This is a genomic window from Flavobacteriales bacterium, from assembly GCA_025210805.1.
Lineage (GTDB): Bacteria > Bacteroidota > Bacteroidia > Flavobacteriales > CAJXXR01 > JAOAQX01.
This window is the reverse complement of record JAOAQX010000004.1, coordinates 1-57671: the sequence shown is the minus strand read 5'-3', so window position 1 is coordinate 57671 and position 57671 is coordinate 1. Positions and strand designations below refer to the sequence as shown.

At 33.1% G+C, this 57671-nt stretch carries 55 protein-coding genes and 1 tRNA gene (1 of these 56 running past the window's edge); 39 read left to right on the top strand and 17 right to left on the bottom strand.

Features of this window, described 5'->3' with window-relative positions; translation table 11 throughout:
• From N4A45_01795 to N4A45_01775, 5 genes are all read left to right on the top strand, one after another.
• Window positions 1-566 carry the 3' portion of a gliding motility-associated C-terminal domain-containing protein gene (locus tag N4A45_01795; protein ID MCT4663949.1) on the top strand. 1633 nt of this gene lie to the left of the window's left edge, so 566 of the gene's 2199 nt are visible here — the last part of the coding sequence; the start codon falls outside the window, past its left edge; its stop codon occupies window positions 564-566.
• Window positions 567-743: 177 nt separating this feature from the next.
• A complete protein-coding gene (locus N4A45_01790) occupies window positions 744-1301 on the top strand; it encodes a hypothetical protein (protein ID MCT4663948.1) in 558 nt (185 codons plus the stop codon).
• Between the two features lie 238 nt (window positions 1302-1539).
• The gene (locus N4A45_01785; protein MCT4663947.1) at window positions 1540-1914 is read left to right on the top strand and encodes a dihydrofolate reductase family protein; all 375 of its coding nucleotides are present in this window, start codon (window positions 1540-1542) and stop codon (window positions 1912-1914) included.
• Window positions 1899-2078, top strand: coding sequence for a dihydrofolate reductase family protein (locus tag N4A45_01780; protein MCT4663946.1), 180 nt, complete (start codon window positions 1899-1901; stop codon window positions 2076-2078). The genes N4A45_01785 and N4A45_01780 overlap by 16 nt, the downstream gene beginning before the upstream one ends.
• A gap of 132 nt (window positions 2079-2210) precedes the next feature.
• On the top strand, window positions 2211-3464 hold the full coding sequence (locus tag N4A45_01775; GenBank protein ID MCT4663945.1) for an ABC transporter permease: 1254 nt from the start codon (window positions 2211-2213) through the stop codon (window positions 3462-3464).
• Window positions 3465-3483: 19 nt separating this feature from the next.
• Here the strand turns inward: N4A45_01775 and N4A45_01770 are convergent, their stop codons facing one another.
• From N4A45_01770 to N4A45_01760, 3 genes are read right to left on the bottom strand one after another with little or no spacing between them, the layout of a single operon-like run.
• The gene (locus N4A45_01770) at window positions 3484-4542 is read right to left on the bottom strand and encodes a c-type cytochrome (protein MCT4663944.1); all 1059 of its coding nucleotides are present in this window, start codon (window positions 4540-4542) and stop codon (window positions 3484-3486) included.
• The gene (locus N4A45_01765; protein ID MCT4663943.1) at window positions 4505-5587 is read right to left on the bottom strand and encodes a c-type cytochrome; all 1083 of its coding nucleotides are present in this window, start codon (window positions 5585-5587) and stop codon (window positions 4505-4507) included. Before N4A45_01765 ends, N4A45_01770 begins: the two co-directional genes overlap by 38 nt.
• 11 nt (window positions 5588-5598) lie before the next feature.
• A complete protein-coding gene (locus N4A45_01760) occupies window positions 5599-6549 on the bottom strand; it encodes a T9SS type A sorting domain-containing protein (GenBank protein ID MCT4663942.1) in 951 nt (316 codons plus the stop codon).
• A 325-nt stretch (window positions 6550-6874) separates the two neighbouring features.
• Here N4A45_01760 and N4A45_01755 point away from each other — a divergent pair, with 325 nt between their 5' ends.
• From N4A45_01755 to N4A45_01665, 19 genes are all read left to right on the top strand, one after another.
• Window positions 6875-7504 carry a hypothetical protein gene (locus tag N4A45_01755; protein ID MCT4663941.1) on the top strand — a complete coding sequence of 210 codons (630 nt, stop codon included), beginning with the start codon at window positions 6875-6877 and terminating at the stop codon, window positions 7502-7504.
• A 120-nt stretch (window positions 7505-7624) separates the two neighbouring features.
• Window positions 7625-7699 (top strand) — tRNA-His (locus tag N4A45_01750).
• A gap of 110 nt (window positions 7700-7809) precedes the next feature.
• Entirely contained in the window at window positions 7810-8049 is a 240-nt protein-coding gene (locus N4A45_01745; GenBank protein MCT4663940.1) for a hypothetical protein, read from the top strand.
• Window positions 8039-9052 carry a hypothetical protein gene (locus N4A45_01740; protein ID MCT4663939.1) on the top strand — a complete coding sequence of 338 codons (1014 nt, stop codon included), beginning with the start codon at window positions 8039-8041 and terminating at the stop codon, window positions 9050-9052. The genes N4A45_01745 and N4A45_01740 overlap by 11 nt, the downstream gene beginning before the upstream one ends.
• Window positions 9049-9945, top strand: coding sequence for a TIGR01777 family oxidoreductase (locus N4A45_01735; protein ID MCT4663938.1), 897 nt, complete (start codon window positions 9049-9051; stop codon window positions 9943-9945). Before N4A45_01740 ends, N4A45_01735 begins: the two co-directional genes overlap by 4 nt.
• 6 nt (window positions 9946-9951) lie before the next feature.
• Window positions 9952-10968, top strand: a complete 1017-nt coding sequence (gene hemH / locus N4A45_01730) for a ferrochelatase (GenBank protein ID MCT4663937.1) — start codon at window positions 9952-9954, stop codon at window positions 10966-10968.
• 47 nt (window positions 10969-11015) lie between these two features.
• A complete protein-coding gene (gene nth / locus N4A45_01725) occupies window positions 11016-11654 on the top strand; it encodes an endonuclease III (GenBank protein MCT4663936.1) in 639 nt (212 codons plus the stop codon).
• 40 nt (window positions 11655-11694) lie between these two features.
• On the top strand, window positions 11695-12309 hold the full coding sequence (locus tag N4A45_01720) for an alpha/beta hydrolase (GenBank protein MCT4663935.1): 615 nt from the start codon (window positions 11695-11697) through the stop codon (window positions 12307-12309).
• Entirely contained in the window at window positions 12306-13169 is an 864-nt protein-coding gene (locus tag N4A45_01715) for a bile acid:sodium symporter family protein (protein MCT4663934.1), read from the top strand. The genes N4A45_01720 and N4A45_01715 overlap by 4 nt, the downstream gene beginning before the upstream one ends.
• A gap of 206 nt (window positions 13170-13375) precedes the next feature.
• Window positions 13376-14371, top strand: a complete 996-nt coding sequence (locus tag N4A45_01710) for a MoxR family ATPase (GenBank protein MCT4663933.1) — start codon at window positions 13376-13378, stop codon at window positions 14369-14371.
• A 7-nt stretch (window positions 14372-14378) separates the two neighbouring features.
• Complete coding sequence (locus N4A45_01705) at window positions 14379-15242, top strand: DUF58 domain-containing protein (protein ID MCT4663932.1); 864 nt, start codon at window positions 14379-14381, stop codon at window positions 15240-15242.
• A 2-nt stretch (window positions 15243-15244) separates the two neighbouring features.
• Window positions 15245-16177 (top strand): hypothetical protein, encoded by a 933-nt coding sequence (locus N4A45_01700; protein MCT4663931.1) that lies wholly within the window; start codon window positions 15245-15247, stop codon window positions 16175-16177.
• Window positions 16170-17177, top strand: a complete 1008-nt coding sequence (locus N4A45_01695) for a VWA domain-containing protein (protein MCT4663930.1) — start codon at window positions 16170-16172, stop codon at window positions 17175-17177. The genes N4A45_01700 and N4A45_01695 overlap by 8 nt, the downstream gene beginning before the upstream one ends.
• Window positions 17171-18199, top strand: coding sequence for a VWA domain-containing protein (locus N4A45_01690; protein MCT4663929.1), 1029 nt, complete (start codon window positions 17171-17173; stop codon window positions 18197-18199). The genes N4A45_01695 and N4A45_01690 overlap by 7 nt, the downstream gene beginning before the upstream one ends.
• Window positions 18196-19212, top strand: a complete 1017-nt coding sequence (locus N4A45_01685) for a hypothetical protein (protein MCT4663928.1) — start codon at window positions 18196-18198, stop codon at window positions 19210-19212. The genes N4A45_01690 and N4A45_01685 overlap by 4 nt, the downstream gene beginning before the upstream one ends.
• A gap of 10 nt (window positions 19213-19222) precedes the next feature.
• The gene (locus tag N4A45_01680) at window positions 19223-21001 is read left to right on the top strand and encodes a BatD family protein (protein MCT4663927.1); all 1779 of its coding nucleotides are present in this window, start codon (window positions 19223-19225) and stop codon (window positions 20999-21001) included.
• Window positions 20998-21744 (top strand): tetratricopeptide repeat protein, encoded by a 747-nt coding sequence (locus tag N4A45_01675; protein ID MCT4663926.1) that lies wholly within the window; start codon window positions 20998-21000, stop codon window positions 21742-21744. Before N4A45_01680 ends, N4A45_01675 begins: the two co-directional genes overlap by 4 nt.
• A 48-nt stretch (window positions 21745-21792) precedes the next feature.
• Window positions 21793-22137, top strand: a complete 345-nt coding sequence (locus N4A45_01670) for a TM2 domain-containing protein (GenBank protein MCT4663925.1) — start codon at window positions 21793-21795, stop codon at window positions 22135-22137.
• 343 nt (window positions 22138-22480) lie between these two features.
• Window positions 22481-23569 carry an AAA family ATPase gene (locus N4A45_01665; GenBank protein ID MCT4663924.1) on the top strand — a complete coding sequence of 363 codons (1089 nt, stop codon included), beginning with the start codon at window positions 22481-22483 and terminating at the stop codon, window positions 23567-23569.
• A 270-nt stretch (window positions 23570-23839) separates the two neighbouring features.
• Here N4A45_01665 and mnmD read toward each other — a convergent pair whose 3' ends face one another.
• The 6 genes from mnmD to N4A45_01635 form a co-directional block, all read right to left on the bottom strand.
• Window positions 23840-24511: a tRNA (5-methylaminomethyl-2-thiouridine)(34)-methyltransferase MnmD gene (gene mnmD, locus N4A45_01660; GenBank protein MCT4663923.1), complete on the bottom strand. Its 672-nt coding sequence runs from the start codon at window positions 24509-24511 to the stop codon at window positions 23840-23842.
• A complete protein-coding gene (locus N4A45_01655) occupies window positions 24511-24894 on the bottom strand; it encodes a VOC family protein (protein MCT4663922.1) in 384 nt (127 codons plus the stop codon). Before N4A45_01655 ends, mnmD begins: the two co-directional genes overlap by 1 nt.
• Before the next feature lie 113 nt (window positions 24895-25007).
• Window positions 25008-25730, bottom strand: coding sequence for a 2-phosphosulfolactate phosphatase (locus N4A45_01650; protein ID MCT4663921.1), 723 nt, complete (start codon window positions 25728-25730; stop codon window positions 25008-25010).
• Between the two features lie 4 nt (window positions 25731-25734).
• Complete coding sequence (gcvT, locus tag N4A45_01645) at window positions 25735-26820, bottom strand: glycine cleavage system aminomethyltransferase GcvT (protein ID MCT4663920.1); 1086 nt, start codon at window positions 26818-26820, stop codon at window positions 25735-25737.
• Window positions 26821-26844: 24 nt separating this feature from the next.
• The gene (locus tag N4A45_01640) at window positions 26845-27540 is read right to left on the bottom strand and encodes a C40 family peptidase (GenBank protein ID MCT4663919.1); all 696 of its coding nucleotides are present in this window, start codon (window positions 27538-27540) and stop codon (window positions 26845-26847) included.
• Between the two features lie 56 nt (window positions 27541-27596).
• Window positions 27597-29414 carry a DUF349 domain-containing protein gene (locus N4A45_01635; protein MCT4663918.1) on the bottom strand — a complete coding sequence of 606 codons (1818 nt, stop codon included), beginning with the start codon at window positions 29412-29414 and terminating at the stop codon, window positions 27597-27599.
• Between the two features lie 402 nt (window positions 29415-29816).
• On the opposite strand from N4A45_01635, the gene N4A45_01630 reads away from it, so the two are divergent.
• The 5 genes from N4A45_01630 (at window position 29817) to N4A45_01610 (ending at window position 34075) form a co-directional block, all read left to right on the top strand.
• Window positions 29817-30143, top strand: a complete 327-nt coding sequence (locus tag N4A45_01630; GenBank protein MCT4663917.1) for a hypothetical protein — start codon at window positions 29817-29819, stop codon at window positions 30141-30143.
• A gap of 155 nt (window positions 30144-30298) precedes the next feature.
• A complete protein-coding gene (locus N4A45_01625; protein MCT4663916.1) occupies window positions 30299-31822 on the top strand; it encodes a SulP family inorganic anion transporter in 1524 nt (507 codons plus the stop codon).
• Between the two features lie 22 nt (window positions 31823-31844).
• Window positions 31845-32468, top strand: coding sequence for a carbonic anhydrase family protein (locus tag N4A45_01620; GenBank protein ID MCT4663915.1), 624 nt, complete (start codon window positions 31845-31847; stop codon window positions 32466-32468).
• A gap of 129 nt (window positions 32469-32597) precedes the next feature.
• On the top strand, window positions 32598-33338 hold the full coding sequence (locus N4A45_01615; protein MCT4663914.1) for a hypothetical protein: 741 nt from the start codon (window positions 32598-32600) through the stop codon (window positions 33336-33338).
• 11 nt (window positions 33339-33349) lie between these two features.
• Window positions 33350-34075 (top strand): hypothetical protein, encoded by a 726-nt coding sequence (locus N4A45_01610; protein ID MCT4663913.1) that lies wholly within the window; start codon window positions 33350-33352, stop codon window positions 34073-34075.
• A gap of 101 nt (window positions 34076-34176) precedes the next feature.
• Here N4A45_01610 and N4A45_01605 read toward each other — a convergent pair whose 3' ends face one another.
• Complete coding sequence (locus tag N4A45_01605; protein ID MCT4663912.1) at window positions 34177-34929, bottom strand: helix-turn-helix domain-containing protein; 753 nt, start codon at window positions 34927-34929, stop codon at window positions 34177-34179.
• 178 nt (window positions 34930-35107) lie between these two features.
• Here N4A45_01605 and dinB point away from each other — a divergent pair, with 178 nt between their 5' ends.
• Complete coding sequence (gene dinB, locus N4A45_01600; GenBank protein ID MCT4663911.1) at window positions 35108-36313, top strand: DNA polymerase IV; 1206 nt, start codon at window positions 35108-35110, stop codon at window positions 36311-36313.
• 379 nt (window positions 36314-36692) lie between these two features.
• Here the strand turns inward: dinB and N4A45_01595 are convergent, their stop codons facing one another.
• The 6 genes from N4A45_01595 to N4A45_01570 all read right to left on the bottom strand — a co-directional run bounded on the left by N4A45_01595 (window position 36693) and on the right by N4A45_01570 (window position 43930).
• Window positions 36693-37097 (bottom strand): exosortase/archaeosortase family protein, encoded by a 405-nt coding sequence (locus N4A45_01595; protein ID MCT4663910.1) that lies wholly within the window; start codon window positions 37095-37097, stop codon window positions 36693-36695.
• Window positions 37098-37248: 151 nt separating this feature from the next.
• Complete coding sequence (locus N4A45_01590) at window positions 37249-38970, bottom strand: LysM peptidoglycan-binding domain-containing protein (protein MCT4663909.1); 1722 nt, start codon at window positions 38968-38970, stop codon at window positions 37249-37251.
• Window positions 38971-39091: 121 nt separating this feature from the next.
• On the bottom strand, window positions 39092-39973 hold the full coding sequence (locus N4A45_01585) for a substrate-binding domain-containing protein (GenBank protein MCT4663908.1): 882 nt from the start codon (window positions 39971-39973) through the stop codon (window positions 39092-39094).
• Between the two features lie 151 nt (window positions 39974-40124).
• The gene (locus N4A45_01580) at window positions 40125-41156 is read right to left on the bottom strand and encodes a quinone-dependent dihydroorotate dehydrogenase (GenBank protein MCT4663907.1); all 1032 of its coding nucleotides are present in this window, start codon (window positions 41154-41156) and stop codon (window positions 40125-40127) included.
• A gap of 275 nt (window positions 41157-41431) precedes the next feature.
• On the bottom strand, window positions 41432-42190 hold the full coding sequence (locus tag N4A45_01575) for a sulfite exporter TauE/SafE family protein (GenBank protein MCT4663906.1): 759 nt from the start codon (window positions 42188-42190) through the stop codon (window positions 41432-41434).
• Window positions 42191-43930 (bottom strand): Na+:solute symporter, encoded by a 1740-nt coding sequence (locus tag N4A45_01570; protein ID MCT4663905.1) that lies wholly within the window; start codon window positions 43928-43930, stop codon window positions 42191-42193.
• 551 nt (window positions 43931-44481) lie between these two features.
• Between N4A45_01570 and hemN the strand changes: the two genes are divergently transcribed.
• Both hemN and N4A45_01560 read left to right on the top strand, forming a co-directional pair.
• Window positions 44482-45840 (top strand): oxygen-independent coproporphyrinogen III oxidase, encoded by a 1359-nt coding sequence (gene hemN / locus N4A45_01565; GenBank protein MCT4663904.1) that lies wholly within the window; start codon window positions 44482-44484, stop codon window positions 45838-45840.
• Window positions 45841-46030: 190 nt separating this feature from the next.
• The gene (locus N4A45_01560) at window positions 46031-47782 is read left to right on the top strand and encodes an Omp28-related outer membrane protein (GenBank protein ID MCT4663903.1); all 1752 of its coding nucleotides are present in this window, start codon (window positions 46031-46033) and stop codon (window positions 47780-47782) included.
• Window positions 47783-47950: 168 nt separating this feature from the next.
• On the opposite strand, the gene N4A45_01555 is transcribed toward N4A45_01560, so the two are convergent.
• Window positions 47951-48304 (bottom strand): rhodanese-like domain-containing protein, encoded by a 354-nt coding sequence (locus N4A45_01555; GenBank protein MCT4663902.1) that lies wholly within the window; start codon window positions 48302-48304, stop codon window positions 47951-47953.
• Between the two features lie 122 nt (window positions 48305-48426).
• On the opposite strand from N4A45_01555, the gene N4A45_01550 reads away from it, so the two are divergent.
• From N4A45_01550 to N4A45_01520, 7 genes are all read left to right on the top strand, one after another.
• Window positions 48427-49527 (top strand): OprO/OprP family phosphate-selective porin, encoded by a 1101-nt coding sequence (locus N4A45_01550; GenBank protein MCT4663901.1) that lies wholly within the window; start codon window positions 48427-48429, stop codon window positions 49525-49527.
• Between the two features lie 660 nt (window positions 49528-50187).
• Window positions 50188-51327, top strand: coding sequence for a hypothetical protein (locus tag N4A45_01545; GenBank protein ID MCT4663900.1), 1140 nt, complete (start codon window positions 50188-50190; stop codon window positions 51325-51327).
• 6 nt (window positions 51328-51333) lie between these two features.
• Window positions 51334-51993: an ATP-binding protein gene (locus N4A45_01540; protein ID MCT4663899.1), complete on the top strand. Its 660-nt coding sequence runs from the start codon at window positions 51334-51336 to the stop codon at window positions 51991-51993.
• 2 nt (window positions 51994-51995) lie between these two features.
• Complete coding sequence (locus N4A45_01535) at window positions 51996-52973, top strand: hypothetical protein (GenBank protein MCT4663898.1); 978 nt, start codon at window positions 51996-51998, stop codon at window positions 52971-52973.
• Between the two features lie 344 nt (window positions 52974-53317).
• Window positions 53318-54571, top strand: a complete 1254-nt coding sequence (gene pdxA, locus N4A45_01530) for a 4-hydroxythreonine-4-phosphate dehydrogenase PdxA (GenBank protein ID MCT4663897.1) — start codon at window positions 53318-53320, stop codon at window positions 54569-54571.
• On the top strand, window positions 54537-55805 hold the full coding sequence (locus N4A45_01525) for an aspartate kinase (protein ID MCT4663896.1): 1269 nt from the start codon (window positions 54537-54539) through the stop codon (window positions 55803-55805). The genes pdxA and N4A45_01525 overlap by 35 nt, the downstream gene beginning before the upstream one ends.
• Before the next feature lie 2 nt (window positions 55806-55807).
• Complete coding sequence (locus N4A45_01520; GenBank protein ID MCT4663895.1) at window positions 55808-57331, top strand: oligosaccharide flippase family protein; 1524 nt, start codon at window positions 55808-55810, stop codon at window positions 57329-57331.
• Window positions 57332-57671: the final 340 nt, after the last annotated feature.

The following is a 57671-nucleotide window of genomic DNA, read 5'->3' as shown; positions in this document are numbered from 1 at the left end:
GCACGGATAGTATTGAGGAAAAAAGCTGGATTACCATTTTTCAAAATGCCGAAGCTGATTTTACAATTTCTAATACAGATATTGAAATTTATGAAGATTTTGAAATCACCAATTTAAGTAACAGCTTTACATTTATGGAATTCTTTATTTCTGATGGGACTATTTCCAATGAAGAAAGCTTTACCCATCAATTTACTGTTCCTGGTGATTATTTTATTGCCCAAAACGTTAATGTAAATGGAAAATGCCCCGATAAAAAGATTATTCATGTAAAAGTGCGGGTAAATTATTCCATTCATTTCCCAAATGCATTCACTCCTTCTGGAGATAATTTGAATGAATATTTTTTCCCCGAAACATACAATATAAAAGCTTATACTTTAGAGATTTTTGACCGCTGGGGAAGAAAAGTCTATGATGGCTCTCAATATCAAGAAAAACACCAATGGGATGGACGTGACCAAGATGGAGAACTCCTTCAAGAAGCATTGTTTAATTATCAATGTAAATACACCACCATTAATGGAGAAATCCTAGAAACATCAGGATTTGTTATGCTTCTCTAAGTACTGCTAACAATAATTCTATTCACTCTCAAATATGTTCATAGAAGGTCTTTTTGAATAATTTTTAAAAGACTAACAATTCCTCCATATTAAGTAATATATTTAACAAAATGTTATTATCTAATTTAATTATCGTTTTATAATGTATAAATTTGAGAAACTGTTAAAAAATATCTTATGAACCAAATAAATCATATCCTGAGTCAATCTGAAAGAAATTCACTAACATCAGAGGACATCCTCAGGGATTTAATGACTGGTAATGTACGTTTTGTGGCTCAAATGGGAAATACAATCGACTATAAACAACAATTGTATGAGTTAGAAAACGAAGAAAACCCAAAAGCATTAATACTTGCAGATATTGATACCAAAATTTCGGTAGAAACGATTCTTGATCAAGGTTTCGGTGATTTAATTGTTATGAGAACTCCAGGTGGAATTCTTACAGAAACAGACATAGAAGCCATTGAAGCTACAGTAGCCCTCAGCGGTGTAAAACTCGTTATAGCATTGGCAAATGATAACTCTACCTTTCTTCAAAATATACAAAACCATACAGATAAATTCCCAACACTAAGAAAATACCTACCTAAAGGAAATACCACTATGGAAATGGCAAAAGAATTAGCCGTTTCTAACAAAAAAATGATCTCATCGTTAGACAATGTTCACGCAGAAGTGGTATCCGCTGTTTACAGATCTACAACGGGAATGGTTGAAATATTGAGATAAAAAATTTCTTACTTTTTTTACTGAAATAGCGTCTATAAAATAACTGGTTTTTTTAGATTACACACATAACAAAGTGTGAATCTAACAACATGTGCAAAATATTAGAATTAGCGAAAAGACCATGGCTAATTAAGCATAACTATTGGGGAGTTTTGTAATTTCACATACTTTTGATAACGGCTACTACCAAATAGGTTCTCTACCGATTAGTATTCCAGTTAAAAAAAACAAAAGAGAAATGACTAAAACGAATAGCGTATTTATCGCAACAAGTTTAGATGGCTATATAGCAGACAAAAATGGTAAAATCGATTGGCTAAATTCCGTACCCAACCCTAATCATGATGATATGGGATATGTGGAATTCACCAACCGAATTGATGCACTTATCATGGGGCGAACAACCTTCGAAACTGTTATTGGATTTGATGTTCCCTGGCCCTATAACAAGCCTGTTTTTGTGTTAAGCAATAAGTTAAAAGAAATACCTAAATCCCACAAAGACAAAGCTTTTTTAATCCATGGAACTTTATCGGAGGTTTTAGAGCAATTCACGATAAAGGATATAGCAGACTTTATATTGATGGAGGAACGACAATCAGGAATTTTCTAAAAGAAAATTTGATTGATGAAATGATTCTAACAACGCTTCCGATTTTATTAGGCGGTGGTTCTCCACTTTTCGGAGAATTGCCAAGTGAAGTGAAATTTGAACTGATAGAAAACAAAACCTTTCTGAATCAAATAACACAAAGTCGCTATAAACGAAAAAAGTAATTCGAAATGCCAATAAACCTATACCCATTACAGGTTTAATTCAACTGAATTTATAGAAGAATACGGAATCACTCTATAATTTGGGTTAAAGAACACTAATTTTTTTTCCCAATCAATAATTTTGTTTTAAAATTGGATAGATTTTATGATTCAATGAGAGTTCACAGAGAAAATTTAGGAATTGCCTTTAGAAGCATCAAGGGAAATATGACCCGAAGCATTGTCACCATGCTCATTATTGCTATGGGAATCACGGCTTTGGTAAGTATCTTTACCGCCACAGAAGCATTAAAAGGTTCTGTAAACTCCAATTTCTCTAAAGCTGGTTCAGACACTTTTCAAGTGAGCTATAGAGAACAAGGTATTAGGATGGGAAGACAAAGAAGAAAGTCATTTCCCACTATTAGCAATCAAGAAGGTGAAAAATACCAACAATCTATTTCAACATTTGCCACAACCTCTTTGTACTTTTTTGCATCTGGTGGTCAAAAAATTGAATATAAAGAAGAGGAAGCAAATAATGTGTCACTCTTTGGGGCAGATGAGAATTTCTTTAATGTAAAAAGTAGAAATATTGAGTTCGGAAGGAATTTTAGCAAAGAAGATAATATTGCTGCAAAACCCTATGTAATTATTGCATCAGACTTAGCTAAAAAGCTCTTCCCGAAAGGAAAAGCTAAAGGTGTTGGAAAAAGTATCAAATTAGGCGCTCATAAGTATATTGTCATAGGAATTATAGAACCTCAAGCAGAAGGAAATGGATTTTCGGTCAATCAAGATGCTTATATCCCTTTTAGAGTTGCCAAGAAAAACTACTCCTATAGAGATTCTCAACTAAGAATAGAATCTAAAGTAAAAAAAGGTTTTACGATTCCTCAAGTAAAAAATGAAGCAATTGTGGCTATGAGAAAAGTGAGAAAATTACGCCCAAAAGATCTCAATAATTTTACCATTAGCAACTCCAAAGCTCTTTTAGAAACTATAACAGGAATTCTGGATAAAGTAGGACTTGCTACTTCAAGCATCGGAATTCTTACCTTACTGGGTGCAGCAGTGGCTCTCATGAACATCATGCTGGTTTCTGTAACAGAAAGAACCAAAGAAATTGGTATTCGTAAATCTTTAGGTGCTTCTTCACAGCACATTCTTGTTCAGTTTCTTACTGAAGCTGTTGTTATTTCTGTTTTGGGAGGGATTTTAGGAATTGTTTTCGGAATTATGATAGGAAATATTGTCGCTATTTTCTTAAAATCACCATTTGTAATTCCATGGATTTGGATGCTACTGGCTGTTTTGGTTTGTATAATTGTTGGTGTGATTTCTGGTTTTTACCCAGCACAAAAAGCTTCTGCTTACCAACCTGTTGATGCGCTTAGACACGTTTAATTCTATCTGAGGAAATAAATCACTGAGTAATTTGAAACAAAGAATTATTGACAAAAGAAGAATCAGTAAGAGTCAATAAAAAGGCTTTCAAATCTTTTTTCTCTTGAGAAGAAAGAGCTGCATTTTTCACTTCTGGAGATTTATTTTTAAATGGTTTTACTCCTTCACTATAATGAGTAATCACTTCATCGAGAGTCCATAAAGAACCATCATGCATATAAGGAGCTGTTAGTGCAATATTTCTTAAAGTAGGTACCTTAAAAAGACCAAAATCTTCTGGTTTGTGTGTAAAATGATACAACCCTTCATCTTCGTATTCCTGAGTCAAACCATTATTCTTTAATTCAAAATTTGTAAAAGTAAAGCCACCATGACAGGTAAAACATTTAGTCTTTTCACTATTAAAAAGAGCTTCTCCCCTTCTTTCTGATTCAGTAAAAACTGCCTTACCTTCCTGTACTTGATCCCATTTTGAATTTGCAGAAATCATACTTCTTTCATAATTGGCAATAGAACGAACCAATACAAAAGCATCGAAATCTCTACCATAAGCTTTCTCACTCAACTTTTTGTATTCAGGATCATCTCCTAATGCTTTATAAACAGCTACCATATTGTGATCAAACTCATTAGTATCCTGAATAGGAACCAAAACCTGCATTTCTATACTAGGTACAGAAGCTTCAAACAGCAAATGAGGATGATAAGCGATATTCGTAAGAGTGGGTGCATTACGCCTTCCTTTTCTTCCTAAAATTCCAGGACTTACTGCTTCATGCTTTGTAAAAGCTAAACGAGAATCATGACAAGAAGAACAAGAAATTTCCTGAGTTCTAGAGAGTCTTTTATCATGAAAAAGTTTTTTCCCTAGCTGCCACCTTTCTAGAGTAAAATGATTATCATCTGGGAAAGGAATAGGATCAAAATGACTGGGAATTTGAAACAATTTTTCAACCTTTTGCTCATTTGAAGACACAAAAGTTTCATGTTCACAAGAATGAAAAACAAATACAATTAACACGATTGAAATCAACCAATTCTTAGGGCAAATACTCAGGGTTTTTAGCCAAACTTTCATCAGTAAGGGTTTTTAAAAAGTTTACCAAATCTTCTATATTTTGATCACTTAATTTTAATCCACCATTTTGGTGTACTTGTCTTAAAGCAGGATCAAGTGTTGGAGAACCTTTTATTCCCGTATTATAATGCTCAATTGCTTCTTTTAAAGTCTCAAAACGTCCATCATGCATATAAGGAGCCGTGAGTGCTATATTTCTTAAACTCGTAATTTTAAACTTTCGTCTATCCCCAGCGTTTTTGGTAAAAGACTCCAAACCTAAATCCCCTGCTCCGTTATTTCCTTGAGTCAATCCATTATTTGAATGTCTTCTTCCTTCAAAATTTGGTCCTGAATGACAATGTGCACAATCTGCTCCTGATTCTGTTGGAAAATGTGGATTGTATTCTTTAAAAAACAAAACCCGCCCTCTTTCTTCAGATTCTGACAGAGTTGCTGTTCCTTCCAGATATTTATCATATTTAGAATTTGCAGAAACTATGGTCAACAAAAAGCTCTCCAATGCCAAAGCTATTCTTTCTGAACTTATTTTATGGTCACCAAAAGCACGAATAAAATCATTTTTATAGTTTTCATCTTCCGAAAGCTTTTTTATAACACCTTCTAAGGTTTCCTTCATTTCTAAATGATCTTGGATAGGCATTAATACTTGTTCTTTGAGCGTTCTTGCTCTACCATCCCAAAAAAAGCCTTCTTCCCCTGCAAATGCCAAATTAAAAGTCGCCATAGATTGTCTTTTACCTTCGCTATCATCTACTCCCAAAGATAATTTTCTTGGGTCGCTAAAACCATGTTCTGGTTGATGACAAGAAGAACAACTTATTGTATTATCTAAAGAAAGTTTTTTCTCATAAAACAACCTCTTTCCCAAAGCCACTTTTGATAAGGTAAGTGGATTTTCAGCAGATAATTTTGGAGGTGGAAAATTTGGGAGTTTCGGGAAAACATAAGGTGTTTTATCCCATTCTACAAAATCTGTATTAAAGGTATCTTTGGAACAAGAAACAAGAAAAACTGTGATAAGGAAATAACTTATATATCTCATATATGTAAACTTTATAGTAAAATGATTTTTTTACGGGCTTTTCCTGTTGACGATTCTAATTCGAGAAAATAATTTCCTTTTGAAAGATGGCTTAAATCCAAAATTTCTTCTTGAGATTTCTTTTGAAAAACTTCCTGTCCAAAAACATTAAATACCTTAATGGTTAAAACTTCATCTACTGGATTATTGATTCTTAAAACACCATTTGAAGGATTTGGGAATACCTTGATAATTGATGCCAATTCTTCTTCAACGCCAATTTGATAATCAGAATCATAACTAAAAACTTTATTTTTAAGATTTTGCATCACTTGCATACAAGATTGAAAAGTTTCTCCATGATGAATAATGGAGCTATTTATAGACACATCATCTAATATTTTTCCAAAATCTGCCTTAATTGGAATATGAATTTCATTCTCACTAGATAAACTTGTAACAGCTATAGTTTGATGAAAATAATTGGTATCGCCCAAAGCATGTATTTCCATATTATGCTTAAATGCAGGTCCTGTTTTTCCTTCTAGAATAATGAATCGATAGCCCGCTGCCCATCCCCAATGCATAGCAGGCATTTGTGGGGCAAGTGGATGACTTGCGTCATACTGTGTTGGATCGTCGTGATTCAGTGATTCCTTTACTCCTATTGCAAATCGAACTTGTTCTACATTATTTACATCATGCGTTCCTAGGTCTAAAATTACATTTCCTGGAGTTTCATCTGCTTTTAGCAAGAAAATCGATTTAGAAAAATGCTTTTTCTGTCCACCGTCATAAGTTATTTCAACATCTCCTAAATAATAATGAAGTCTCTTAATTTTAAATAAATGATTCAGATTGTTTTGACTACCAACCTGATACGCAAACTCTTGATTATCAATAAAAGATCTTAAGTGAAGCTTGACGCTTTTTTGGGCAAAAGCAAAATTAGAAAGTAAGGCAAATAATAATAATTTCTTCATAATAAGGATAATTTAAAGATAGTTTTCTGACATCAAAAAAGTTAGATAATCAAAAATGGTTAATTTAAACTACATTCCCAAATCAAATTCTTTCTTAAACCAGATAATTTACAAAAATTAACACAATTAAGCCGCATACTTCTCGGGAAAACTGAGATTTTAGAAAGCTATTCTATAGAAGGAGTTCTCTTTTTTCCCCTTACATTAACCTATAAACACAAACGATCAATCTGACAATTATTAAAACTAAACGAATTCATATTGCTAAATGTAGCTCAATGATATTTTCCATTTAACTTTGGGGCAAAATTTAAAACGTATTTTTATGAAAAAATTGATTTTATTAAGTTTGATCAATGTGATATTTTTCAGTTCTTGTTCAGACTCCAAAACATCAAAAGCAGAACAGATTAAAACAGAAACAAAAAAAGAGACTACTCTTTTAAATATGGAGGAGATGCCAACTGAACAAACAAAATCGTATGATTTTACATTGGTTCCTTCAAAAATGGATCAAGCTTTTGTCAAAAAATGGAAAGAATTGCTCAAGAAAAATGACTTTAAGGCAAAAATTTTCAGGTATGAAAGGGATAATAATCTAAGCTTTTATAATTGTGTAAATAACAGTATGATTTATCTACATGGTGAAGACCATATTGAATTTAGTGCTGCAAAAGAAAAGGGTATTGTAGATGGGGCACCTAGATATACTTTTCTTAGCTACCATCAAATTGATTTTAAGAATAAAGCAGATGCAGCCAAATTTATCAGACTTTATAAAGAACTAAATACGCCTAAAAACAAAGAGTGCTTTATTAATCAAAAGCATCGTATTTTACAAGAAGAAGGAAAAGTAAGTATTTTTTATACCATGCATAAGGAAGCTGAACAGCTTGTGTACGCTTCTGCAGACCTATTGAAGGAGCAAAATAAAGGTGCTCAACTAATAGAATAAAAAAAAATAGAATCTTTTTCACTCATTTTCTTTGCGTTAAATCATCACAGTAATTTTATTTCATAAAACATTTATTTATTACAAATAAAATGCTGTATATTTGCCCACGCAAAGACAAATGGAGGTTGTAGCTCAGCTGGTAGAGCATCGGATTGTGGTTCCGAATGTCGCGGGTTCGAGCCCCGTCTTCCTCCCAAAAGTTGAACCATTCTCAGGAAACTGAGGATGGTTTTTTTGTGCCCGAAATCAAGCAAAAGAAATCAATAATTAATTGCATCTTATTATCTTTGTGTAAAAAGCAAAATATGCGTGTTGTAGAAATTATTCCTCATCCTGTTTTTACAGTAACCCTTTTTAGTACCGAAATGAATTGGGTTATTCAACTTGAGGCTGGTCCCATGGCTCAATCTTATAAATTCTCTAAAGATTTATTTGAAAATAGTGGCGATATGAAGTCTGCACTCAATGAGACTTTTTATGATAAAGCTCATGATCTCTTTAATGAAATGTTTCTCAACAGAAAATCCTTGATTGATGCGCATTAAACTACTCCTTTTCAGCTTACTTTTTTCTTACTTTTCTTATGCCCAACAAAGCATAGACCTGAAGGAATATGTCTTGATAAATGATATCGGTATCAAAGTAATTGATAAGAAAAAATTATCAAAAGATATCGATAAAATGGATCTGACAAAAACAGAACTTAAAGCCTTAAAAAAGAATATAAAAGAGCAGAAAAAGAACATAAAAAAAGAACTAAAGTCTTACAATAAAGAAGTTTATAAAAAAAGAAAAGAACAAGAATATGCCATAAGAATGGGAATGCAGTCTAGTACAGATGCAGACACAAGTTTCACAGAATCTATTGGAAGTGATATTCTTCATGCCAAAAAACTAGACAAAGTCTTTGATAAAAAAGCTTCAGAGGTGGATACCTTGATCACAGAAGAACTACCCAGTCAAAAAGAAGCTTGGAATCCTAATAATATCGTTCCGCCAAAACGCCATAATTACCCATGGGCAAAGGATATAATGAGTGGTTGTAATTGGAAAATTCACCATATAGACCCAGTGGAAAGAGACACTATTTTGGCATCAAAAAATCATACAATTTATTGGAACGAAAAAGAAAAGAACGATCAAAAAGGAACAATCAAACTCAGGTTAATTAGAGAAGCAAATCAGTATTTTTTTGAAATTGATTTGCATTTAATTCTCTCTGGAAAAAATCAACCTTTGATTGTGAAAAATGACGCAAACTTAATGATTGTCAATAAGAAGAAAAAAACTTTTCAGTTTCCTTTTTATGGAATTCCACAAACAGCAGCAGTAGATTATTCTGGTGAAAACCAAAAGCTCATTGCGAGATTTTTGATTGATTCAAAAACCTCTAAAAAAACACTATTTGACAAAAAATGGAGTAAAATTCTTCTCTCTTTTGGTGGAAATAAATTCGAATTTCACCTTAGTAAAAACTTAACTCAAAAGGCTGAAGATAGTGATATAAAATCACTTTTTGAACCTTATTTTTCTTGTATTCAACTATGACAAAATCAGTTTTAATAGCCGGAGGAAGTGGTTTACTGGGTGGATTGATCGCTACCCACCTAAAAGCCAAAAGATATCAAGTAAATATTCTTACTAGAAACCCTCAACTAGAATCTGATATTGCTTGGGATCCTTATCTGAATAAATTTCCCGATGAGATTTTGGAAAAAACAGATATTATCATCAATCTATCGGGTGCCAATCTCAACAAAAAATGGACAAAGGAATACAAAAAAGAACTGCTAAAAAGTAGAATTGCCCCTACCCGATTGTTATTCCAAAGACTCAAAGATCATCCCAATCATCAAGTAAAACATTTTATTCAAGCAGCCGGTATAAGTATCTACGGAAATCAAGGAGATACCTTGATTGCTGAAGAATATCCTGCGGGTGAAGGTTTTTTAGAAAAACTTTGTGTCTCTTGGGAAAAAGAAGCTCAAAAAATTACCAATTTGGGAATCAAAACTGATATACTAAGAATCAGCCCAGTACTGCATCCTGATAATGAATTTGTAAGAATGCAATACAAAATGGCTCGTTTTAATTTACTTTCTCCAGTAGGATCTGGAAATCAATATGTCCCTTGGGTTCATTATAAAGACTTTGTCAGAATTGTCAGATTTTTAATCAATTTAGAGTCTGAGGAAGGAACAACTTATAATATTTGTAGTCCGAATTCGAATTCCCAACAAGACCTTATCCATGCTTTTGAGAAAGCCGTAAAGAAAAAACAGATCATGCCTGCTATTCCCACCCAAATAATTAGATGGACCATGGGAGAAAAAAGCCAATTACTCACCGATAGCATTAATGCACAACCAAAAGCTTTGATGGATGCTGGATTTGAATTTCAATTTCCAGAAATCACTCAAGCATTAAAAGATATTTTATAACAACAGATGAAAGGAATACTCATTATCAACTTAGGATCGCCTGATAGTCCCAACAAAAAAGACGTAAAACGTTATCTCGATGAATTTTTGATGGACGAAAGAGTGATTGATATTTCCAAATTTTGGAGAACAATTTTAGTTAGAGGAATTATCCTTAATACCCGACCAAAAAAATCGGCAGAAGCCTATCAAAAAGTATGGACAAATGATGGTTCACCACTCATTATTCATACTGAAAACTTAAAGAACAAGATCCAAAATCAGGTAAAAGCACCTGTGGAAATGGCTATGCGATATGGAAACCCATCCATTAAAAATGGAATCCAAAAACTCAAAGATCAAGGTGTTTCAGAAATATTAGCAATACCGCTCTATCCACAGTATGCCATGGCAACAACAGAAACGGTTATTGTTAAGGCTCAAGAAATTCAAAAAATGCATTTTCCAGAGATACGAATGGATTTCGTTCCTCCTTTTTATAACAATACGGAATATATTAATGTTTTGTCAGAAAGTATTCAAAAAGCTTTAGAAAAAACAGATGCAGAACACTTATTATTCTCTTATCATGGTATTCCAGAAAGACATATTTACAAAACTGACCCTACAGAAAGTCATTGTAAAATAGATGGATCGTGTTGTAATACGCCATCCGAAGCACATAAAACCTGCTATCGTCACCAGTGTTTTGAAACGACAAAACTAGTGGCAAAAAACCTCAATTTCGATAAAGATTTTTATAGCGATTCTTTCCAGTCTAGACTTGGTAGAGATCCTTGGTTACAACCCTATACGGCAGATAGATTTGAAGACCTTCCTCACGAAAAAGTGAAAAAATTAGCCGTAGTTACTCCTGCTTTTGTAGCCGATTGTCTAGAAACTATTGAAGAAATAGGAATGGAAGGAAAAGAAGAGTTTCTTCATGCTGGTGGGGAAAGTTTTCACACCATCCCCTGTTTGAATGATGACGATGACTGGGCAAAACTCCTGTCTAAATGGTCTAATGAATGGCTTGAGGCTTAGTGGATCGTTATTAACTAACTAAACCTTCACACTAATTTTTTAAAAAAATGACCAAAAAAGAAATTGCAGAGGATATCCGATTGATATTGGAAGATTTATATCCTGAAACTCCAGTTCCGCTAGATCATAAAGACGAATACACTTTATTGATTGCCGTTTTACTTTCTGCTCAATGTACCGATGAAAGGGTCAACAAAATAACTCCACTGCTTTTTGCTGAGGCTGATAACCCGTTTGATATGGTAAAAATGGACGTAGAGAGAATAAAGGAAATAATACGTCCGTGTGGGCTTTCGCCAAGAAAATCTAAGGCAATTTATCAGCTTTCTGAAATTCTTATTGATAAATACCAAGGAGACGATCCTGAATCTATGGAATTATTGGAAGAACTACCAGGTGTGGGACATAAAACAGCTTCGGTTGTGGTGAGTCAAGCTTTTGGAGAACCTGCTTTTCCAGTTGATACACATATTCATAGACTTGCTTATCGTTGGAAATTGAGTACAGGGAAATCTGTGGAAAAAACAGAGAAAGACCTCAAAGCGTTATTCTCTAAAGAATATTGGAATAAACTGCATTTACAAATCATTTTTTTCGGAAGAGAATATTGCAAAGCCCGTGGACATCAACCTACAGAGTGCCCTATTTGTTCTAAATACGGAAGAAAATCATTGTTTAAAGACTAAAAAAAAAGTATTGGATATTTCCCTTCAGAAAAAAGGATTTGTGAAACAAATCGGGACTTTAGACCAAAAAACGAAAAAAGTTCTTCTTGTATGTCATGGCTATGGTCAACTTGTCGAATATTTTGGAAAATGGCTTGAAGTAATCGCTCATAAGGACATTTGTATTCTTTGTCCAGAAGCACTTCACCGTTTTTATCTAAAAGGGTTTGGAGGTCGTGTTGGGGCAAGTTGGATGACTAAAGAAAAAAGAGAAACTGATATAAAAGAAAATCATGAATTTCTCAATAAAATTCTTCAAGAAATTGAGATAAAAACTCAAGGAATTGAATTACATTTACTGGGGTTTTCACAAGGTGCGCAAACTATTAGTCGATGGGTAGCTCAGGAAAGAATTCAAGCAAGCTCCCTCACGCTTTGGGGAGGCAGACAAGCCGAAGATATTTCTTGGAAAACTTATGAAAAACTCACTAAAAATAGCGCAATAAACCTTTGGTTTGGAGATCAAGATGAATTTTATCCAGACCAAAAAGTGGCAAATTGGTTGGAGGAGTTGAAAGAACACCGTTTTGCTTATCAATTCCACAAATATGAAGGTGTACATAAGCTAGAACCAAAGGCTTTGGCAGAATATGCCAAACAAATTATGAATTTATGACAACAATAGATTTTTTTATTTCACTAGTTCTTGCTCTCATGATGTTCGGCATAGGGATGAGTATTCGATTTGTGGAATTTAAAAAACTCTTTGAACATCGGAAGTCATTGTATTTGGGTTTGAGTTTACAAATGATTTTTCTTCCCATTTTCGCCTTCACTATCGCTTGGTTTGCTCCCATTTCGCCTGCTTTTAAACTAGGAATTGTTTTGGTTTCAATATGCCCAGGAGGTACTACGTCAAATTTTATTTCCTATATTCTTCATGCGAATACGGCTCTTTCTGTCGCTCTTACTTCTATCAATAGTTTTCTGATTTTAATCACCATTCCCTTGTTTACGGCTTTGGGTTATGATATTTTTTATCCCAATGAGACTTACCATGATTTTTCTATTCTCCAAAACGTAATTCAAGTATTGCTCATCGTTGTTTTGCCATCCATCCTTGGGATGACCGTTCGACATTATAAAAGTTATTTTGCAAAAAGAATTGAAAAATCTCTAAAATGGGTCAACACAGCACTATTAGCCGCTGTTTTTCTAATTAAATTTTTAGCAGGAAAAGAACATGGCGGTACAGACATCAGTACGGAGGATATTTTACAAATTCTCCCCTATGCTCTAGCACTCAATGTGGTTTCAATGTTTGTAAGTGATATTTTTGGAAAATGGTTTCGTGTAGGAAAAGTGAATAGAATAACCATTTCGATTGAAGTTGGCTTACAAAACACGGCACTTGCCATCCTGATTGCAGGAACGTTGCTAAAAAGTGCTGAAATGACTAAACCGGCTTTGGTTTTTGCGCTTTTTTCATTCTTTACCACTTTCGGATTTGGGTATTGGAAAAAGAAATCATCGTAATCCATAGATCATTTTATAAAAAAAAGTAAAACCTTTTCATAAAAAACACCAATTTAACGCACCTCAAAAGCTATTCAGGACTCAAATAGATAAATTCCTAGATAAATTCACATTCTATTAACAATTATTAATTCGAAAGGATTTCTAAAAAAAATACTTTTTTTTAAGTTTGTGTTACTCAAAATTTGATTAATTAATTTGGCTTTATGAATTCAGTAGATATTCAAGCAATCAACGAAAAAATAAAAGAAGATAGTGCATTTATTGATGTACTAACAATGGAGGTCAACAAGGTAATAGTTGGTCAAAAAGATATGGTAGAAAGACTTCTGATTGGTCTTTTAGGTTCTGGCCATATTCTCTTAGAAGGAGTTCCAGGTTTAGCAAAAACTTTGGCAATTAAAACGCTTTCACAAGCAATAAAGGCGGATTTCCAAAGAGTTCAGTTTACTCCAGATTTACTTCCTTCTGATGTTATCGGTACTTTGATTTACAATATCAAAGAAGGGGATTTTAATATCAAAAAAGGACCCATTTTCTCAAACTTTGTCCTTGCTGACGAAATTAACCGTGCCCCAGCAAAAGTTCAATCAGCTTTGCTAGAAGCCATGGCAGAAAAACAGGTAACTATTGGAGATGAAAGTTTTAAACTCGAAGAACCTTTCCTAGTTTTAGCAACACAAAACCCCGTAGAACAAGAAGGTACTTATCCTTTACCCGAAGCACAAATGGATCGTTTTATGCTTAAAACAGTCATAGATTATCCTTCACTAGAGGATGAAAGAGTGATCATGAGAAACTCCATTAGTGGAGCCATGAACTATCAAGTACAACCTGTAGTAAGTATTGAAGACATTCTTAGAGCTCGTGAATCTGTAAAACAAGTATATGTAGATGAAAAAATTGAGAAATATGTGCTCGATATCATCTTTGCAACTCGTTATCCAGAGAAATATAAACTTGAGAAATTTAAGCCTTTAATTAGTTTTGGAGCTTCTCCAAGGGGTTCGATCAATTTGATGATGGCAGCCAGAGTTTATGCTTTTATCAAGCGAAGAGGATTTGTAATTCCAGAGGATGTGAGAGCCGTTTGTAAAGATGTTCTTCGTCATAGAATTGGGGTGACTTATGAGGCTGAAGCCGAAAATATCACTAGCGAGGACATTATTTTGGAAATCCTGAACGCAGTTGAAGTGCCATAGTATGGGAATGGATACAACGGAAATTCTTAAAAAAGTACGTAGAGTAGAAATCAAAACCCGCCGTCTGACAAATCAGTTATTTTCGGGAGAATATCATAGTTCTTTTAAAGGAAAAGGAATGTCTTTTTCTGAAGTAAGAAAATATGAACCTGGTGATGACGTTCGGGATATTGACTGGAATGTTACGGCGAAGCTCAACGAGCCCTATCTCAAAGTTTTTGAGGAAGAGCGAGAGCTTACCATGATGTTAGTGGTTGATATTTCTTCTTCAGGACATTTTGGAAGTAGAAATTTAGAAAAAAGAGAACTTATTACCGAGTTTTGTGCTGTTTTGGCATTTTCTGCTATGCAAAACAATGACAAAGTGGGCTTACTTCTTTTTAGTGACCAAATTGAAAAATTTATTCCACCCAAAAAAGGAAGAAGTCATATTTTAAGAATCATCCGAGAATTGATAGAATTTGAACCAAAACAGGAAAAAACCAATATTTCTCAGGCACTTTCCTTTCTTTTTGGAGTAATGAAAAAGCAAAATATCACTTTTTTGATTTCAGATTTTATTGACACTAATTATCAAAAAGAAGTACAAATTGCCTCTAAAAAATATGATTTCACAGGGGTGAGAGTTTGGGATACTTTGGAGGAAAAAATGCCCAATTTAGGTTTTATAGAATGGTTTGATCTCGAAACCAAAAAAGGAAAATGGATGAACACCAGTTCTAAAAAAAATCGGATAAAATACGAAGCTCAGTTCCAAAAAAACAAAGCCTATTTTGAAGAAGTTTTTACAAAAAGTGGTGCATCTTTCCTTGATGTTTCTACCCAAGATTCTTACGTGAAAAAATTATTAATGTTTTTTAAAAATAGATAATAATGAGTAAAAAATGGTTTCTTTTTATGGGTTTATTATCATTCTTGATACCCAATAAAATTTTTGCTCAATCATTTAAGATTGGTTCAGTGATTTCCGCCGATACCATGTTAGTGGGTGATCAAATTGCTTATAAAATAGGTGCTGTTGGTGAAATAAAATCTTTGAAGTGGCCAAATTTCAAGGATAGTATTGGTGCTTTAGAAATTATCGAAAGCTTACCTCTTGATACCACAAAACTAGCCCCACTTTCAGTTGAAAAAACCTATATCTTAAGTTATTTTGATACAGGACTAGTAGAAATTCCTTCTGCTATTTTCACTTTGCATACAGATAGTATTCTTACTCAACAACATCATTTACAAGTTTTGGGTGTAAAAATAGATTCTACGAATGCACAACTGTATGCAGATCTCAGTCCCATAAAAATTCCTTATCTACATGCCGAATGGATGTTCTATTTCTATTGGGGATTAGGAATTGTAATTGCGGTTATACTTCTAACACTTTTATTTTTATGGATTGTTACAAGGTATAGAAAAAAGCAAAAAGCTATTAAAATTATTACACCAGCCCATATTATTGCCTATGGAGAACTGGAAGAGTTCAGATCCAAAAGATTCATTGACAAAGGTGCTTACAAAAAATATTATTCAGAATTATCTGAAATTATCCGTAGATACCTTGAAAATAGATATAATATTCTTGCTTTGGAATCTACCACCGATGAAATAATGGATGATTTAAAATCTTTAGTTTACCAATCTGACTCACTCAAAGAATTAGAACAATTTTTAAGAACCTCAGACTTGGTAAAATTTGCGAAAGCGATTCCTGAAGAACATTTACATGAGAAATTTTTTAAAGAACTTAAAGACTTTATTGCCATTACAAAACAAGAAGAACATATAAAGGAGGAGTCTGAAAATGAATAATAGCAATTATTTTTTTGAAAATCCCGAGGCTTTTTACCTCTTACTTTTGTTACCGCTTTATATTCTATATCTCGTTTTTATTCAAAGAAAAAAGCAACCAAAAGTAAAGCATTCTGCCACCACTTTTATGGGTTCCAAAGGTCATTTATTAAACTTTTTACCTTACCTCTCTCCTCTTCTAAAAATGAGTGCTTTTGCTTTACTAGTTATAGCCTTAGCAAGACCTCGTGGAGTGGACGAAAGTGTGGAAACTATTAGCAAAGAAGGAATAGATATTGTACTCACAATGGACGTTTCTACCTCCATGAAAGCATTAGATTTTAAGCCAAATAGATTAGAAGCCTCTAAAGAAATTGCTATTGATTTTGTAGATGGTAGAAAAAATGACCGAATTGGCTTGGTCATTTACGCAGCAGAGAGTTTTACACAATGTCCTATTACAACAGATTATAAAATTGTAAAAAACCTCATTAAGGACATTGATTTTGGTTTACTAGAAGATGGAACAGCTATAGGAATGGGATTAGCTACTGCCGTATCTAGACTCAAAGACAGCAAGGCAGAATCTAAGGTAATCATCCTTTTAACCGATGGAGAGAATACTGCTGGACTTATTTCACCTATGACTGCCGCCGAAATGGCCGCAAAATTCGGCATCAAAGTATACACCATTGCCGTGGGAAGAAAAGGAGAAGTTCCCTACCCATATAATCATCCGTTTTTGGGAAGACAAATTCAAAAAATCAACTCAAAAGTAGATGTAAAACTTTTAAAAAACATTGCAACTACTACCTCTGGGAAGTTTTTTAGAGCCAAAAACAATAAAAAACTCAAAGAAATTTACAAAGAGATAGAAAAACTTGAAAAAACAGAAGTACAAGAATTGAAATATAAAAACTACACAGAATTCTATAGAAAATATGTGACAATAGCCTTATTCCTTCTTGTATTCGATAGATTATTGACCTATGTATTTTTAAAATCTATTGCCAAATGTTAAACTTTGAAGAAGAAAAATACTTTTGGCTAATTCTTGCCATCATCCCACTCATTATCCTATTTATTTATTTTAATTGGTGGCGAAAAAAGACTATCAGCAAAATTGCTGAGCCTCGATTATGGGAAAAACTCAATCTAGGGATTTCAAATAGAAAACCTTGGATACATTTTATCCTTTTCTCCCTGGTATTTATCGCCTTAACCTTCTCTTTGGTCAATCTAAAAATTGGATCTAAACTCAAAAAAATCACCAGAGAAGGAGTTGATATTGTATTTGTGATGGATGTTTCCAAATCTATGCTTGCAGAGGATACAAAACCTAGTAGAATAGAAAAATCGAAATCTCTAGTCTCAAAATTCTTTGATGAATTTGTATCGGATAGAACGGGAATTGTTGTTTATGCAGGTCGATCTTATCCTCAATTACCACTTACTACAGACTATTCGGCTGCTAAAATGTTCTTAAAAAATGTCAATACAGACATTGTCCCTTCTTATGGAACCGATGTAAAATCGGCACTAGAAATGGCTTATGGGTATTTTGAAAATGCAGAAGATAAAAAGAATCGCTGCATCATTATGCTTTCAGATGGTGAAGACCATGAAAATAGTTCCACTTCTTTTGCAAAAAAAGCACAAGAAAAAGGAATTATTATTCACACCATAGGACTTGGGACTGTTAATGGGGCTCCTATACCGCTAAGGAATAACAATGGCGAAGTGAGTTCTTATAAAAAAGATCAAGATGATGAAATTGTTATTACAAAACTTAACACAAATTTCCTAAAGGATATTGCCGATAAAACAGGTGGAATTTATCAAGATGGAAACCAAACCAAGCAAACAATTGAGCAGATAAAAGAAGCTCTTTTAGTTATGGAAAAAGGAGAAGCAGAAATAGAAATGTTTGAAGATTATGAAGACCAATTTCAATGGTTTATTATTTTTGCCCTCATCTTCTTGTTTTTACAAATGTTTATCGGAAACGGAAAAACTCAATGGATTCGAAACTTAAAAATATGAATAAAATACTAAAAATATTATTCGTTTTGCTGTCCATAACAACCACTTGGGCACAAGAAAGACCTCACCAAGAACGGATTTTGGCAAGAGCAGGAAACGAAGCTTTTATAGATTCCAATTTTGTGGAAGCAGAACTCAAATTTCGCCAGTCTATTGCCTTACTGGACTTTGATACAAACCGATATAATATGGCTCTTTCATTACTTTTACAAGAAAAAACAAAGGAAGCCAAAAAAGAATTTCAAGTGATTGCAAAAAAATCAGAAAACAAAGCTTTGAAATCACTTTGTGAATTAAATTCTGGTATTTGCGTGGTAAAAGAAGATCAAAAACAAGCCTTAGAACATTTTAAACAAGCTTTAAGACATCATCCTAAAAACGAATTGGCAAGACATAACTATTGGTTTTTAAAAATGATGATGAAAAACCAACCTCCTCAACAAGATCAAGATAACCAAGATCAAAACAATAAGGATCAAAATAAAAATCAAGAAAACAAAGAAGATCAAGGAGACGGAAATAACAAAGACCAACAAAACAAAGACGGAAAACAAGAAGGAGATAACAAAAATAAAGACGAAAAAAAGGATCAAGAAGGAAACTCCGACCAAAATAAGGACGATAAAGACCAATCTGAAGATCAAAAAGGAGATTCTGAAAAGGAAGATGATCAAAAATCTGACGAACAAGAAAAACCTTCTGAAAAAGAGGAAAAACCTGAACAAGGTGAAGATTCAGATGAAAAAAACAAAGACTCAGAAAAAGGAAATGATGAGGGCGATGAAGAAAAAGAGAAACCCGAAAACGAAGGAGATAATGACGCAGATGCTCCCGAAGAGAATCAAGAGGGTGCTCAAGACGCTGGAGACCCACAAGAAATGGAAGAAGGAATGTCTGAAAATACCGCTTTACGCTTATTAGAGTCTATCGATAGAGAAGAAGAAAAGACACAAAAGAAAATAAAAGCGAAACTGCTTAAAGGAAAAAAGAAACAAACGGAAAAAGATTGGTAGTTTTACAGTTATGATGAGATTTTTGAATAAAAAATATACTCTTTTAGGAATGATGATGCTTTTACCTTTTTGGTTAATGGCACAAAAAATTCAGACCTCTGTTTCTAAGAAAAATTTTGGAATAGATGAAAGAATTTCAGTCACCTACGAAGTGGAAGGTAAGACTTCTGACTTAAAAATAGATAATTTTCATCACTTTAGAGCCATTCAAGGCCCAATGAGAGGAACCAATATGAGTATCATTAACGGTGCTTACTCCTCTAAAACCACACTTCAATACGTTGTACAGGCTCAAAAAAAAGGAAAAATACAAATTCCTACTGCTAGTGCAAAAATTGATGGAAAACTCGTAAAAAGTGAGAGAATAATCGTAAACGTTGGAGGTATTTCTGAGGAAACCAAGAGCCTAAACCAACAAATAAAAGAGCGTGTATTTATAAAAACGCTTATCAGCAACCGAAAACCTTACCTTGGTGAAAGTTTTCAGGTAACCTATAAATTATACAGTCGTTATAATTTATCCTTGAATGACTTTTCTCAAAGACCGACATTTAAAGGATTTTGGACACAAAATTTCATAAAAAAACTCTCTAGAAAAGTAGAAACTTTAGACGGAGTAAAATATTATGTAGTGACCTTAGGACAATACTTGGTGGTTCCACAAGAAGTGGGAAATCTTACTGTTGAACCTTTTACAACTGATTTACAGATCGGGATTCCAACTGGTAGAAGAGATTTTTTTGGAAATACAGAAGAAACACCTCATAATTATAAATGCTCTAGTGGGAGATTAAATATCAATGTACAAGCACTTCCTATGGGTCAGCCGAAAAATTTCTCGGGTGCCGTGGGGGAATTTAAAATCAATCATTCGCTTTCTAAAGATAGTGTAAACACCAATGAGACAATCAGCTTTGTACAAACCCTTAAAGGAAAAGGGAATATGAAGCTCTTTAAACTTCCTAAGATCAGTTTTCCATCTGATATAGAAGCCTTTGATCCCAAAAACAATGACAAAATATCTGTAAATATGGGGGGAATGAAAGGACAGAAAGAAAACCAATATATCTTGATTCCTCACAACCCAGGGACTTACAAACTCAAAGTAGAAGGCTTTAGTTATTTCAGTCCAAAAAAGAAGCAGTATATTTCTATTGGAGAACAAATATTTAATATCAAAGTGGGCGGACAAGCCTCTGCTACATCGTCAGGAAATGTTTCTCATCAAAACAAGTCTAATGGTGGACTCAATTCTGTAAACAAACAAGAAGTAAATATCTTGGGTGAAGGAATTTTATACATCAAAGAAAATACTTCTTTCGAAACACCTAAAAGCAAGTTTTTTGGGACTACTTTATTTTGGATCCTATTAGATCTTCCGTTTATTTTGGCTTTGATTTTCTATATTTTGTATAAAAAAATAAAAAATAGAACCATTGACGAAGTAGGACAAAGAAATAAAAAAGCAAAATCTGTGGCAAAGAAACGGTTATCAAAAGCTCAAGAAGCTTTAAAAAACAACGATTCTGCAACTTATTATCAAGTTCTTTTAGATTCTGTTTATGGATATTTTCAAGATAAATTTAACCTAAATGCCTCAGAAACCAATAATGATACAATTCAGGAAAAACTAAAAGAATCTGGAATAGAATCTATGGTGATTGAAGACGTTCATAAAGTGATAGAAACTTGCTTAATGGCAAACTACGGGATGCTTAACGAACAAGAGAAAGCACCACTACTGGAAAAAGCAACAAGTATTATAGAAAAAATTGAGGATCAACTATGAAAAAAATAATCTTTCTATTCATCCTTACGCTTGGTCAATTTATGATGGCAAATTCGCCAGAAGAATTGTTTTCCCAAGCAAACAAAGCCTACCAAGCAGAAAAGTATTTGGAGGCATTAGAAGCTTATCAAAAAATAGAGTCTTTGGGAGTTGAATCACCAGAACTATATTATAATTTGGGAAATTGCTTCTATCAAAATCAAAATGTAGGATATGCCATTTTGTATTACGAGAAAGCATTGAAATTAAACCCCAATTTTGATGATGCTATTCAAAACCTTAAAATTACTCAAAAATCTACCGTAGATAAAATAGAGGCGATTCCAGAAATAGGGATTGTGAGATTCTTAAAAGGAATTTCGAATGTTCAATCTCTTCGAAATTGGTCTATTCAATTGATTGTTTTCGGTTTTGTTTTTCTTCTTTCTGTGATTTTTTTCCAAATTTCTCAAGATTCTAAAACAAGAAAACGACTTTTTGGTTTAGGAACTTTGAGCTTATTATCCTCTGTTATATTTCTTATTTTCACACTCTTATCAAACCACTACAATAAGGAGGAATGGGTTCTTGTAGAACCAAATTCTTATATAAAGACCGCACCACAAAGTACAGGAAAAGACCTTTTTATTCTACATGAAGGAATCAAAATTCAAAAAGTGGATGAAAATACTGATTATATCCAAATAAAACTAAAAGATGGGGTAACAGGCTGGGCAGAAAAGAAAAAGTACCGAAAGATATAATATTTGATCGCATCCAAAAATGGGGATCAAAAAACACAAAAAGTAAATATGCAAAATACCAATTATTGTCCAAAATGCGGAAAGCTTAAAATGCCAAATGAGCAATTTTGCACTTCTTGTGGTGCCTCATATAGTACAGAGGAAAAAAAACGCAGTTTTCAAAAAGAAAGTCGTCCTCAGCAAGGAGATGATTCTCGCTGGCTCACCACGCTCTTACTCTGCTTTTTTCTAGGCTCTTTTGGTGTACATAGATTCTATTCTGGACACACAGGAATAGGTGTTCTACAACTTCTTACATTAGGAGGATGCGGTATTTGGACTCTGGTTGATTTAATTATTATTGCAACAGGAGGCTATACCGATTCAAAAGGGAACCCAATTAAATACAACTAGTTCGTTTGGTAACTTTATTTGCCTACCAATATGCAAAGAAAAACTGGATTTTTAGCTTGGCATTTTTCTATTTATTTTCGGCTATTATATGCTATTTTTTCTTTGATTTTGACATTTTCCCGCCCTGTATCTGGACGTCTCTTTGGGATCAAAAATGCATGGGTTGTGGTATGACCTCTGCTTTTTTAGAGCTTTTGCAGGGTAATTTTCAAAATGCATGGGAAATCAATCCCTTCATTTTTATCGTTCTACCTTCCATTAGCTATTTTATCATTCGAGATTTTCGAAAATTTGTGATTGAATAAATCTTTTTTTCATCACTTTAATATACAAAACCACAAAAATGACATTGAAATCTAATCAAAAAGAAAACCTTTTAGCATGTTTTCAAGGATATTCAGAATTAGAAAAAGGAATGTATTATCCTTATATTTTCAACAAAGTATCTTCTAGAATGCGTTTTAGTATCAATTTAAAATGTAAAAAAGAAAATATAGAACGAACATTAGAAATACTCAACCTTTCTGAAGAATATAAGCTGGTATCAAAAGAATGGAAAATAGAAGATTTTTCATCTGAAAAACCAAAAGATCACTATCTTTTTGTAAATGAAATAAAATCAGAAGTCATTTATATCAATCATGATAATTCTAGATTAACGACAGAAATGTGGTATGATGCCCAAAATATAGCCTCAGAAAAGTGGTTTTTAGAAAAAATCACTACTATTCAAAAAGAATTCCATGAAATGAAACAAGCCAGTTTTAAAGTGCTTTCTAAAAATGAACATGGTTTCTTTACAGAAGAAATAGAAACTCAGCCCCTATCTCTAGATATAAACACAATGTTTAATGATAATTTTAGTGAGATAGACCAAATAATCTCTAAATCTATCGATGAAGAAAAAGCTGGGTTAATTCTTTTACATGGACTTCCTGGAACAGGTAAAACATCTTATATAAAAAATTTGGTGAATCAATTTGATACAAAAAAATTCATTTTTGTTCAAAATGAATTTGTGAAAGACCTCCTTAACCCAAGCTTTATAAATTTCTTGATTAGTCAAAAAGATTCTATTTTAATAATTGAAGATGCAGAAAAAGTGATTATGTCTAGGGAAAATAATCCCGAAAACTCTGTAGTTTCTACTATTCTTCAACTTACTGATGGGCTATTCAGTGATTATCTTAGTCTTAAGATTATTTGTACTTTTAATACAGATATAGATAAAATAGACAAAGCACTTCTTAGAAAAGGAAGAATGATTGCTTATTACGATTTTCAAAAATTATCTATTGAAAAAACTGATGCACTTTTAAATAATATTGGGAGTAAAAAACAAGGTAAAGCAATGACCCTTGCAGAAATATTTTATACGCAAGAGAAGGATTTTACTGGTGAGAAAAAAAACTTAGTTGGTTTCAATAAATAATAAAACATCCTGTTTCTTCTAATTGGAATTCAATCTTCACATTTGTGTGAAAATTCACACTAGATATTGTATGTTAACCAAATAAACTTCAAAAGAAGGATTCAAACAATTGGATTCAACATTCTTTTGAAGTTTATTTGATAAATACTTGTTACTTACTAAAAACACTCACAATATCACTACATTCATAAATGAATTTCAGCAATGTATCGGGCATTATACCAGTGAGTAAATTAACACCATAAATGGTCTATAATATCTGTTTCCAATTCAGTCCTTAAAAGCCAAAGTCATTTCTCTTTTTCCTGGAGGACCTGGTACATTTTTGATACGAAAACCTACAGACTTGAGCATCCTTTTTACGCTTCCTTTTGCACAATAGGTAGTGAGTAAACCTCCATTTTTTAGGCTGTCAAACATTTTTTGAAAGATTTCCTCTGTCCACATTTCTTCTTGTTTATTAGGCGCAAAAGCATCAAAATAAATCAAGTTGAAATGTTTTTCTATTACTTGCCAATTTTGAACTGTTTCTTCTATTTTCTGAAGCTTAAAAAATGAATGAATATTTTCTGTTTCATTCCATTTTGCATTATGTAGTTCTTGGAAATAGGTCTTTTCTGACTGGTAAAATTCTTGGGCTTTTTGGTCATAATTTAGTTGAGCAACCCATTCTTTTGGAATCGGAAAGTTTTCTAAAGTTGTAAAAGACACTGGAATTTGATTTTTCTGTGCTTCTAAAGAAGTCTGCAAAGCATTAAGCCCTGTCCCAAAACCTATTTCTAATATAGACAGAGTGGTTTCTTGCACTATGTGAAAACCATTTTTAATAAAAACATGGTAGCTTTCATTCCATGCTCCATGTACAGAATGATAGGTTTCATCCAAGGCTGGAACAAAAAATGAACTAGAGCCATCCTCTGTGGTTATCGTTTCTATTTTCATTAGTCTAAAGTCTCAGGATTTTTTGGCTCCCATAGTTCTATCTTATTTCCTTCAGGATCCATATAATGAACAAATTTCCCATAAGGATAAACAGACATATCATCTACGGGCTCTACTCCTTTTGCCTTAATTTCTTCAATAAATTCTTCTAAATTATCTACTCGATAATTGATCATCATTTTCTTTGTAGAAGGTTCTAAATAATTGGTCTCTTTTTCAAAGATGCTCCATTGTAGCATACAAAATTCATCTGAATCTTCGCAACGAAACATATGTCCAAAATCATTCACAGGTATTCCTAAAATATCTCTATACCAAGCCTTTAATTTAGCTTGATCTTCAGCTACAAAAAACACCCCTCCTATTCCAGTTATTTTTGCCATCTTTTTTTCTTTTGATTGTGTCTAATTTACGGAAATATTGGGGGAATAAAAAACCCTTTCTTAAACAAGAAAAGGTTCTATTTTATGCTCATTTTTTAATGAAAATAATTGTTCTAATTCCCATTCACCAAATAAGCTCCTTTAAGTACTGGAACTACATTTGTTAAATCTTTTGAAACGCATATTTTCACATCTTCTTCTATTGAAAGGTCTTTTAATCTTTTTCTATGTGAAGAAGTTTCCAGGTATCCATACAAATCACTTTCAGCATCGTTATACAAAGCAACAGAAGATAAAACACTGTCACAATTATGTTCAAATTCTTTTGATTCTAATAAGTTTTTTGCCAATGCACCTGCAAAAAGTGTGTCTTCTATACAAAATTTACCTTTCCAACCAGAACAGCAGATGATCACATCTTCCTTTCTATCTTTCAGGTAATTAGTTATTGCCGTTATATTACTAAATGAACCTATGATGACTTCATGATCATTTTTTGCCATATTAATCATACGCGTACCATTGGTGGTAGTAAGCACCATGTTTTGGGTCTTAAACTCCTTACCTAAAAAGGGTTGAGGAGAATTTCCGTAGTCAAATCCTTTTACAATTTTCCCATCTCTTTCAGCGGCATAAATAGCAGAACCATTGAGTTCGTCTTTTTTGTTCATTGCTTCGGCAACGGTAGCTACAGGAAAAAGTTTTTCTACGCAGCCATCTAATGCATGACACATGGTGGTAGTTGCCCTTAAAACATCTACCACTACTACAATGCTTTTTCTATCTGAGAATAATGGAAATAATTCGGGCGAGAAACAAATTTGAATGTTTGTCATAAATTTATTTTGAGTAAAAAGGAAGTTTACGAACAACCGCTTTAAGCGCTTTTTTTCTTACTTGGATAAAGATTTCAGAATCTACTTTCGAAAATTCTTTTGTAACATATCCTAGTCCGATGGCTTTGTTTAACGAAGGCGACATCGTACCAGATGTTACACGTCCTATTGAGTTTCCTTCTGCATCCACAATTTCGTAATCTTTTCTTGGAATTCCTCGATCTAGTAATTCAAATCCTACTAATTTCTTCGTAATTCCTTCTTCTTTTTGTCTTTTTATATTCTCTGAATTCACGAAATCCTTTGTAAACTTCGTAATCCATCCTAGTCCTGCTTCCAAAGGAGAAGTTGTATCATCTATATCATTTCCGTAAAGACAAAATCCCATTTCGAGTCTCAAAGTATCTCTAGCTGCCAGTCCGATAGGCTTAATTCCTTCTTCTTTCCCCGCCTCAAAAATGGCATTCCAAATATCCTCGGCATCTTCGTTTCTAAAATATACTTCAAAACCTCCTGCACCTGTGTATCCTGTAGCTGAAAGAATTACATTTTCTTTCCCCGCAAATTTTTGGGTAGAAAAACGATAATATTTAATAGAAACTAAATCTGCTTCGGTAAGTTTTTGTAGCACCTGAGTTGCCAATGGTCCTTGAACTGCAAGAAGAGACATTTCCTCAGACATATCAGTCATTTCCACATTGAAATCATTGAATTTACTAATCCAGTTCCAATCTTTTTCTATATTTGAGGCATTCACCACGAGCATATATTCATTTTCCTCTAGGCGGTAAACCAATAGGTCATCCACAATACCTCCATCTTCGTTAGGCATACAAGTATACTGAGCTTGTCCTATGGCTATCTTAGAAGCATCATTTGTGGTTACTTTTTGGATTAAATCCAATGCATTTTCACCTTTCAGGAGGAATTCACCCATGTGAGAAACATCAAAAACTCCTACTTTCGTTCTCACTGTTTCGTGCTCTATTTTCACTCCATCTTGGTATTGAACAGGCATATAATATCCTGCAAAATCCACCATTTTTGCACCAAGTGCCTCATGTGTTGTTTTAAGTGCTGTATTTTTCATGTTGTTTTTTTAAGGCTTATTTTTTTAGTGCATAATTCTCTTTATAGACTTGAGTTTATGCGTTTGTTTTTGGAGATTATCACTCCAAATTCCTTCTTCAGAAAATGCATCAATCTTCACTTTTCCAGAAGCATGAAGGATACGGTCTTCACTAATAAGAATTCCTACATGGGTTACTTTCCCTTCTTCATTTTCAAAGTAAGCAAGATCTCCTTTTTTGTGATCTCCAAAGGTAATAATTTCTCCAAACTCTTCCTGTTGATAAGCATCTCTTGGTAAACTATAACCTGCTATACGATACACAATTTGCACAAAACCAGAACAATCGATTCCAAAAACCGTTTTTCCACCCCAAAGATAAGGAGCATTTAAAAAACTAAATGCTTTATCAATCAGCTTATTCGGGTTCTTCACAGGAGGTGTGTCCCCTTCAATAAAAGCACCAAAAGGCGTAAGAAAATCATGTGTTCTTTTTACCGCTGTAAAGCTTTGAATTTTCATAAAGTCCTTATGATCGATAATTTGTAGTTGCTCTTTTAGCACCCATCCTACATATTTATCTATCTGTGATTTTACTTTTGCCCATTCGTCTTTCTCTTCTAGAACATGACCAATTTCATTAAATATTAACTGATTAGTCATTTCACTTCTATGATTGGGATCCGAATACATCGGTACACAAGCAATGGTAGTTTTAAAAAATTGTGTGTCTTTGTTCATATTGCTTTGCAAAAAAAAGGGCAAAATGCCCTTTCCATTCTTATAATCTCTTGGAATTACTCAGCGATTTCGTTGAGCATTTTAAGATTTTGTCTGTACTGTTTGATTTGCCCGCGGGCTTTATCAATCTTTTTTTGGATATCGTTTTTCATCTTTTCAGATGACTTTCCAGAGAACCATTCCATATTTCTCTCAAAATTGTTAATATCATTATTAAGACCATCTATTTTTTTACGGATGAATTGACGCTCTTTTGAAATAGCTCTTTGATCATCTTCTTGAATCCAAGCGTCTATTTTCATTTTAAACATCATGTCTCTCTTCTCACTTTCTTCCATTCTTAATTGGCTAAAAAGTGTATCCATTTTAGATCTAAAAACTCCTTCTACTCTTTTATGATCTTCTCTTGAAACCATCCCTGCATCTTTCCACCTTTTATTGAAGTCTTTTAAAAGTGTGAAATTCTCTTGAGACGGGTTTTCTGTATTGAGGCTAAAGTTTTCTAATTCTCCTAAAATCGTTTCCTTGTTTTTAAGATTCTCTACCATGTCTCCTTTTAGGGCATCATAGTGAGCGGTCATATTATTAAAGAAATGATTACAAGCGGCACGGAATTTCCCCCATACATCATCGGCTTCTTTCAATAGTGGCCTTGGTGTTTTTTTCCATTGAACTTGAAGAGATTTTAGCTTCTCGGAAGTTGCTCGCCAATCTTGGCTATCTTTTATTTCTTCAGCTTTCTTGAGTAAATCATATTTAATATCAAGTGCCTCTTTTTGTTTTTGCTTAAAGTCCTTGTAGTAGTTGTTTTTCTTGCGATTAAACTCTTGAACAGCTTCTTTAAAAAGTCCCCATGCTTCGTCATTTTGAGCTTGAGTAACCCTTCCTGTAGTTTTATATTCTTCTCTAAAACTGTTTAAAACTTTAATAGCATCTTGCCATTTTTGGTGTGAACTAATGGCATCATAATCCATATTTTTCACTTTTTCTACAATGGCTAATTTCTTTTGGAAATTAAGATCAAACTGCTCTTTTTGTTGCTCGTAATATGCTGTTCTTTTATCGTGTAACTTATTTGTAGCTTCACTAAAACGATTCCAAATATCTTCTCTACTCTCTCTTGCTAGTGGACCATTGTTCTGTTTCCACTCTTGGTGAAGGGTTTGCAATTCATTTATTGCAGAAATGATATCTTCTTTTCCTAAAAGAGCTTCGGCTTTTTCACAAAGTGCTGTTTTTATCTCCAAATTTCTCTTAAATTCAATATCTCGCAGGTCTTTGTTTACACTCATTAAATCGAAAAAACGATTTGCATGATGATGAAAAGTGTTAAAGATATATTCAGATTTTTCTTGGGGAACCCAACCTGCAGCTTTCCAGTCTTCGTTGATTCTTTTAAAAGTATCATAAGCGATATTTTCTCCGCTATCTACAATAGTTTTTAGTTCCTCAATTAAAGCTTCCTTTTTAGCCAAGTTATCTTGAAGATTTTTTTCAAAAGCAGCTCTTTCTGTTTCTCTTTGCTTTTTGTAGTTTTTATAAAGATCTCTGTATGAAAGATAATCTAAATCCTGAAACCTAAATTCCTCAGGTTTCCCACCATCTTCTACAAATTTTTCAAAAGCTTCTTCTTTAGCCTTGTTCATCCTTTCGGATAAAATATTATTAGCCTTTTCATAAATAGGCTTTTGAAAAGACAAAGCCACTTCAGAATTCATTTTTCTAAGTGCTTCAAGGATTTCTCGATTCGAAAATTCTTCTGGAGTTTTCCAGTTTGATTCAACAAAATTGTTGAATTTCTCTTCTTTTGTCAACACAACTTTATTGTTGTTATCTTCAGACATCTGCCCGACAGGAATATTTTGCTCTTCCATGAAAGTTTTTTATTTCAAAATTGGAAACGAATATAATCATTTTTCATTTCTTGTAGATTGTGATGCTTTAGATGTTTTTTAACCTTAACTTCATGAAAACAAACAAGTGATTAAAATTCAGATGTTTATATGTTTTTAAATTTCATATTTTGTTTGCTATTCATTATCATTCTTAAATTTACTTTGATATTTATAAAGGACGGCGTTTCAGGTGTTCTCTTATGGATTGCGTCCTGCTTATACATCATTAAACCTTGATTATAAAATCACAGCGAAATTTTACTCATCCCCTTAGAAAAATACTCATGTTAAAATAGCTTAATCTTTCTTTCCAAGAAAGCCATCAGTTCGTTTTCCAGAAAATATTCATTATTTTTGTTAGCTAAGAAAATTAAATATTTTTTGAACAAACTCCTTTCACATACCGCAAAACTGTTAACACTTCTTTGTTTGCTAGCCATAGCAACACAAGGGTTAAAACCTATTCTAGAGTTTTCGGAAGAGTTTTGTGAAATCGTTGATGATTCCACCAGTACATCTGAACCTGTTGAAGAATCTGGAGAACATGAAGACGGTGATGAGTTAGAAAAGGAATTAGACAAAATCTTAGAGCCTTTTGGGTATTCTTTTACTGAATCTTTTTTTTCAGAAAGAAAATTCCCCAAGCACAAAGAAAACGACTCTCAACTATTTTATCAAATAGTGATTCCCCCACCAGACTTTATATAGTTTTATTTTTTTTTGATTGGATCACTAAGATAAAATCAAAATACTCTTTTTACTGATAGACAATGCTCTATCCCAAATTTTTATTCCGATCAATGATGTACATTAATTATTACATGATTGTTGACGAAAATCTTAACTAAAAAAACTAAAACAAATTGTTTAAACATATTCAATCAGATTTACCAGCTAGTATAGTGGTATTTCTAGTAGCAATGCCCTTGTGTTTAGGGATTGCCTTGGCGTCTGGAGCGCCTCTTTTTGCAGGACTTATTAGTGGAATCATTGGAGGTATCGTCGTTGGAGCTTTTAGCGGCTCACCACTTGGAGTAAGTGGTCCAGCAGCAGGATTAGCGGTTATTGTACTTACTGCTATCAATGATTTAGGAGGATTCGAAATTTTCTTAGTAGCTGTGGTTCTTGCAGGAATCATTCAAATAATCCTTGGAGTAGCCAAAGCTGGAATCATTGCCTATTTCTTTCCATCTTCTGTTATTCATGGGATGCTTGCAGGAATTGGAATTCTTATTTTCTTGAAACAAGTTCCTTTGGCATTCGGTTACAAACCAGGAAAAGGAGAAGGGATTTTTGAACCGCTTATAACGATGTTTGATCACCTTAACCCTACAATTCTTACTATTTCTGTGGTAGGTTTGGTTTTACTTCTTCTTTGGGAAACAAAGTTTATGAAAGGAATGAAGTTTACCAAAATTATCCAAGGGCCTCTAATGGCGGTTATTGCAGGAATTATTTTAGCGATGTATTTTCTAGGGCAAGATGCTGCATCAATCCCAGGAAAACACATGGTAGAAGTACCTGTACCAGAAAGTTTTGAAGCTTTTAAAAGTAATTTTACAACACCTGATTTTTCTCAGATTTTTAATTATAATGTAATTTTCACCGCCTTTGTAATTGCAATTGTTGCGAGTATCGAAACTTTATTGTGTGTGGAAGCATCAGACAAACAAGATCCTCAAAAACGTATTACTCCTACGAATCGAGAATTGATTGCGCAAGGAATTGGAAACGTTACAGCAGGTCTTATTGGAGGTCTTCCTGTGACACAGGTAATTGTAAGATCATCTACGAACCAACAAGCTGGTGGTAAAACAAAACTTTCGGCTATTCTTCATGGTGTTTTCTTAGCAATAAGTGTAATTGCTATTCCAAATTTACTCAATAAAATTCCACTAAGTGCTTTGGCTGCTATCCTATTAGTCGTAGGATATAAATTAGCTAAACCACAACTGTTTATCAAGCTATGGAAAGAAGGTTTTGAGCAATTTTTACCATTTATTATCACCATTCTTGGAATTGTTTTAACAGACTTATTAATGGGAATAGGAATGGGTGTTGCTGTTTCAATTCTTATTTTATTAAGAAACAACTATAAAGTACCTTACACAATTACAAATTGTGAAAAAGGTGAAACAATTACCATTACTCTAGCTGAAGATGTTACTTTCTTGAACAAAGCTTCTATCTTAAAGTCTTTAACAAATATCCCTGATAGTAGTAAAGTAATTATCGATGGTAGCAAATCGCTCTTTATTCATCATGACGTAATAGAAATCATTGAAGATTTTGAAGTAAATGCTTCTTATAGAAATATAGAAGTAGAACTTATTGACCTCTACAATAAGTCATCTGAAACCCTCACCCATTTTGAGGTAAAACATTAACAAAAAAACAAGCAAAATAATTATGAGAACAAATATCATTAACCAAGATATCCAAAACGGATTAGATTCACAAAAAATATTAACAGACTTGATGGAAGGAAACAAAAGATATGTTTCTGGAAATACCACTAGTGTAGATTTCTCTGCCCAAAGAGAACAAACAGCAGGTGGTCAATGGCCTCAAGCAATTGTACTTTCTTGTATAGATTCTCGTGTTCCTACAGAAGTAGTTTTTGACCAAAGTATCGGAGATGTTTTTGTAGCTAGAGTAGCTGGAAATGTAGAAAGCACTGACGTAATTGCCAGTATGGAATACGCCTGTAAAGTAGCTGGTAGTAAACTAATCATGGTACTTGGACACAGTCATTGTGGAGCCGTAAAAGCTGCTTGCGATGGTGTAGAACTTGGAAATATCACTGCTTTATTAAGTAAAGTAAAACCTGCTATAGAAGGTACTTCTACTGATGGTGACAGAAATTCATCTAACAAATCTTATGTAAAAGATGTGATTGCCAAAAATAGTCATTTAACTGCTGAAAGAATTCTTGAAAAAAGCCCAATTCTTAATGAAATGGTTACCAATAAAGAAATTGAAATTGTCTCTGCTGTTTATGATATTGAAACAGGAAAAGTAGAATTAGTATAATTTCTTCTAGATCTTATTTTTTTTTTAGCTACCTCATTTTTTGGGGTAGCTTTTTTTATAACTGTCTTTTTGAACAGATTCTTTTGTCTAAAAAAAATCTTTCTTTTATATTTGAGGCAAAATTATCTAATGAAAAATATACTAATTATCTTCTTGGGAATACTCCCATTACTAAGTTTTTCACAAAGCATTAATACTTCTCAAAATTTTATTTTACTGAGAAGCGACAAAATAATTTATCCGAGTAAAATAGTGCTAAATAGATCTATTTTTAAAGGATATGTATTGGGAGATGGGATTGAATATCTCAACAAAAATATAAAATTCTTTAGAGAGCATGGACAAGTATTTGTCAATGCTTCTTGGGCAGAAAAACCAGGAAGCAAGCATGATTATTTTCCCCAAATTGAATCAGGAAGGCTCAATATCTTCCAAGAAACGGTTATTACAAAAACAAAATATAATATGCATAGCCGCCACCAAACAGAAACTGTGAGCAAAAACATAAACTATTATTATAATTCAGGCTTTGGAAAGATTAAAAAATTGAAATACAAAAACCTAAAAATCGACCTACAAGGGTATGAGGAGAGTATGAAATATTTCAACTCAGTGAAAAGGTCTCGTATTACCTCTCGCACTTTTGATTATGTAGGATATGCGCTCTGCCTATTCGGGATCTACAAAGGTGTTGATCGGGTAAGAAAATCTGAAAATGACGAAATTAAAGGACTTGGAGACTTTAGTGAAGCACTCACTTATCTAGGCTCAGGTTTCGGTTCATTAATCGTAGCAAATTTCCTCCTCAAAAAAGAAGAAGAAAAAATGCTTAAATCCATTCGAGTTTTTAACCTAAAAAATAAACAATAACATAGTTAATTATGAAAAAATTATTCTCTCTTATTCTTGCTTTTTTCTTCTTCTCATTTGTAAACGCACAAGAAATTGACCAAACCAGAAATTTCGTTCTCCTTTCTAGTGGAAAATTAGTTTACTCAAATAAATTAGAGCTGAAAACGCCTACCTTCAAGAAAAATTATATCCAAACATCTAAAAATAAATTTATGATGAACCAAGTGAGGTTTTATAACAAGGATAATACGCTTTTTGTGAACACACATTGGTCTCATAACCCTACAGGATCGAGATTCTTTGCTGAAAAAATAGAAAAAGGAAAAATAAACGTTTTTGAACTAGTAACGGTAAATAATTCTGCTCCTACTTTTGGAGCCAATGGCATGATGACGGGAGGCGGATTTGGGACCACAACAGTTAGGTATTATTATAATTCAGGCTTTAAAAGAACCAAAAAGTTGAATTACTCTAACCTTTCTAAAGAGTTTAAAGATGATCCTATTATGCTTCAAGAATTGGCTCCTATTAAAAAAAGTAGAAATACCAGAACAATTATATATATCGTAGGAGGTGCTGCAATTGCTGGTGGTATAGCTTCTATTCTTATTAAAAGAGAGGAAAAACTTCCCGCCTCAGAAATTGCTGTGATAATTGGAGGTGGTATTACATTTTGGGTGGCTCATTTTATGTCTAAAAGCGAGAACAAAAAGGCTGTATCTGCTATACGAACCTATAACTTAAAACATAAATAAAACTATTTCAATATTCACTTGCCTACTAAGCGTGAATACCTATTGAATGACAAAAAAGGTGATAAAAGTCTTCGATTTTTTATCACCTTTTTTTAGTGCTCTTAATATGATTTCATCTGCTTTTTCAGATCTTGTATTTCCTTATAAACATCTTCTAGTGTGAGGCGGTTTAAATGTTCTGTTCCAATGCTTATTTTACTATGGTATTCCCATATTTCTTGTACTTGAGACAGCGGAATTTCTACAGGCGTATATTCAGGATTTAGTGAAATGAGTTCTAAACGATCTTTTTCAGGAATTCTATATACTTTTTTAAGTCTTATCCCCTCTTTTTCTACAATAATATACACACGGTCTTTATGAATATCCTCCACAGATTCTACGGCTTTCGCCAATACCCAATCCCCTGAATCTACCAAAGGAAACATACTGTCTCCCTGTATCTGAAAACCTCTAAAACTGGCATGTTGAAAATCTGCCAACGGCATCCCAAAAGCAGGTAACTGATGTAAATATTCGGGATCTTCAAGGTTATTCCCATACCCAGCAGAAGCTTTGGAATTTACTAATAAAATATTTTCCTTTCCACTCTCATTTATTGTTATTGCCTTGGGAAGTACATCTGTAGGATCTGGATTCAAATATTGGGTTTCGCTTTCGCCAAAAAGCCATAAAGGATTGATATGAAACTGCTGTAACAAACGCATTGTAAGTTTCCCTGATATTCTTGTTTTTCCTCTTTCAATATCAGCAATAGAAGCAGACCAATCCAGCTTTTCTGCAAACTGATTTTGGGTCATTTTTAACTCCTCTCTCACTTTTTTAAACCTTTGATACGCTGTTGAGTCTTTCATCCTCCTTTTGTTTAATTGTTCATCCATTTTCAGCCTTATAAAATATCCTGAATCTTGATGAGTTTCAATTTTCTTTTGATTGTACAAGTTTATTCCTTTTTATTTCAAAACAATATCAATATTGGATTATTTCCATAAAGATGGAAATAATCCAATATTTCATTTTACCTTTGCTTTTATGAAACGAGCTATTTTACACATGGATTTAGATACTTTTTTTGTCTCTTGCGAAAGACTTTTGGACAGCGACTTGGTGGGAAAACCCATTCTAGTAGGTGGTTCAGGAAATCGTGGGGTGGTTTCAGCAGCCAGTTATGAAGCTCGTACATTTGGTGCCCGTTCTGGAATACCCATGAAAATGGCAAGGCTTTTATGCCCAGAAGCAATTGTTATCCAGGGAAATTCTGATATCTACACACAATATTCCAAAATGGTTACCGAGATCCTAAAAGAATCTGTTCCTGTACTTGAAAAATCGAGTATTGATGAATTTTATGCAGACCTTTCTGGAATGGATCGCTTTTTTGGCACTTATAAATATGCTAGTGAACTCAGAAAAAAAATTACGACAGAAACAGGGCTTCCCATCTCTTTTGGACTTTCAGAGAATAAAACAGTTTCTAAGATAGCGGCTAATGAAGCAAAGCCCGATAATCAAATTCAAATAGAATATGGATTTGAAAAAGCGTTCTTGGCACCTTTATCTCTCAAAAAAATACCGATGATAGGTGACAAAACCTTCCAACGCTGTCTCAGTATAGGATTGCACAAAGTGAGCGATATACAGAAAATGTCTATGGAGGCTATGAAGCAAATATTTGGAAAAAATGGAAGCAAGATGTGGTTGCGTGCCCATGGAATAGATAACAATCCTATAATTGAGTATCATGAACGAAAATCGATTTCTAAGGAACGAACTTTTGAAAAAGATACCTCGGATATAGAAAAACTTAAAGCCACAATTACGGCTATGGTAGAGAACTTAGCTTATCAACTTAGAAAAGGAGGTAAAATATGTTCTTGTGTTTCGGTAAAAATTAGATACTCTAATTTTGACACTTACAGTAAACAAATGAAGATTCCTTACACTGCCGCTGATCATATTCTTCTTCAAAAAACGTGGGAATTATTTCAAAAACTGTATGATAAACGCCCATTGATTAGATTGGTTGGTGTCCGCTTTAGTGGTATTACTAATGGAAATTATCAAATTTCACTTTTTGATAATCCTGCAAAAGCAATAGATCTATATACTGCCATGGATGAAATACGAAACCGCTACGGGCATCAGGCTATTAAAAGAGCTTCAGCAATGGGTGCGAGGTCTATCGGGAGAATGTCTAATCCCTTTAATGGAGATCCTCCTATACTTTTGACACATTAGGGTGAAGTTCTACCAAAAATGGAATCATTTCATTTGTTTTTTCAATAATAAAAAAGGCACAAATAGAACAAAAACGGCTGGTGTTCTCGTAAAATGATAAAATTTGGTAACTGTTAAAACCCAATCGGCATAAAAATCATAATGATTAATCAGCCATCGGAAAAGGGAAAAAAACATTAACAAAAGGAAAAAAAGTAAGCTGGAAGTCCATACAAATTTGCTCATCTTTTTCTCAAAAAAAGTCATTAAAATAAATAAGAGAATTGCTTGACATAAATTTTGGAACATACGCGCCATGACCTTATATTCATCCAAAAAAAAGTTTAGTACATACATTTGGATAAAAACAATCATTGAAAATAGTACGATATACTTCCATCTATTCATTATTGGTCTTGAGCTTTATTCCGTGTTTTTTAAAATTTATATACCAGTAATATACTAAAAATCCATACAATAAATATAAAAACAACACTTCGTGGGTAAAATAATAATAAGTAGGAGATTTTATTTTTACCCAAACGGAGATAATAGCACGGAAATCATTTAAGAGAAGTAAGTAAATGATTCCAATAACACTTACGAGTAGCTTTCTTCCCCACCCTTTAATAAAAGCGAAAACTAAAGTGGTAAAAATAATGTAGAGATTGATTCCACTACAAGATTCATTAATTACCACAATCAGGTTATTTTTATACCAAATTCCCGATCCGCTAAATATCTGATGAGCTTCAATTTTTAATGCAACTAGATACCAAAGCACCCATTGGGTAGATGCTCCCATAAAATCTAAATAAAGCTTGAGCAATTCGGGAAAAAAATTATTAAGCGTATGAAATGTGGCATATACCAACCAAAAGGTCAAAAAAAACACAAATCCGTAAAAAATATACGGATTTGTGTTTTTAAATTTTCGGTACAATGAAAGCATCTACTTAGTTCTTTAAATTAAATGGATAAACTATGCGTTCTTTAAATTCCTCAAACTGGTAAATCTTTATAGACTTATTGATATAACCATGTTTGCGTAGCAAATCTAATCCGTCTTTATCTTTAAAAAGGTATGAATACTTCAGTCCTTTATATGAATCCAAATAAGAATCTGATTTGATATTCCCATCTTTTGAAAGTTGTGTCAAGGCAAAATTAGTAATATCATAACCTAAAAATGCAAAACGTGCATTTGGTTCATAACCGTATTCGGCTCTAAATTTTTCTACAAATGACATCACTTTTTCATCGTCGTAATTTACTTCTCCAAGTGATGGATAGTGCACATTTAAATTTGTAAGATATTCTCTATCGATTAAATTCATCTTTGAAATCACTGGGTGAACAAAAGTGATCAGGTTTGTGTTTCTCATTTTGTTTAAACCAGATAAAGCACTTGATACAAATGCACGATCTTTTGAGGCAATGATTACCACATATTTTTGCCCAGCTTCAAAAGTATTTTTAGAAGCATAGAACATTTTTTCGTCTGCAAAACTGAGTTCTTTATAATAGATACCTTCGTTTTCTTCGTTGTTTAATCCGCCTTTAACAAAATTGGTAATAATCTTAGATGATTCTGTTTCTTGCTTAATTAAAACAACGGGTAAATCGGCATATTTGCGTTCAATATATTCGCTTTGGAAACGCATCATGTCTAACTCAGAAGGCACAGCCTGAAAAACATTTTTGTGCTCCTTTGTTAATTTTCTACTTCCTGAAAGAGGTGCCAAAATAGTTGCTTGGTTTGGCAATACTTGACTCATCGCAATCACGTTTTCTGTATAAAAAGGACCAATAACGATATCCGATTTTTTAACAGAGGCTTTATTGGCTATCTTAATAACTTCCGCCTTGCTGTTTTTTGAATCATAGATAGAATAACCGATATTCATACCCGATTTCTCCCATTCTTTAAGGGCTAGTTTTGCAGCGTGAATATAATGGATTCCGTATTCAGATTTTTCATTAATCTTTTTAGACCTCAACATTCTTTGGTCATTATCGTCTAAATAGAGCGGTAGTACATAAGAAAGATGCAAATCTCCAGCATATTTCTCCACTTCATCTTTTCGCCCTCTTTTCTTTCCATCCTCGGCAGCTATTTCTGCCATTTTTTGGTCTTTAAGAATCATTCTTTCTTCTGCTTCTACTCTCCCATCATACGCTTTTTCTTGAGTAATGATTTTGTCTGCATTCAAAGCATGATCCTTTTTTATGACATAAGCTGTTTTCTTTATCTTTGTTTTTCCTTCTATCACAGGGATTTTAATAATTTTCCCAGCTCTAAAACTTGTAGCAAGTTCAGGATTCAACTTTAAGATATCTTCTCGATCAAGATTGTATTTATTTTTTAGAGAATAAAAAGTCTCGAAAGGACGAATTTTATGCTCTATATAAGCAAATTCTGATTTTGTTTCTTTCTTAGACTTATCTACCAGTTTTTCGGCTTCTTCTTTTGAGGGAACAGAAATACTCATTCCATTTCGGAGTCCATACTCTGCATGAGGGTTCGCTTTTATTAAGCTCTCAATGGGAATATCATATTTCTTTGAAAGTGAATAGAATGTATCACCAATCTTCACTTTATGAATCAACTGTGCATTTGATTCAAAACAAAATATTGCTGTAATAAAAAAGAATAATAATCCAAAAATTCGATTCATATCCTAGGTGTCGTTTTTAAATTCTTATATGTGTGTAGGCACTAATATAGGCAAAAGTAATCGTTTTTTAACTTTTTTGGGATTCATTTTAGGATTAGTTTCCTTATTCAAAGTGTTCACTCTATAAAAATCTAGAGTCAGCTAAAGACTTTTCCCAAATGAGTCCCTTAGAAACAACGGTTTCCTCAATGTGTCCTAACTGTAATAATTTCTCCTGTACTTTATCAAGCATTTGGGTATTCACAGTACAGTCTATCGCCCATTCTGTTTCAGCATACCATTGTTTTATATCCTTAAAATCAAGTTGATATCTTTCTGATATTTGCGCACAAGAGTCGGGGTTATTCACAAAGGCAAAATTGGACTGGTAGATTGTTTTTAGGAGCTTTTCTACCAATGCATATTCTTGTTCCAAAAACTCATTTCTTATAGCAATTACAAAACTTGGCCAAGGTGTGGGACACACGCCTATTCTTCTAAAATTGCCCTGATCTACAAAAGGTTTTGTGGTATATTTTTCCCATAGAAAATAATCTGCTGTTCCTTCTACCAAGGCTTGATGACCTCCTTCTAGGTTTCCTACTTTTTCGAATTTTAATTGATCGATATTCCATCCTTGATTATCCGCATTTACATAAGCCATAAGGTGAGATCCTGATCCAAAACGACTAATCGCTGCACTCCTACCTTCTAGGTCATTAAGTTCATAAAAAGACGATTTTGCACCTACGTGAATTCCCCACTGCAAAGGACTTTGAATATAAATCCCCACAATTGTAGATGGGTTTCCGTGAATAATATCTTTAACAATTCCTTCTGTAAGCAATATTGCTACATCTATTTCATTATTTCTCAAAGCTTTGGTCATTGCTCCTGTTCCTCCTGGAAAGTCTTTCCAATCGAGATCCAAATCACGGATATCAAACAAGTTTTCTTCTTCTGCCAAATGCCAAGGTAAATTGAAGTGCTCTGGCACTCCTCCAATTCGGATTTTTGGATTCATAGAGATAAAGTTTGTCAAAATTAGTAATTTCTTTATTTTATAATATTGATGATTGTCATGATTTCTAAAAATCAAAAAAACCACCAATTATTCTTAACCAAAGAAAATAGTTGGTGGTTGTATCTCATATATAGCAATTTTTTAAGACAGCTTAAAGCTTCTCTGCCAAATATTGATTTATTTTTTTGATGAATTTTGGTCCTTCGTAGATAAATCCGCTATACACTTGTATCAAGCTTGCTCCAGCTTGTAATTTTTCCAAAGCATCTTCGGGAGTATGAATTCCCCCTACACCAATAATGGGCACTTGCCCTTGAAGTCTATCGGCTAAATAACGTATGACTTCGGTACTACGAGCTCTTAATGGTGCACCACTCAAACCTCCCATTCCTATTTCGCTTATTTCCTTTTCGGTACTTACTAATCCTTCTCTAGATATCGTGGTATTAGTCGCTATTAATCCGTCTAGTTTTATTTCTGATACAATTTGAACAATATCATCTAACTGACCATTTGTTAGGTCGGGAGCTATTTTTAGTAAAATAGGTTTGCGAACCTCATAGTTTTTCCTTCTTTCTTGCAAGGTTACTAATAGCTTTGTGAGGGGTTCTTTATCTTGAAGATCTCTCAGATTTGGTGTATTTGGCGAGCTTACATTCACCACAAAATAATCTACATGATCATAAAGTTTATCAAAGCTATAAAGGTAATCGTCAATGGCATTTTCATTGGGTGTCACTTTATTTTTCCCAATATTTCCTCCCACAATTACGTTTCCTTTTTTCTTTAAACGATCTATAGCATCATCCACTCCACCATTATTAAAGCCCATTCGGTTGATCAATCCCTTGTCTTTTGGAAGTCTAAACAAACGAGGTTTAGGATTTCCTTCTTGTGGCTTGGGGGTTAAGGTTCCTATTTCTACAAATCCAAATCCTAAACAATCTAGTTCTGTAATCATCTTAGCATCTTTATCAAAACCAGCAGCCATACCAACAGGGTTTGGAAATTTTATTCCAAAAACTTCTCTTTCCAATTTTGGATGATCAAACTGATATTGTGCTCTAAGAATAGGTTTTACAAAAGGAACTTTAAGACCATTTTTCATCAAATTACATATTTGATGATGGGCTTCTTCGGCATCTTTTTTAAATAAAAATGGCTTAACCAAGGACTGATACATAAGAATAGGATTTTAGTTATGGCGAAATTATTTATTCCGCTTCTTTTCACCAAATGTTTTAATAAATTAAACAGAGAAGTATTCTCTTTTATACCATTTACGGTATAAATTTATCCATAGGTTTTAGTTTCTTTTTTGAGATATTTCGTTGTAAAACATCCCACTTCTCCTAGCGAAAATCGGGACAAACTATTCAAAGGAGGCTTATTCAGCATGTAAATTAACACCATTAAGGGCATTACTTTCCGATACTTTGCTTTTATGATTCTGATATTCTAAAACATCAATAGTTTTCCAATAGCTAAAAGAATCATGATCATCAATAGATATCGAACAATTACAGCAGCTTTTTTATTTTCCAATAAGAATTTGGTTGCAAAAAACGCCCCCACTGCCTGTCCTCCAGCTAAAATAAGTCCTTCTTTCCATAGTACCATATCATAATATAGAAATACGAAAAAAGCAGGAACAACCATAAAAAGTGTAAGAAGGATTTTAAGCATATTTCCTTCTACTACAGAATATTTAAACAAAAGAACAAATGCTGACAGATACAAAACGCCCATTCCCATCTGGATAAAACCGGCATAAATGGATATGGCTAAAAGAACGAAGAAATTCAAAAGGGTTTTTCTTTCCAATTTTTCTTGAGTTTCTTGTAACCATCTTTTAGGTTTTAAAACCACTAGAAAGAACATAAAAACCATAAGAACCAATATAATATTTTCAAAAGTCTTTGCTTCAACAAACTTGGAAATCACAGCTCCTATTATAGACCCTAGCACAGTGGGGAAAATATACCATTTGGCATCTTGTTTTACTTGTGGTAGCTTATCGTGTTTCCTAAATGTTAGTAAAGACGTAATTGAGGTAGCAATAGCTCCTAATCTGTTTGTTCCATTGGCAATATGCACGGGCATATCTATAAAAAGCAAGGCACTTAATGTAAATACAGATCCGCTTCCTGCTAAGGTATTTACTACTCCAGAAAGCAAACCTGCCACTAAGAGTAATAAGATGATTTCTATTTCCATTTATAATTTGATTCTTTTGAAAGCAAAGCTAAAGATTATCAAAGAACCAATGAGTATTGCGATACTAACTTTAAAGGCATCCATATCATTAAAAAGAAAATATCCTACAGAAAACAGACTAGAATACACAAATAACACTCCTGAAATCCAAGCTAAAACATTAAATCCTAATCCTTGAAAAGAATTCCCTCCTATTTCTCCCCAAAATCCACTGGGTTGTACTTTATGATAAAAATTTTCTAAAACTCCTCTTTTCTCTGGCTTTGTAAACAAAATAGAAATAAGGGAGACTAAAACAGTTCCGAGAACAGTGATGAAAAATGTTCCTTTTTGATCTACAAAAAAAGTGGTGTTCATTGGCTCTAGCCAAAATCTTGAAATCGAATAGAATAAAAATGGTGCTACTGTGGCAATAATTTCTGTAGTTGCAGATATTCTCCACCAGTACCATCTAAGAATTAAAATAAAACCAAGTCCTGCACCGCACTCTAAAACAAATACCCAAACATCACTAATGGTCGTGATATACATACTAATAATGCCTCCTAAAACTGCCAAAAGCACGGTCATAATACGAGCATTTTTTACAAGATCTTTTGAAGAAGCTGCTGGACGAATGAATCGTTTATAAAAATCATTGGATAAAAAACTAGCTCCCCAATTCAACTGTGTAGAAATGGTGCTTAAATAAGCGGCTAAGAAAGAAGCTAAAAGCAATCCTTTAAAACCTACTGGTAGATAATTTTTCATTGCCAAAACATATACTTTTTTTGGAGCTGTTTCCATCAGTTCTGGATAGAGCACAAAACCTGATAGAGCTACAAGAATCCAAGGCCAAGGTCTTAGAGCATAATGTGCCACTTGAAACAATAAAGTAGCCAAAACAGAATCTTTTTCGGTTTTAGTACTCATCATTCTTTGGGCAACGTATCCTCCACCACCTGGTTCGGCTCCTGGATACCAAGAACTCCACCACTGCACACCTACAAAGGCAATAAAGGCTCCCAGAGAAATACTAAATCCTACATCGGAGACTGAACTCACCTTTGGAAAAAATGAAAGATGCTGACTTGGCAATTGATTTACTAAACCAGATAAACCTCCCACTTGCTCGGTATCTAATACAAAATAGGCTAAAACCACCGAGGCAACCATGGCAAATACAAACTGAACAGCATCTGTTACAGCAATTCCCCATAATCCTCCTAAAGAAGAATAAAATGAAGCAAACAGCATTAACGCCATTAAAATCCACCAAATTTGCGTGGTATCTACCTCAAAAAATACTTGCAGAATGGTAACCATCGCATTATTGACCCATGCAATAACTGCCACATTCATTATTAATCCCAGATAAACAGCTTTTACTCCTCGTAAAATAGAAGCATTTCTACCTCCATACCTTAACTCGATAAGTTCTACTTCTGTAAGTACACCCGAACGTCTCCAAAGCGAGGCAAAGAAAAAAGTAGTAAACATTCCTCCAATAAGTCCTGCCCACCAAATCCAGTTTCCTGAAATTCCATTTTGAGCAACTAATTCTACAACAACCAATGGAGTATCGGCTGCAAAAGTAGTTGCCACCATAGAAATTCCCGCCAAAAACCAAGGGAATTTACGCCCCCCAAGGATAAAACTTTCAAATCCCTTTGAAGCACGTTTTTTAAATGCAAAACCAATCAAAAGGCTTAATAATAATAACGCAATAATAATTGCCCAATCAATCAAGTGTAAATCCATTTTGTTTCTTATTAGAACTCGTAAATATAGTCAAATTTGTTTCTATTGTAAGCCTTCTATTTGTCTCACCCAAAACAAAAACACCATATCCCTTTTCAAACTAGCTTCTTAAAGACTTTTTTCTATTAGATGGTGTTCTCGATACAATTTCTTTTCCGTTGCTCTCCAAAGAAATCACTTCCCGATGGGTCGGGACAGGCTGAACTGACAGATATATAAAAATTGTATCACTTTTGTCAGTTCGAGTGGTTTTTGATGAAATGCAATGGAATCAAAAATTGTATCGAGAACTCTTTTCCGTTGCTCTCCAAAGAAATCACTCGAACTGACAGATATATAAAAATTGTATCACTTTTGTCAATTCGAGTGGTTTTTGATGAAATGCAATGGAATCAAAAATTGTATCGAGAATTCCTTTACAATCCCCTTTCTAAGCGGATCAAAAAAAGCTAAGGAAGCGAATAAAGAGTTAAATTACTTAAAGTAGCTTACACTTATTTAATGCTATCTCCATAAAACACCATAAATTTGTAGCAACAACAAGAAACAATATGGCGGAAGATTTAATCAAAAAGTACAATGTACAAGGTCCTAGATATACCAGCTACCCTACTGTTCCCTTTTGGGATATGGATCATTTTAGTAGAGAAGGATGGAAAGATCGCTTAAAAAAGACTTTTGAACTTACCAATTCTGATGAAGGAATTAGTTTATACATTCACATGCCTTTTTGTGAAAGTCTTTGTACTTTTTGTGGATGTCATAAAAGAATTACAAAAAATCATAGTGTTGAAGATAAATACATTAAATACCTTCTTAAAGAGTGGCAAATGTATTTGGATTTCTTACCAGAAAAACCTGTGATTCAGGAATTTCATTTTGGTGGTGGAACCCCTACTTTTTTTGCTCCCAAAAATCTTAAAAAACTGGTGAGTAAAATCATCGAAACTGCCACTGTTCCTACAAATGCAAAATGGAGTTTAGAAGGACACCCAAACAATACAACCTTAGAACATCTTCAAGTGTTAGCCGATTTTGGATTCTCCAGAATAAGTTTTGGAATTCAAGATTATGATCCTATCGTCCAAAAAGCCATCAATAGAATACAACCTCTAGAAAATGTGGTGAGGGTTACAGAAGAATCTAGAAAATTAGGCTTTAAATCTATTTGTCATGATCTTGTTTATGGACTACCCTTTCAAAAAATGTCTTCTATAATATTGACTATTGAAAACACTTTAAATCTAAGACCTGATAGAATTGCTCTCTACTCCTATGCACACGTTCCCTGGATAAAAGGAAATGGGCAAAGAGGATTTAAAGAAGAAGATATTCCAAGAGACAACGAAAAAAGAGCACTTTATGAGTACGCAAAAGAGCAATTATTAGCCGCTGGTTATTTAGAAATTGGAATTGATCATTTCTCCCTCCCTCATGATGAACTCTATAAAGCTGTGGTAAATGGTAAAATGCATCGAAATTTTATGGGATATTCAGATTCCAAAACGGATGTAATGATTGGTCTTGGAGTTTCCTCAATTTCTGATTCTTGGACAGCATTTGCTCAAAATGAAAAGAAAATTGACAAATATTACCAATTAATAGATGAAGGAAAAATTCCAGTGGTAAAAGGACATTTACTTACAGAAAATGATTTAGCCATCAGAAAACATATTCTAAACCTCATGTGTTTTCTAGAAACCGAAAAAACAGATGGACATCTTATTGATTGGAAGCAAGTGGAAACTGACCTCGAAGAAATGGAAAAAGACGGTTTAGTATGTTTTGAAAAGAACAAAATCACCATTACACAAAAAGGTTCACCCTTTATCAGAAATGTAGCAATGACTATGGATGAATACCTACATAAAATGAACCCTGAAGTCAAAATATTCTCTCAAACTATTTAGAGAATTAAATCCAAAAATTCACAAAAAAGAGATGTGAATTCTAAATAAATTGACGAAAAATTAAAACAGCACTTTGATATTTTTTAACTTATATTAAGAAATACCAAAGTGTTTTTTTTACCCAAAGCTTTCTTAAATAAAAGATTATCATTACTTTAGTGCATCTTTACCTATTTTAAACTTTTCACTTATGAAGAATCTTTTATTATCTTTTACTGTTTTATCACTGGGAATCAGTGCATCAAACGCTCAAACCCTAGTCTCAACCACAGTACAGAAGAAAAATGTACTTATTGAGAAATTTACTTCCATTACATGTGGAGCATGTCCTGGAGGATCTGCCGAAATAGAAAGTATTATTCAAGCAAAAGGAGCCGACAGGGTTTCTGCTTATTACTTTTATGGAAAAGCTGACGGTCCTGATGATGATTTCAATATGGAAGACGAAAATAACGCAATTGTTGGCTTTAGCAAAACGACTTCATCTTATGGAACTCCCTCTGCGAATATTAGTAGAAATTTATTTCCAGATTATGCAGAAGATGCGGGTGATTACATGATAGGAAAATCTAGTTGGGTGAAAGCTGTAGATACTTTACTTACTCAATTTGCCTATGTAAATATAGGTGCAAAGATTCGTTATGATGTAGAATACAAAAAATTCTTAGTTGATGTAGAGCTTTATTACACTGGTACTCCAGCAAATGATCAGAAATTATCCATAGCAGTTGTTCAAAATGATGTTATTGGAAAACAAGCAGGAAAAGGTGATGATTATAATCACAAGCATATCTTTAAAGGCTATATTACAAACGGAGTGTTCGGTGAATCATTAGGAAATCCTACCGTTGGAGACCTTATTACAAAAACATATACTTGGGATATTCCAGATTTAATTGGAAAAACGCAAGTAATTCCTGAAGATCTTCAAATAGTTGCTTTTGTAAGTTCTGGATCTAGTAATGTTGAAAATGTAGTTACAGCTAACCCTGAACCATTTGTTCACTATGCAAGAAATGCCGTTGCTAAAGATAAACGTTCAGCTATTTGTGACGAAAAAATTAGCACCGTAATTACTTTGGAAAACATGGGTAATAGCCCACTCACAAAAGTGAAATTTCAAGCTAAAGCAAATAGTCAAGTTCAAGAATATACTTGGACAGGGAATTTAGCTACCTTCGGTACTGTAGATATTCCTATGCCTACATTTGCTTACACTACGCAAGCCAACAATAAACTTGAAGTAAAAATTATAGATGTAAATGACCAAGGACTCGATGAGAAATTGGCAGATGATTCTTATACATTGGAGTTTGAAGAGCCTTTATTGGATATTCACTCTTTCCATACAATTGAATTAAAATTAGACGGGTTTGGACACCATATATCTTGGAAACTTATTGACCAATATGGTGATATTCACGCTTCTGGAAACGGATATACTTCAAATTCTACTGAACTTATTAGAGAAAACTACAAACTAGACAAAGATCTTTGTTACCGCTTCATTATAGAAGATGAAAAAGGTAACGGATTAAGCGGTGGTATTCTCGGTGATAGAGACTTTAACCCCGGATATATTAAGCTTATTGATGGAGCTGGAAATATCCTTATTGAAGAAAATGGAAATTTTGGAGCTAGTAAAGATATCTTCTTTAATATCAACACAAATAGTATAGGTCTTGAAGAAACAAATACTCTAGCGTTTGACGTTTTTCCAAATCCTTCAAATGGGCTGATTAATATCAAACTACAAAATAGTATTTCTGAAACTGTTTCTATTAGAATGATGGATAATATTGGACGTATCGTTTATCAAGGAAATCATCATACTGATAATGGATTAATTTCTATCAATAAAGAAAATCTTGCCAATGGTATCTATACATTGGAAGTGATGAACGAAACTTTAAAAACATCTAAGCGAGTGATTATTCAATAATATCACATCCTCGATACTCAATAAAAAAAGGCAATTTTCTAGATGAAAATTGCCTTTTTTTTTATTAGTTCTTAACGTAATCTCTACGTAAGACGCAAGCTACACTTCGAAGCTATCACTTTGATACCGAAAAGTCGGGATCAATTTCCTACATCAAACTCACGTTTCTTACAAAGCACCATATCCTCTATTAAGATGATAGATTTTTTTAAATTCTTTAAAATACCTTAAAGCACTTCCAGATCTATTACCCGATCTACAATACAAAAGATAAGGAACATTTTTATCCAGTTTTTGAATTTTCTGGGCAAAATCTCTATCAAAATAGTTGATATTTTTTGCTTTGGGCAGATGCCCAGCATGAAATTCTTGCGGTGTTCTGATATCAAGGACTACAATATTCTTTGTGTCTAAAACGGTTTCGAGTTGAGACTTCCCTATGTTTTCTACATTTTCAGCGGTTTGTGCCATTCCGCCAGAAATCATGGAAAGAAAAGTGGCTAATATTCCCAATTTTTTCATCTTTTTATGGTTTTCTTAGTGCAAAAATATTCAAGTGATTAAAAATCAATAGTGACAAAAAGCACGAGCACCCTAATTCTCAATTTCTAAGTTTGCCGTAAAGACAAACCACAAATAAGAATATGAATAAAAAACTGATTTTTGCGATCATCCTATTGGTATCGCATTTTTCTTGGGCTCAAAACTTTCAACCCACCGCAAAATTTGGTGGAAGAATTATTGTAGATGGAGCATGGTTATATAGTACTGATACCAGCAAGGTTGCTTCACAAAGCAATTTAGGGTTTAGGCAAGTGAGACTAAAAGCTTCTGGCAAACTTCATTCTCATTGGAACTATGTAGTTCAGTTTGGATTTATTAAATCAAAAGTAATTTATAGAAATGTTTATATAGAAAATACCAAGATTCCTTTCTTTGGTAAAATAAAAATTGGATCAATCGTAAATCCTTACCGATTAGATGTATTAAACAATGCACTCAATATGACCTTTATAGAGCGATCTTTTAATGACAGACTCTCTCCAAAATGGACCATTGGAATAATGATTTATGACGAGTTAATAAAACATGAAAAACTCAATTATGCCTTTTCTTTTTCTAAAGATGATCCAAAAGGATATGTCAATAATTTAGATCAAGATTATCATGTAACTGCTAGGCTTTCCTCTGTGTTTCACCGTACACAGCATGCACTCTGGCATGCCGATATTGCTCTGAATCACAGAAAAATGCCCGAAAACACTTGGGAATACACAGGTGGGGTTGAGCAGTTTTTTATGAACAAACACTTTAGGTCATCTAAAAGCATTGATGTAAATCATGTAAATACTTTTAATATTGGATTATTAGGAATCTATAAAAGGTGGAGCTTTCAATCAGAATTCACACATATTGCAGTAAAAAAACAGCAAAACGATGACCAGTTAAATATGGTTTATCTCCAAGCATCCTATTTTTTAACTCCTGACAAAAAAAGCTATGCCCATACGCTTTCGCCTTTAGGAAAAACAACACCTAGCTCAAAAAGAGGTGCTTGGGAAATTGGAATTCGTTCAAATTATATAAAAAATACACTTACTAATTTATCAGAACTCAATCATACTCTAGCACTTAATTGGCATATTGATACTCAAACAAGACTTGCCTTCAATTATATTCACCTTACTCAAAACGGAAAATCTATTGGGCATTTATTAGGGCTAAGAACACAAATACGCTTTTAATTGATTGGTATTTGCATTGTTTTAGTGTTGAGAACACCTAGCTTTCAAAACGTTCTTTGAATGAAAGTAATTACGATTAAAAAAACAATATATACAATTAAATATCAATAGTTAAAAATATAATTCATAATACTTATCCGTATGTTTTTCTCAAGTAATTCAGAAATGGAGTATGTCTTTTTAGTCAGTATAATGTTTGATTTTCGTTAAGAATTTCCGACCCGAGGCGGGTAGCCAAACAGATGAACACCAAAATCTATAAACAATAGGTGAATAAGCCTTGGAGGAAATTTAGAAAATCAAATATGGTTTTTGATTTTTAATCAAAAAATACCTTCCAAAAGGTGCCCTTTTCGAATCACAATGATAATCGATCATTGCTCTTTTCGTTTCTTTTGGGCAAGCAAAAGAAATGAAAAGCCCGTCCCGACCTTTCGGGATCATAGCGACAGCGTCGAAGCTTGGGGTAGAAATTATTTAGGGAATTCGTGCGTATAGCATAGAATCACCTTTACATCGCACTTCTAAACAAACGTAAAAAATGAACAAAATATCGTTTTATCTTACTTATAAATCGTACATTACGTCTATTCGTTTAAGCTATCGCAAATCAATTTAATTGAAGAACAGCTAAATAAATTAATAAAACAACTTAAAAATATGCCAATAACAGGAATATTTATTTCAGATAACTATTTAAAACACATATTCGGTGAAAACCATGAGCAGTTTGTCATTAACTTTGGTATAAAGAAAAAAATAGATTATCCTTACAAAGTAGTTTCACAATCAAGTAATCATAAATACACTCAATACTTTGGCACTGAAGAAGATATTCCGTATCTACATGAATTCTGGAGTGATAATCTCATTTCCGTCACAGCAATTGTTGGAGGAAATGGCACAGGAAAAACTACGCTCCTAGAAGCCATACTTAAGGATCAAAGTTTATTGCAATACACTAAAAAAAACACTGATGGACAACCTCAAAGTATATTTATCTATTACTCCCCACATTACTCGTTAGACAAAAATGAATACTGTCAATATAATAGGTTTAATCTTTCAAAATACTGCCAAATAAAGGAAGATATTTCTAATCGTGATGTAAGTTTTGAAGTTGCTAATGAACTTCATAATTCCTTTGCAATTGAACGTATAATAAGATTAACAGAAAATGATTTTTTAAAAGATTTAGAGTTGCCAATTTTTGACTCAATAATTTTAGAATTTAAAGGACATGACGAAGTACATAATAACACACCATATGAATTCAGACAATTATTTGAATCTATTAGTAAATTGTTGTTAGAAGAAAGAGACGCTATGATTAATTCTTTAGACAATAATTCTAAAGAAAAATTTGATTACCGTATATCTATATATAAAATACGTCTAAGGTACAATTTTCTAATTTCATTTTTAGAGAAAATAAATCAAATTCTAGAGTATAATGGAAACTCTATACTTGTCGAAGGTGAGTATAGTAATGATGGTGTTAAGGGGCAAAATGCATTAGAACAAATAAAACATTTCCTAAAAAATGCCACTACAAAAAATGCCAGTGGTTCGTTGTTTGAATTTGATAAAATTGAACCGTTTATTGATTATATCATTAACTTAATTAATGATAGTTTTGAAATTCAGAAACTTACAACAGAAATTAAAATATCATTCTCAGAAACTCAAAATGTTATCAAACTTTATCAAGATTATCTAATGAGTTTTAAAACAAATCTGAAATATTCAAATAGTCCTTTACTGAGTTTTCATCCATCAAGAAAATTAAGTACGGGATAAAGAGCTATGTATGAACTATTTGCTAGTTTCTTAGATTTGAAAAGGAAAATTGATTTAAAAATTGAATCAGAAGGAATGGGAAGTGAATATAGTCACTTTGATCATTATGTAATTCTATTAGATGAGGCTGATTTAGGATTTCATCCCCAATGGAAAAAGAAATTTGTTTCTTTAATAAATAGAGGACTTCCGAAGATTTTCGAAGAAAAAAAATTGCAAATCATTTTTACAACACATGACCCATTAACTCTTTCTGACATACCAAAACAAAATATTATCTATCTAAGAAAAGACAAAGATAGTGGTTTAACTAAAATACTTTCTGAGGAAGATAAAGTTCATATGAAATCTTTTGGAGCAAATATTCATGATTTGCTGTCTGATAGTTTTTTTATTGATGATGGTTTAATCGGAGATTTTGCAAAATCTAAGATTAAGGAGGTGATTGACTGGATAAATGACAATGAGAAAATATCTGATTCCAAAAAGGAATCTGAAAAGTTTAAAACGGAACTTGAAAAATATCAAAAAACAATTGAGATAATAGATGATAAAATAATACGATTGAAGTTAGCCGAAATGATATCTGAGTTAATTTCCAAAGATGATTTTTATAACAAAGTCATCGATGATGAAATTGAGTTTTTAAAGAATAAAAAAAAATAATTATGATTCATATTGATTTACACAATCCTTCCATAGTTTCAGCTAAAGAAAATCATTACAAATTTTTAAGATTTATCATTATGAAAAAATTAAATGGGACAAGTTTTGATGATACCCCACCTTTATCAAAAATGAATACTATTAAAAAGGTTAATAACATTAATAAAGAACATGGGATTCCAGCCGTGGTTTTTAGATTTTTAAACAATGAAGAAAATTTTGAGAAAGTGTTAATCGGCACTCCAGAAGAATTAGATGACATAAAATTAAGATTCACTAAAAAAAAGGAAATAGCGGCTATAAAAAAACTTCTGAATTATAATAGCTTTATTAATTATCATACGTCAAGTACTTATAGATTCTATAATGCATACAATTTAGCTGAAAATTTAGATATCCCTACTTGTGTTTATTGTAATAGAATGTACACTAAAACAGTTATTTCTAAAAAGGGAGAAAAAATAACAAGACCAACATTTGACCACTGGTTTCCAAAAGGTCAATATCCTATTTTAGCATTATCTTTTTACAATTTAATTCCTAGTTGTACAGTTTGTAACTGTAGTGTAAAAGGAGAAATTAATTTTGAGTTATCAACTCACTTTCATCCTTATTATATAAACCCAGATGAAAATTTCAAATACTCTTTTAGTTTCGACCACAAAGACTATGACAAATTTAAGTTCAAGATAAAAACCAATAAGGAAAGTGAATTTTCAAAAAAATCAATTGAGGCATTTAAGTTACAAGAGATTTATGAAACTCATGAAGATGAAATAGTCGATTTAATAAAAATTAAAGATGCTTATTCTGAAAAATATTTAGATACTCTCGAAAAAGAAATTTTAGGTAAATCTTTAGATAGAGATGATATTTATAGATTAGCTTTTGGAGTTCACTATCAAGAAGCCAAATTTGATAGAAGACCATTAAGTAAAATGAAAAATGATCTACTTAAGGAATTAGGGATAATAAAGTGACAAATTGATTTAGCGGATATTTGAATATTTAGTTTACGCATTTCTACCAACTAGGAACTGGTTTATTTTTGGGGAGTATTACAAGTTTTTTTCCTAACTTCGAACGATATTCTAAATAACCAGAATTTGAATAAAGAAGATCGTTTGATCTATGTGATTTTTCTATGAATGTAATAGGAAAAGTGCGTATCATAAAGAACGAAAACACTTGATTTACATCTATTAAAGCAACAATACTTTTTACAAATTCTTGTTTAAAAAATGAGAGTGTTTTATTGAAAACCATTCTCTTATAAAAATACGCTCCTTTTATTCATAAAACTAGGAATGCTGAATCAAAATTTATGAAAACAGAAAAAAGACGTGTAAAATTAGGAATCACCATCGGAGATATTAACGGAGTAGGTCCCGAGGTAATCCTAAAAACACTTAAAGATAATAGACTTCTAGATGAAGTAACACCCGTAATTTTCGCCCCATTACATGTAATTGGTTTTTATCGTAAAAATTTAAAAATCAGTAATTTTCATTTTAAGGAAACTACTGATTTTTCTAATATTAGCAATAGAAACATTTACATTTACCCAATTGAGGCAGAACAGGTTTCGGTACAAACGGGAAAGAGTACAAAAGAAGCTGGTACAATTGCATTAGAAGCGCTAGAAGCTTGTGTAAATGCCTTGAAAAATGGACAGATTGATGCCATGCTAACGGCTCCTATCAACAAGGATAATATACAAAGTGATGATTTTGCTTTTCCTGGACATACAGAATACCTAAAAGACCGCTTTGAGGCAGATGATTCACTAATGATTATGGTAAATGATCATCTCAAAATTGCCCAAGTAACTGGTCATATTCCTTTAAAAGAGGTGGCAACTGTAGTAACGGAAGAGTTAGTGATTAAAAAAACCAAACTTTTTGAGCAATCATTAAGAAAAGACTTTAGAGTTCGCAGACCAAAAATTGCTCTTTTATCCATCAACCCTCACGCTGGGGATCAAGGAGTTATTGGAACAGAAGAGAAAGATTTTTTAATTCCTACGATAGAGAAAATTCAGGACGAGCATAATATATTAGCTTACGGACCTTTTGCTGCCGATGGCTTTTTTGGATCATCAGAATACAAAAATTATGACGGAGTTCTTGCCATGTACCATGATCAAGGTCTAATTCCTTTTAAAACACTTTCTTTTAATAACGGAGTAAATTATACGGCAGGACTTTCGATCGTGAGAACCTCGCCAGATCATGGAACAGGTTATGATATTGCAGGAAAAAGAATGGCTGCCGAAGATTCTTTTAGAAAAGCCCTTTATACTGCTGTGGATATTTTCCATACACGCTTAACAGAGGAACAGCTGGAGGTTGATAAAATTGATGAAAAGGAAATCAAGAAAACCCTTCTAAATCAAAGAAACAATCATCAAAACAAAAGAAATTCTGACAGAAGAAATTCTGACAAAAGAAATCCGAAGAATAAAGAGCAAAAACCTAGACAAAATTCAGCTACACAAGAAAAATCAAAACCCGTAGAGAAAAAACAGACCAAAGAACAGAATAATGCCGAAGACCCAAAACCAAACGAAGGTATATAAATTTGGAGGTGCTTCATTACAGTCTCCTGAGGCAGTAATGAATGTGGGAAAGATCATCAAAGATCATCAAAACCCAAATCAGCCACTTTTTTTGATTGTTTCGGCAATGGGCAAAATGACTAATCAATTAGAACATATTATTCGTCATTTTTACAAAACAAAAACCTTAGAAAAAACCCATTGGGAAACCTTTAAAAATTTTCATATTGGCATGATAAATCAGTTGGAGATTCAACTTGATTTAACCGTTTATTTTGAGAGTTTTATTCAACTTTTAGAGCCCTTAAAAGAGCAAACCTACCCTTTTGTGTATGATCAATTGGTGAGTTTTGGAGAGATGATGAGTTCTCATATTCTCACCCAGACTTTATTTGAAAAATTTCAAATCAATTGTCTATTGGTCAATGTAAAAAATTTGATAAAAACTGATAGCAATTTTCAAAAAGCACAAGTGAACTGGGAAAAAACTCAAGAGAATATCCAAAATATCTGCCCAGAAAATGGAGTAGTTTATATCAGCCAAGGCTTTATCGCTAGTGATGAAAAAGGCTTCACCACCACTTTGGGTAGAGAAGGATCCGATTATTCAGCAGCTATTTTTGCCTCTTGCTTATCAGCAAATTCTCTAACTATTTGGAAAGATGTAGATGGTTTTTATAACTCAGATCCAAATAAAAATGAACATGCGGTAAAATATGAGCATATTTCATTTAGAGAAGCCATAGAACTTGCTTATTATGGAGCAAGCGTTGTACATCCTAAGACGATTCAGCCACTTAAAAAAAATGGAATCAATTTATATGTGAAGTCTTTTTTGGATACCCAAAAAAAAGGAACTTTGATTTCCAATAAAACTGAACTTTCACCAAAAGTACCTGCGATAATCGTTAAAGAGAAATTGTTTTTATTAACTATTTCTTCACCAGACCTTAGCTTTATTGTTGAGAAACAGTTATCTGTTCTTTTTGAGTATTTCAACAAACTAAAAATAAGCGTTGTTTTATTTCAGAATGCCGCTACTTCTTGTTCTTTTGTAGTTCCTTTTGATGAAATAAAAATTCCACAATTATTTGATCTGTTAAATGATGATTTTCATTTTAAATATAACCAAGAAGTCGTGCTTTACACCGTAAGGAATTACCAAAACAAAGATTTAGAAAAGATCTATAAAAAAGGAAGTGTTATTCTTGAAGAAAGAAACAAAAAAACGGCACAAATTCTCCTAAAAAAGTAATCATGAATAAAGTAATTTCCGAATCTCTAAAATCCTCTGGAATTTTCTATTTGGCAGCCATTTTTGGCGTTGTCAATAGATTATTTTTGCTCCCCAAAGCACTTACTCCTCAGGAATTTGGTTTTATGGAAACCTTTATCACCATTGCTACACTTTTTTCTGCAATTGCAGGAATTGGGATTTCGCAAATATTTGTCAAGTTTCATCAAGGTTTTTCTGATAATAATAGATTTTCTGTTTTTTCCAATAAGCTGTTTCAGTATATGCTCCTTGCCATTTTACTGGTGGGTACTTTAGCTTATTTAGGAAAAGATTTTGTTATTAATTTTTACAAAAAAGCAGACGATATTCAACTGCTAGATAAGTTTTACGTACCCATTCTACTTTATGGAGGCCTAATGGTTATTCGATCTTATTACAACTCTTATGCAGCTATACAAAAGAAAATTGCCATTACGACTTTCTTTGAGGATTTTTGGGAAAAGTCTGTTCGGCTTATCTTGCTTATGGTTCTATCTTGTTGCTATATTGCCTTTGATCACTTCGTATTTTTGATTGTATTTTCCTATTTAGCAGCTACATTTTTTGTAATAAGCTACTTATGGAAAAAATTTCATTTCCGACCATTTCCACAAAAGGAAAAACTCACCAAAACGGAACACAAAACAATTTGGATGTATGGAGGATTCATGCTTCTAACAGGTCTTAATGGTCAAATTACCAAAATGTTAGATAATATTATGATTGGTAATCAGCTGGAATTTGCTTACGTAGCCCTCTACTCTATTCCTCTTTTTATGGGGAAAGCTATTGAAATGCCCAAAAGAGCTTTGTCTTCCATTGCTACTCCGATCATCAGTTCGCATTTTGAAAAAAATGATCTAAAAAAGATACAAACTATTTATAAGCAATCAAGTATTAATCAAGGACTTGTTGCTTTGCTTTTTTTCTTGCTTTTATTAATCAATTTAGATTTAATCTATGAGCTAATTCCTAATAAAGACATCTATATTGCAGGGAAAAATGTGGCTATAATTATCGGAGCAACAACGGTGTTGGATATGTTTATGGGGGTTAATTATGAGATCGTATATGCCTCAAAATATTACCGATATGGGCTTTTAGCACTTTTTGTTCTGATATTCATCGGGATTTATTCCAATCATTACTTTATTACGGTCTACCAATTCGGAATTATGGGGGCAGCTTACGCCACACTTCTAACTGTTTTTCTGATGAATCTTTTTATGACTATTCTACTGTACAGTCTTTTTAGAATTCATGCATTTTCAATCAAAAACTTCTACCTTATTCTCATTTTCGGACTTACCTTATTCATCCGAGAATTATTTCCCAATATTCCCCTTGATCATTTTTGGCAATTGACTTTTTGGAGCATCCTTGAAACTTTAGTTTGTATTTCAATATTTGTATTTGCAGTATGGAAACTCAATGTATCTGAGGAATTCAATAGTCTTCTTAAAATGGCAATTGAAAAGCTTAGAAAACTGATATACAAAACTTAGAGATACTTATGAGTGGGTGTTCTCGATACAATTTTTGATTCCATTGCATTTCATCAAAAACCACTCGAACTGACATACTCAATACAATTTTTATATCTCTGTCAGTTCAAGTGATTTCTTTGGAGAGCAGCGGAAAAGAAATTGTATCACTTTTGTCAGTTCGAGTGATTTCTTTGGAGAGCAACGGAAAAGAAATTGTATCGAGAACTTTGACAACCATACGCATTCTCGATACAATTTTTGATTCCACTGCATTCCATCAAAAACTACTCGAACTGACAAACTCGATACAATTTTTATATCTCAATCTGTTCAGCCTGTCCCGACCCATCGGGAAGTG

Bases quoted from the DNA above. Each gene is read 5' to 3' on its own strand.
- N4A45_01585 (MCT4663908.1), bottom strand. From the start codon at position 39,973: ATGAATCCAAAAATCCGAATTGGAGGAGTGCCAGAGCACTTCAATTTA.
- N4A45_01785 (MCT4663947.1), top strand. From the start codon at position 1,540: ATGACTAAAACGAATAGCGTATTTATCGCAACAAGTTTAGATGGCTAT.
- N4A45_01555 (MCT4663902.1), bottom strand. From the start codon at position 48,304: ATGAAAAAATTGGGAATATTAGCCACTTTTCTTTCCATGATTTCTGGC.
- N4A45_01700 (MCT4663931.1), top strand. From the start codon at position 15,245: ATGAGTAAAAAATGGTTTCTTTTTATGGGTTTATTATCATTCTTGATA.
- N4A45_01665 (MCT4663924.1), top strand. From the start codon at position 22,481: ATGACATTGAAATCTAATCAAAAAGAAAACCTTTTAGCATGTTTTCAA.
- N4A45_01680 (MCT4663927.1), top strand. From the start codon at position 19,223: ATGATGAGATTTTTGAATAAAAAATATACTCTTTTAGGAATGATGATG.
- N4A45_01685 (MCT4663928.1), top strand. From the start codon at position 18,196: ATGAATAAAATACTAAAAATATTATTCGTTTTGCTGTCCATAACAACC.
- N4A45_01735 (MCT4663938.1), top strand. From the start codon at position 9,049: ATGACAAAATCAGTTTTAATAGCCGGAGGAAGTGGTTTACTGGGTGGA.
- N4A45_01640 (MCT4663919.1), bottom strand. From the start codon at position 27,540: ATGAACAAAGACACACAATTTTTTAAAACTACCATTGCTTGTGTACCG.
- N4A45_01545 (MCT4663900.1), top strand. From the start codon at position 50,188: ATGCCAATAACAGGAATATTTATTTCAGATAACTATTTAAAACACATA.
- N4A45_01695 (MCT4663930.1), top strand. From the start codon at position 16,170: ATGAATAATAGCAATTATTTTTTTGAAAATCCCGAGGCTTTTTACCTC.
- N4A45_01790 (MCT4663948.1), top strand. From the start codon at position 744: ATGAACCAAATAAATCATATCCTGAGTCAATCTGAAAGAAATTCACTA.
- N4A45_01715 (MCT4663934.1), top strand. From the start codon at position 12,306: ATGACAACAATAGATTTTTTTATTTCACTAGTTCTTGCTCTCATGATG.
- N4A45_01760 (MCT4663942.1), bottom strand. From the start codon at position 6,549: ATGAAGAAATTATTATTATTTGCCTTACTTTCTAATTTTGCTTTTGCC.
- dinB (MCT4663911.1), top strand. From the start codon at position 35,108: ATGAAACGAGCTATTTTACACATGGATTTAGATACTTTTTTTGTCTCT.
- N4A45_01765 (MCT4663943.1), bottom strand. From the start codon at position 5,587: ATGAGATATATAAGTTATTTCCTTATCACAGTTTTTCTTGTTTCTTGT.
- hemH (MCT4663937.1), top strand. From the start codon at position 9,952: ATGAAAGGAATACTCATTATCAACTTAGGATCGCCTGATAGTCCCAAC.
- N4A45_01675 (MCT4663926.1), top strand. From the start codon at position 20,998: ATGAAAAAAATAATCTTTCTATTCATCCTTACGCTTGGTCAATTTATG.
- N4A45_01570 (MCT4663905.1), bottom strand. From the start codon at position 43,930: ATGGATTTACACTTGATTGATTGGGCAATTATTATTGCGTTATTATTA.
- N4A45_01745 (MCT4663940.1), top strand. From the start codon at position 7,810: ATGCGTGTTGTAGAAATTATTCCTCATCCTGTTTTTACAGTAACCCTT.
- N4A45_01540 (MCT4663899.1), top strand. From the start codon at position 51,334: ATGTATGAACTATTTGCTAGTTTCTTAGATTTGAAAAGGAAAATTGAT.
- N4A45_01635 (MCT4663918.1), bottom strand. From the start codon at position 29,414: ATGGAAGAGCAAAATATTCCTGTCGGGCAGATGTCTGAAGATAACAAC.
- N4A45_01575 (MCT4663906.1), bottom strand. From the start codon at position 42,190: ATGGAAATAGAAATCATCTTATTACTCTTAGTGGCAGGTTTGCTTTCT.
- N4A45_01620 (MCT4663915.1), top strand. From the start codon at position 31,845: ATGAGAACAAATATCATTAACCAAGATATCCAAAACGGATTAGATTCA.
- N4A45_01650 (MCT4663921.1), bottom strand. From the start codon at position 25,730: ATGACAAACATTCAAATTTGTTTCTCGCCCGAATTATTTCCATTATTC.
- mnmD (MCT4663923.1), bottom strand. From the start codon at position 24,511: ATGAAAATAGAAACGATAACCACAGAGGATGGCTCTAGTTCATTTTTT.
- N4A45_01710 (MCT4663933.1), top strand. From the start codon at position 13,376: ATGAATTCAGTAGATATTCAAGCAATCAACGAAAAAATAAAAGAAGAT.
- N4A45_01520 (MCT4663895.1), top strand. From the start codon at position 55,808: ATGAATAAAGTAATTTCCGAATCTCTAAAATCCTCTGGAATTTTCTAT.
- N4A45_01550 (MCT4663901.1), top strand. From the start codon at position 48,427: ATGAATAAAAAACTGATTTTTGCGATCATCCTATTGGTATCGCATTTT.
- N4A45_01655 (MCT4663922.1), bottom strand. From the start codon at position 24,894: ATGGCAAAAATAACTGGAATAGGAGGGGTGTTTTTTGTAGCTGAAGAT.
- nth (MCT4663936.1), top strand. From the start codon at position 11,016: ATGACCAAAAAAGAAATTGCAGAGGATATCCGATTGATATTGGAAGAT.
- N4A45_01605 (MCT4663912.1), bottom strand. From the start codon at position 34,929: ATGAAAGACTCAACAGCGTATCAAAGGTTTAAAAAAGTGAGAGAGGAG.
- N4A45_01560 (MCT4663903.1), top strand. From the start codon at position 46,031: ATGAAGAATCTTTTATTATCTTTTACTGTTTTATCACTGGGAATCAGT.
- N4A45_01580 (MCT4663907.1), bottom strand. From the start codon at position 41,156: ATGTATCAGTCCTTGGTTAAGCCATTTTTATTTAAAAAAGATGCCGAA.
- N4A45_01770 (MCT4663944.1), bottom strand. From the start codon at position 4,542: ATGAAAGTTTGGCTAAAAACCCTGAGTATTTGCCCTAAGAATTGGTTG.
- N4A45_01755 (MCT4663941.1), top strand. From the start codon at position 6,875: ATGAAAAAATTGATTTTATTAAGTTTGATCAATGTGATATTTTTCAGT.
- N4A45_01595 (MCT4663910.1), bottom strand. From the start codon at position 37,097: ATGGGAGCATCTACCCAATGGGTGCTTTGGTATCTAGTTGCATTAAAA.
- N4A45_01610 (MCT4663913.1), top strand. From the start codon at position 33,350: ATGAAAAAATTATTCTCTCTTATTCTTGCTTTTTTCTTCTTCTCATTT.
- pdxA (MCT4663897.1), top strand. From the start codon at position 53,318: ATGAAAACAGAAAAAAGACGTGTAAAATTAGGAATCACCATCGGAGAT.
- N4A45_01740 (MCT4663939.1), top strand. From the start codon at position 8,039: ATGCGCATTAAACTACTCCTTTTCAGCTTACTTTTTTCTTACTTTTCT.
- N4A45_01705 (MCT4663932.1), top strand. From the start codon at position 14,379: ATGGATACAACGGAAATTCTTAAAAAAGTACGTAGAGTAGAAATCAAA.
- gcvT (MCT4663920.1), bottom strand. From the start codon at position 26,820: ATGAAAAATACAGCACTTAAAACAACACATGAGGCACTTGGTGCAAAA.
- N4A45_01615 (MCT4663914.1), top strand. From the start codon at position 32,598: ATGAAAAATATACTAATTATCTTCTTGGGAATACTCCCATTACTAAGT.
- N4A45_01525 (MCT4663896.1), top strand. From the start codon at position 54,537: ATGCCGAAGACCCAAAACCAAACGAAGGTATATAAATTTGGAGGTGCT.
- N4A45_01590 (MCT4663909.1), bottom strand. From the start codon at position 38,970: ATGAATCGAATTTTTGGATTATTATTCTTTTTTATTACAGCAATATTT.
- N4A45_01690 (MCT4663929.1), top strand. From the start codon at position 17,171: ATGTTAAACTTTGAAGAAGAAAAATACTTTTGGCTAATTCTTGCCATC.
- N4A45_01535 (MCT4663898.1), top strand. From the start codon at position 51,996: ATGATTCATATTGATTTACACAATCCTTCCATAGTTTCAGCTAAAGAA.
- hemN (MCT4663904.1), top strand. From the start codon at position 44,482: ATGGCGGAAGATTTAATCAAAAAGTACAATGTACAAGGTCCTAGATAT.
- N4A45_01670 (MCT4663925.1), top strand. From the start codon at position 21,793: ATGCAAAATACCAATTATTGTCCAAAATGCGGAAAGCTTAAAATGCCA.